The organism is Alkaliphilus metalliredigens QYMF (genome assembly GCF_000016985.1).
Taxonomy (GTDB): Bacteria; Bacillota; Clostridia; order Peptostreptococcales; family Natronincolaceae; genus Alkaliphilus_A; species Alkaliphilus_A metalliredigens.
In genome coordinates, this window is the sequence record NC_009633.1 from 230,686 (window position 1) to 288,356 (window position 57,671).

Here is a 57,671-nt window from a genome sequence, read left to right on the forward strand (position 1 = left end):
GAAACGAAGAAAAAAGTGAAAGAGCTACTATTACAGTTAATGGAAGAATGCAAGACAGTTTATATACAATTACAAGAGGATGAAATCAGTCAACTGGTGAGAGTGGCTGTTGAGGAATTAGGTGTGTCAGAAAAAGTATTACTGGTTGGCAAGGAAGAACAGGATATTCAACCAGGGGCTATATTAATTACTGTAAACTTAACAAATGATGAGTTTGATGAGACACGTTATGAGAAAGTGATTAATTTGGTGGAGTGGTTGTAAGAAAAAAATAGAAAGGGGTATTTAGATGGATCATTTGAAAAATGTTAGATGGAAGCAAAGATTTATCAATTTTGAAAAATCCTATAATTTATTAAATCAATATATTAACCAACCGATTGAAACAGAACTCGAAAGAGCAGGCATTATACAGTTCTTTGAAATCTCTTTTGAACTTTCTTGGAAGTTGATGAAGGATTACCTTGAATCCCAAGAGCTTAGTGTGAAAAGTCCAAGAGAAACGATCAAACAGGCTTTTCAAATAGGACTAATTGATGATGGACATATTTGGATTGATGCCCTTTCAGATAGAAATTTAACGGTTCATACCTATGATGAAAAATTGGCGAGGAAAATGGTTGATGATATTGCAAAGGTGTATTTTCCAGAGCTCAAAAAGTTATATCATAAGTTAGTTAAGGAGCTATAGAAATGTATGGATTGTTAGATAGAGACTTAAAACTTATATTAGAAGCTGTTGGTAAGTATCAAGAAATTGAAGAAGTTATCCTATTTGGTAGCAGAGCCATGGGAAATTTTTAAAAGGGTTCTGATGTGGATTTAGCCATAGTAGGAAAGAATATCAGTAGAAATATACTAAGAAGAATAAGTGATGACTTAAATGAAGAATATCCATTGCCATATTTTTTTGATGTAATCTGTTATCATGAGATTACAAATGAAGAGCTTAAAAAACACATTGACAGCGTGGGAAAGTCGATTTATAAAAGAGTGTATACCTCTCTATAAAGGAAATATTATCGATTGTTAATTAGGGTAGAAAATGAAGACGTTAGAAAATTTTATATAGAAGAATGCATCGAAGGTAATTGGAGTACTCGTCAATTGGAGAGACAAATTAATGATTAATCTTTAAGGGTGAATACAATGGATAAAAAATCTAATGGGTTTACTTTGGTGGAATTAATTGTTGTCATAGCAATACTAGGAATAATCGTAGCAATAGCTGTCCCAAGATTAACTGGATATATAAGAATAGCAGAGGAAAGAGTTTGTGCTGCTAATCGTAAAACCGTAGAAAAGATGTACAGCGCTTTTCTGCTTGAAAATGATCATGAGGATAGTATATTTAGTCAATTTCTTATTGAAAATTTTGATGAGGTATGTCCAACTGGTGGTGTGCTTAGATATGAATATGAAAAAGTTAAGTGTAGTGTGCATGAAGATGGAAATGAAGAACCTGGGGATGAAGTGCCTTGGTTGTGATTGGGTGCTTGGTTCGACGTGAGAATGGTGAAAGGATTAACAGGGTTATAAGGTAGCAATATAAATGGGTTCAGTGAAATTTTAAAATGTACTAATGTTACAGAATGATTGCAGGTGTAAGCATCCAATCATAATGGAGAAATTAGGAAAATCAGAGGTGCTCAGATAAGTACCTATACAATATATAGACTAAGATAAGGAAGGAGTTCTGTTATGAATGAAAATATAATTGCATTTATTTTATCAGTATTAGCAGGACTTGTATCAGGCTGGTTGGTTTGGATTTTTAGATATGTTATAGGGAATAGAAAACACTTATTGATTACTATAAAGGCTATGCGCCTATGGAATACAGAAATTCGAGTAAGTATTTCATATTTGTTTCGAATAAGAGTGAGTGGAAAGTACATGTTGGTAAAAGGAAATAGAATCGATCAATATCAGCCGGTTGGCGGTGTCTTTAAAATGTTACCTAGCTTTAAAGACATAAAACATAACTATGAAATAACAGATGATGACCGATTACCAATAGACGAAACCAGCAAGGACGACTTAAGAATCAGGGTTCAAGGAAAACATTTAGTGAAATTATTAAGCTGGTTTTATACCAGAAAAAATCGAGAAGTTGGAGTACATAGAGAATTCTATGAAGAGATGATAAAGACTGGAATATTAGAAATTGATTCTTTGAGAAGTTTTACTCCTGAGTACTGTAAAACTGTTAACACCAATATTCACTATTCAAAACACTTTAAATGTAAAGAAATTTTGATTTATGAAATTTATGAGCTTGATTTAACCGAGCAAGAGGAAAAACGAATTGTTGAATATGTTCGAGACAATTCAAACAAAGCAATTCTAGCAAGTCAAGATGATATCTGCAAGGAGTGCATAGATTTGGACGGTTCATCAAAAAAAATAGGTGAACACGCTAAGCATATTTTGTAAGCAAAGGATGTAATATAAATGCTTCTATTTTCTGAAATAGACGATTATTACGAACAACTTTATAAAGAACTCGATATCCCTGAGAGTTACTATGAAAAAGCCAACACCAGTTATTCTTCTTTTAGTAACTGGTTAGGTCGGGATGATTCAACCTTAAGAGAGCATCAGCCTCAAATTTTTTTACAAGGTTCCTTTAAATTGGGGACAGTAATAAAACCGATTGGCGAAAATGATAGCTATGACATAGATATGGTTTGCAAATTTAATAATCTATCAAAACAAGAGATTAGTCAGAAGGAATTGAAGACGTTATTGGGTCAAGAAGTAACTACCTATGCTAAAAGCAAAGGCATGATTAATGAACCTAAGAATGGAAAGAGATGCTGGACACTAAATTATCATGATGAAGCAAAATTCCACATGGATATTTTACCTTGTGTAGATGACTCGAAGAAGTTCATTGACCAGCTAGAAATATTTAAATATGCAGAAACTACAAGCTATAAAGAAAGAGCAATAGCAATAACGGATAAAAGGTCAGAAGCTTATAATATGATCTCAAATGACTGGGAAATAAGTAATCCTCAAGGCTACTATTTATGGTTTCAGGAGCAATCAAACTTTATTGAAAAGCGAGCAATGTTGGCTGAAAAGTTTCAGATGAAAGCAGAAGAGCTTAAAGAATATAAAGTTAAAACTCCACTACAAAAGACGATTCAGATACTCAAGCGTCATAGAGATATTATGTTTAAAGATAATCCAGAGAAAAAACCTTCTTCGATTATCATCTCAACCCTTGCTGCAAAAGCATATAGAGGTGGAGATAATATCCGAGATGTATTGAAGTATGTTGTTGATAATATGAATGGATATATTCAAGAAATTAATGGCGAGTATCGTATTTTGAATCCGGTTAATCCACTTGAAAATTTTGCTGACAAATGGAATGGAGACCAATCACTTAAGAATCATTTTGATACTTGGCTAAAAGAAGCTAAGAAGAGTTTAACGCCATACAACGAATCAATTGATATTTATGGTGATGATTTTCAAAAGAAGATATCAGAGCAATTAGGAATATCTGAGGCTAAATCAAAAGATTTAGTTAAGGCTGATAAAGTTATGACAAGAGTTGAGGCTATTCCTCACAGACAGAAGCCAAATTGGAATGTCTATAGTTGGGTTGATATTTATATCAAAGCAACAAAGACTAAAAGTGGTTTTAGCTTTCCAAAACAGTTTAATAGTGGTGATTTTCTTACTAAAAACGTTGATTTAAAATTTGAAGCTAAAGCTGAAAATATAAAACAATATGAAGTTCATTGGCAAGTTACCAATACAGGCACAGAGGCAAAAAGTAGTAATTGCTTGAGAGGGGACTTTTATGATGGTCAGATTGTTGAAGGGAAAAGAATTAGAAAAGAATCAACCTCTTATGTTGGAACACACATTATTGAATGTTATTTAGTTAAAAATGGAGTTTGTCATGGAAAGAGCAAACCGTTCATCGTAAATATAAGAGATGGGTTTAGCATGGAATGGTAACAACCTATAAAATATTTTGAAATCAGTCATAGCAGGAGGAACTAACCATGGTTTACTTAAAAATCAAAAGATTAATAGATATCATACTTTCATCACTAGGACTTATCATATTATCTCCTGTTTTTTTAGTACTTATTTTAGCAATCAAGGTTGACTCCCCTGGACCTGTTCTCTTTAAACAGAAGAGAGTGGGGATCCATAAGAGTCATTTTAATATATTGAAGTTTAGAACCATGAGAATTGACACGCCAAAGGACACCCCAACACATCTTTTAGATAATCCGGATCAGTGGATTACTAAGGTGGGTAAGTTCCTACGCAGAACATCTCTGGACGAGCTACCACAAATCATCAACATTTTTAAAGGTGAAATGAGTATTATTGGTCCTAGGCCTGCGCTTTGGAATCAGTATGATCTGATTGAAGAAAGAGATAAGTACGGTGCGAATGACGTTCCTGTTGGCCTCACGGGCTGGGCGCAGATTAATGGTAGAGATGAACTTGAGATTGATGTTAAGGCGAAACTTGATGGAGAATACGCTGAGAAGATTGGTTTCATGATGGATGTCAGATGCTTCTTTGGGACGGTGATAAGCGTACTGAGGACTGATGGAGTTGTTGAAGGTGGGACTGGGACGAAAAAAGCTGATAAAGAGTCAGTTAGACAATAATGATTAGATGAGGTGCTTTGAATGGACAATAAATTAATCCTTTTTATGAATACAATAAAGTATCTCAAACCTTCTCAAGGCGTCTACAGATTAACAAATAGATTGAAAAGAGAACTTTATAAACGCAAGATCTTAGTAATCAACACACCTAGTGAAATCAAAGCAATAAAGAAAGCGAAATTTTTAATTCCAAGTTTGGATTTTGATAGTGAATATTTAAATAGATTCGATATAGAAGGAATCCTGAATAATGAATTTGACTTTATAAATATCAGCCACAAAGTATCTTTAGATAGTGCATGGAATGATAAGTCTCTTCAGCATCTTTGGAGGTACAACCTTCATTATTTTGAGTATTTGTACAAACTGGGATTTCAATATCTCAATGGCGATAAGAACCCCAAGTATTATGAGAAATATAAAGAGCTAATAATTAATTGGATTGTCAATAATCCATGCCCATATGGTGATGGTTGGCATCCATATACGATTTCATTAAGAATCACTAATTGGATTACAACATATGAACTATTCATAGATGAAATTAATAATGATATTGACTTTAGAGATCAGATAGCTAAATCTCTTTATACTCAATATAGTTACTTACAGAAGAATCTAGAGAAAGATGTTCTAGGCAATCATTATTTTGAAAACATTAAAGCCTTAATAATAGGGAGTATTTTTTTTGGAAAAGAACAAGTTAAGTCTAAATTTACTAAAGAGCTGCTTAAACAACTGGAAGAACAGATATTAGAAGATGGAATGCATTTTGAATTAACTCCTATGTATCATAAGATTATTCTAGAAGATTTGATAAAAATAACTGTGCGGCTAAAGAATGAATCTGTATATGCAAAGTTAAGTGAGTACATTAAAAAAATGATAGATGTAATGTATAGCTTTGAAGAAGGATTCGGCAAAACACCTGCATTTAATGATAGTACAGATGGGATTAGCAAAAATTATGATTGCTTATTAGAAACTTGCAAACAAGAGTTTGACCTAACCCCTAAGTATATAGATTCATTTAAGGATAGTGGATATTACATTCTTAGAAATGATCAATATAAATTGATACTTGATTGTGGTGAAATATGCCCTTCATATTTGCCAGCTCATGGACATTGTGACGCTTTAAGTTATGAGCTATCAATGGATGGGATACCAATACTAGTTAATTCAGGGACCTACCAATATGAAGGTGGAGAGTGGAGAAATCACTTTAGAAAAACTAAAGCTCATAACACAGTAATGATTGGTAATAGAGAGCAGTCACAATTTTGGGGGAGTTTTAGAGTTGCAAATAGGATTAGCGATGTAATAAGACGTCGCTTTAATTATAAAGGACTAAGTTTTATCAGTGGTGCCTATAAGACATACTTTGGAGCAAAACACACCAGGTATATTGGTGAGATAGATGAGAATGTCCTATTGGTACTGGATAAAGTAGAAGCAAAAGCTAGTGAAGAAGTGAGAAGTTATGTTCACCTAAATCCTAATGTAAAAGTATCTCTTAGTGAAACTGTAAAAATTAAGAAAGATAGTATGAATATAAATATCATCCATGTCTCTGCTAAAGATGTATCTATATCAAAAGGTTGGTATTCTAGTGCTTTTAATTTGAAAGAAGAAAATGAGCACATTGTTTTCACGAAGAGTGACGACTTAGATTTCTTTGGATATTTAATTTGTCTTAAGGATATTAAGTGTAATGCAGAAATATCTAATGATGTGCTTACGATTAGAACAGATAAAGAGTTTATTATAAATTTAAACAAGTTGGGAGAAAAAATATGAAGATAGTAGTGATATGTCATTATTTCCCTCCAGAAATAGGTGCACCATCTGCTCGATTATATGAGATGTCAAAACGATGGGTTGAATTAGGTAATGAAGTTCACGTTGTAACATGCTTTCCTAATCATCCGACTGGGATTATTCCTGATGAATATAAAGGTATGAAATATAAGTTAGAAAATATGGATGGAATTCATGTGCATAGAAATTATGTATATGCTACTCCAAATAAAGGGTTTATAAAAAAAACATTGGGCCATATTTCGTTTATGTTTTCATCTGTGTTTTATTCTATGAAGAAGATTGATAAACCAGATATAATTATAACAAGTTCGCCAACTTTCTTCTCGATTTTTTCAGGCTATTGGTATAGCTTAAGAAAGAAAGCCGATTTTGTTCTAGAGATAAGAGATTTATGGCCAGCAGCGATGATAGAGTTAGGTGTAATGAAAGAAGGTTTTATAACGAGAGTGCTCGAGAAAATGGAATTATTCTTTTATAGAAAAAGCAAGAAGCTAATTATGGTTACTCAATCATTTAAAGATAATGTGGTTAACCGTGGTATTAGTGGAGACAAAGTACATGTTATTACCAATGGCGTTAATCAAGATCTTTTTTATCCGAAAGAAAAGAATCAAGAGTTAATTAATAAACATAACTTAGAAGATAAGTTTGTGGTTTCATATGTGGGAGCACATGGGATCTCTCAAAACTTAAGTACGATATTAGAAGTCGCAAAAAAACTTAGAATATATAAAAATATTGAATTTGTGTTTGTTGGTGAGGGTGCTGAAAAGGATAAACTTAAACAAATTCTTAGAGAAGAAGAATTGAAAAATGTTCAGTTTATTGATGCACAACCAAAGGAACTAATTCCAGAGTTTTATAATTTATCAGATTTATGCCTAATACCTTTAAAGAATATTGAATTATTTAAGACTTTTATTCCTTCAAAAATGTTTGAAATTATGGCTTGTGGAGTACCTATTGTAGCAAGCTTAGAAGGAGAAGCTGCGCAAATACTCCAGGATTCTAAAGCGGCAGTTGTTGTAAAACCAGACAATTCGGATGAAATAGCAGCAGCAATAGAAGAACTAATAAATGACAAAGAAAAATATAATCAAATGAAAGCCAGTGGGCCTGAATTTGTTGAGAAAAACTATTTAAGGAATAAGCTTGCTGAAAGGTACTTAGAAATTATAAATAATGCGTAGAGGGTGGGAAGATGATCTTATTAACTGGAGCTACAGGTTTTCTTGGTGGATTTGTACTAGAAGAGATGGTGAAGCGAGGACATAAAGTTACATGTTTTGTTAGAGAAACAAGTAATCTAGAGAAAATAAAAGAGCTGAATGTTCCTTACATATTTGGTAAATTAGATGATTACGAGTCAATATGTAATGCATTAAAAGATAAAGAAACTTTAATAAATATAGCATCTCTTGGATTTGGACATGCTCCCCATATCGTTAATGCGTGTCAGGAAATGAATATCAATAGAGCAATTTTCATCAGTACTACAGGGATTTTCACAAAATTGAATCCAGATAGCAAAGGCATACGACTTGAAGCGGAAAGGCTAATTAAAGAAAGCAATTTAGACTATACAATAATTAGGCCTACCATGATTTATGGAACTCCGAAAGACAGAAATATGTGGAGATTAGTTCAATATCTTAAGAAGTTTTCTGTATTGCCAATATTGGGAAATGGAACATATTTGCAGCAACCTGTTTATGTTAAAGATCTTGCTTGGGCTGTAGTAAGTGCATATGAAACTGATAAGAGTATAAAGAAGGCTTACAATATTTCAGGATTAAAAGCACTTACTTACAACGAAGTAGTGGACGTTATGGGGAGGGTACTCGGTAAGAAGATATTAAAAATTCATGTTCCGATGAAGTTAAGTTATAGTCTGTTGAAGATATATGAAAATATATCGAGCAAGCCCAAGCTCAAAGCTGAGCAAGTTCTAAGATTAAATGAAAATAAAGCTTTTTCACATGACGAGGCAACTAAGGACTTTGGGTATAAGCCCATTAGTTTTGAAAAAGGTATTGAATTACAGGTAAAAGAAGTAAATTGAATTAAGAAAGCTAGTATAGCAAGATAAAAAATAGAAATATAATAGCTAAATTGGATGTGAGTATATGAATAATATTAAAAAAATTTTTTTAGTTGTTTTTCCCCATACACCTAATCCTAGGATGATTAAAAGAGTAAAGGCTTTACTTATAAATTATGATGTTCATGTAATTTATTGGGATAGAAATTTAGGAAATAAAAAAATAAATGAGTTGCCTAAGGAATCTAAAGTTACTGTCATTAAGAGAAAGGCAAACGAAGGAAGTCCCATAAAAAGATTAGGAGCAACTATAAGTGTAATAAGAGAAATTATTGCAATCGCAAAAAGGGTAGAACCGGATGTTCTCTATTTATCTAAAACAGATATTCTTTTTGCGGCTGTATTATATAAAAAGATTACAAAAACAAATGTAAGATTAGTTTATGAGGTTAGTGATTTACATACATTAATGGTTGATCAGCAGAAGAAAACTTATAAGAAATTGATATCCAAGCTTATTAAAAAAACTGAAAAATCATTATGTAAATCAATAGAATTGCTAATAGTAACTTCAGAATTTTTTTACAATCAGTTTTATCAAGATTTTATTTCTAAAGATAAAGTTGTTTTTATGCCTAATACACCTGATCCACTTGTGTTTGATGGTTTTCACAGGAAAACAAATGAAAAATTCACTGTTGGATTTATAGGAGCCATTCGATATGCTGAACAGTTGGAAATGCTAATTGATGCATCTATTGAAGCAAATATTAATGTGCTTATTGCTGGTGCAGGAAAAGACTATCTTAGAATCAAAGAATATGCTAAAAATTATGAGAATGTAGAGGTTTATGGTGAGTATAAATATAACGAAGAAATAAAAAAATTATATGAGCATGTTGATTGTATTTACTCTGTTTATGATGCAGAATTAAAAAATGTTCAGATAGCTCTACCGAATAGGTTGTATGAGGCTGCATTTACTTCTACACCTATTATCGCATCAAAAAATACTTATTTAGGGGATATAGTAGAAAAATATGATATAGGAAAAACGATACTTTTTAATTCTAAAACAGAATTAATAAAAGTTTTATCATTGCTCAAAGAGGATCTTAATTATTTAAAAAGCATAGAAGAAAAATCACAATTATTTAGGAATGATTGGGATTTGAATAAGCATAACAAAAATTTAATAAAAGCTATCGGAAAAATTATTTAGGGGGATTATAGATGACATCTAAAATTAATGTAATAGGACTTGGATATATAGGTTTGCCAACAGCTTTAATGTTTGCTAAGAGTGGAGTTGAAGTAGTTGGAACGGATTTAAACGAAAAATTAATAGACTCACTTGCAAAAGGGAAGTTGACTTTTGAGGAAGAAGGCTTAGAAGAACTTTTTAACGATGCTATAGAAAAAGGTATTAAGTTTACGACCGAATATCAAAAAACTGATACTTATATTATAGCTGTCCCTACACCTTATATAAATTCAAGTAAGAAACTAGATCCTAAATATGTGATTTCAGCAGTTAATACAGTTCTTGATGTATGTGAAAAAGGAGCGGTTTTAATTATTGAGTCTACAATATCACCAGGATCTATAGATAAATATGTTAGACCTGAGATAGCTAAAAGAGGTTTTGAACTTGGAAAGGACGTTCATTTAGTACATGCTCCTGAAAGAATTATACCTGGAAACATGATTTATGAGCTTGAATATAATTCGAGAACTGTTGGTGCTGATGATCTTATTATAGGTGAGAAAGTAAAAGAAATATATTCGAGTTTTTGCAAATCGGAGATTGTAGTTACTGATATTAGATCAGCAGAAATGTCAAAAGTAGTAGAAAACACTTATAGAGATGTTAATATAGCTTTTGCTAATGAACTAGCTAAGATTTGTAGAACAGATAAGATGGATGTTTATGAGATTATACGTATAGCTAATAAGCACCCAAGGGTTAATATTCTTCAGCCAGGGCCAGGGGTAGGTGGTCACTGTATTTCAGTAGATCCGTGGTTTTTAGTAGGAGATTATCCAGATCTAACCAATTTGATTCTTACAGCTAGAAAAATTAATGATTCTATGCCTACCCATGTATTAGGAAGAATAAGAGATATCATGAGAGAGCACAAAATTACTGATATCTCAAAAATCGGTATTTATGGACTTGCTTATAAAGAAAATGTTGATGATACTAGAGAAAGCCCTACACTTCAGCTTCTCGAAAGAATGGACGAGCATTTAGCTTTTGGAGTTAAAGTGTATGATCCTTTCATTAAAGAGAGAATCGTTGATCATCAGTTCATGAACTTCGAAGATTTCTTAAATGAGATAAAGATTCTGGTAATTATTACAGCTCATGATCATATAAAAAATAATTTAGATTTAGTTAAAGATAAATTTATACTTGATACTAAGAATATTTGTGATTTTGATGGGGTTTATAAATTATAAGTTAGGATGAGTAGACATGAAAAAAATAATGGTGGTTTTTGGGACAAGACCTGAAGCAATAAAGATGTGTCCCCTAGTTAAAGAACTAAAGACAAGAGAAAAACTGAATACAGTTGTTTGTGTAACAGGACAACATAGAGAAATGCTAGATCAGGTTTTAAATGCATTTGATGTGGTCCCAGACTATGATCTTTCTATTATGAAAGCGAAGCAGACACTATTTGACGTCACAGTTAACATTCTAGAAAAAATGAAAGCTGTTCTCGAAGAAGTCAGACCTGATGTAGTGTTGGTACATGGAGATACATCTACTACATTTGTAACTGCGCTAGCCTGCTTTTATCTGCAGATTCCTGTGGGACATGTAGAAGCGGGACTGAGAACTTACAACATCTACTCTCCATATCCAGAGGAGTTTAATAGACAAGCAGTTGGCATTGTATCAAATTTCAACTTTGCACCAACTGAAATGTCAAAAGAGAATCTTCTTAAAGAAGGGAAGGATCTTGAAACTATTCATGTGACTGGTAATACAGCAATCGATGCCCTTAAAACTACGGTTCGAGGTGATTATAGTCATGAGCACTTGAGATGGGCTGCAGATAGTAGGTTAATCATGATAACAGCTCACAGAAGAGAGAACCTTGGCGAACCTATGAGAAATATGTTTAGAGCGATCAAACGTATCATCGATGAAACAGCCGACATAAAAGCGATCTATCCAATTCATATGAATCCTATTGTAAGAAAGGCGGCACAGGAAATTCTTGGAGATACGGATAGAATAAGAATAATTGAGCCACTTGAAGTATTAGATTTTCATAACTTCTTATCTCGTTCTCATCTGATTTTAACAGACAGCGGTGGGATTCAAGAAGAAGCTCCGAGTTTGGGGAAGCCAGTTCTTGTTATGCGTGATACGACTGAAAGGCCAGAAGGAATAGCTGCTGGAACACTCAAGTTAGTAGGAACGGATGAAGAGGTTATCTACAAGACGTTCAAGCAATTACTTGAAAATCAAAACGAATATGACAAAATGAGTCAAGCGAGTAATCCTTATGGAGATGGATTTGCAAGTAAGAGGATAGCAGATATATTGTGTAGATAAATCTTCAGTATGGATGTAAGATAGTTAATTCAACACAATGTATAGATTCCCTTGAATAGAAAGCAATAAAAATTAGGATGTGATTTGAAATGTCAAAAACGTAGTTATATGAAAGAATAATAAATAGACAAGAAAGATTTTGGTTATTGGCTTAGGTTATGTAGGCATGCCTTTAGTAGTAGCATTTGCTAAGAAGATTGATGTAATAAGTTTTGACCTAAATAAAAAGAAGATAGAATTATATAAGGCTGGAATTGATCCAACAAATGAAGTTGGAGACGAAGGTATTAAACAAACTTCAGTAGAGTTTACAGCGAATGAAGCTAGATTAAAAGAAGCAAAGTTTCACATTTGGAATATAATTGCTGAAAGTTATAATGCACTCTATAAAAGTTGAAATGTCAAGAGACGAGGTGTTTTAATGTATATTTTAATAATTGCTAGAGGGTACCCAACAGATAAATATAAAATGAATGGAATTTTTGAGTTTGACCAAGCTAAAGCCTTAGTCCAAGCGGGGCATAAGGTTATTTATGCTGCCATTGATGTTAGGTCTATTAGAAGATGGCGAAAATGGGGGGGTGAAAGTTTCGAACAAGATGGAGTTCAAGTAGAGGCTATTAATATACCTGGTGGTAGGATTCCCAAAACAATCTTAAGGCAAATACAAATGCAAGGGCTTAAAAATTTATATAAAAGAATTGAATCAAAATATGGCAAGCCTGACATAATTCACGCACATTTTTTAGGTTATGGCAATATTTCTACCGAAGTTTTAGCAAAGCAGAACATTCCTATTGCACTAACAGAACATTTATCAGCAATGAATAATAAAGCTTTAGAGCCTAGTCTCATTACATTAGGCACTGAAACCTACCCAAATGTTGACAAGCTTATAACCGTAAGCGAGGCTCTTGCAAATAATATTGAAGAAAAATTTGAAGTTAAAGCCACAGTAATTCCCAATATGGTTGATACAGAAAGCTTTAACTACATCAACAGAAGAAAAGAAAATGACGATTATGTGTTTGTATCAACGGGAGGCTTAATACCTAGAAAAAGTATGGACGTGCTAATTGATTCTTTTAATATAGCTTTTAAAGATAAGAAAAAAGTTAAGCTATATATTTTTGGTGAAGGGGCAGAGCGGTCTAAACTTGAACAAATGATTGCTGAATACAAACTAACTGAGCAAATTTTTTTGATGGGTTTAAGGGATAGAAAAGAAATTGCAAAAAGAATGCATGAAAGTGATTGCTTTGTTTTAGTATCAAAACTGGAAACCTTTGGTGTGGCATATATAGAGGCTTTAGCAGCAGGGTTACCAGTTATAGCAACAAACTGCGGTGGCCCGGAAGAATTTGTCCATAAAGATAATGGCATTTTGATTGAAGTAGATGATGCCGAAGCTCTAACCAATTCTATGTTAAAAATGTATAACGAAAGCAATAAGTTTGATAGAGAAAAAATTTCAAAAGAAATGGTTGATAAATTTTCTCCTGAAGCAATTGCTAAGCGACTAACGGAGACATATAGGAATGTTTTAAAAGACAGAAAGGTACAACTATGAAAAAATCAGTGCTTTTAATTGTTGCGTCTTCATTGATGGCAGCAGACTTTATATCAATAAGCCTTGGCTTTATGGAATTATCTTTATTCCGTATAAGCTTAATGTTGTTAGCTATTCTAACAATCTTTAATTATCTAAAATCAAATAAAAAATTTGCACTAAATAACCTAAGCATTCAATCAAAAATAATTAGGTTCTACCTCTTGTGGCTATTTTATGCAATTCTCAGTTTAGGATGGGTTAAAGATTATGATTATTGGATAAGAGCTGTTTTCTACATCACGGTTGGTTTTCTTTGTATATGGACTTTTTCTGTTTACTTAAAAGAAAAAAAAGATTTTTCAAAAGTGTTTCTTGTGTTTTTTATAATGCTAGTAATACATAACCTAATTGGTTTAAACGAAGTTTCAACAGGCGTGTATAGATTTGCAGATATGACCAGAATAGATAGGCATGGCCAGTTTGGTTATAATGCCGTTGCAAGGACACCTGTATCAATGTTTGGTAATACAAATGATTTTGCCACAGTAATAACATTAGGCATTTTTATAACTTATATTGTTTTTGTAAATACAAATTCAAAAATATTAAAAAGCATAAGCATCTTTAATCTAATATCATCAATTTATTTATTAGTGAGAACAGATTCCAGGGCAAATATGTTAGGCCTGGCTATTGGGATACTGGTATTTACTTATTTAAATTTTTATAGGAAGCTCACTGTAAAGACTATACTTTTAATGTTCGGCGTTCCGCTATTAATATTTAACCCCTTCGTTTTAAATCAAATACTAACATTTGTTTCAGATAGACTTAATTTCAACTTTGCTGGAACAGGCTCAGATGGTATTAGAGTTGGATTAATAAAGAATGGGTTGTTATTTCTAAAAGAAACGATAGGTTTCGGCGTGGGCGCAGGGAATATAGACTTTTGGATGGAGAATTATAAAGTGTATTATACAGGTACAATTCGAAACATGCATAATTGGTGGATGGAAATTTTAGTGGGTTATGGTGTATTTATATTTATGGGTTATATATGGACGTATTTAAAAATGTTTAAGATATTTTACAAGGCGTACATAAAATCAGATGATAAATTTATCAGAACAACTTCTCTAGGGCTTATATCACTAATGTCAGCTTTTATAGTTAGTGCAATATCATCAAGCTCTAATGTAGGAAGCTCCTGGATGTGGATGATTTGGGGCGTTGTGATAGCTTTTGTGGGGTATGTAGAGAATAAAAGAAAGCAAATATCGTATTAAAGTAATATTGAGAGGGTGAGAAACAATGGATATTAATAACAAGCAAAACATTGCCACCATTGCATTTCATAGGGCTATAAATTATGGTGCTGTTTTACAAGTTTATGCCTTGCAAAAAAGGATTGAGGAACTTGGTGGCAATTGCACAGTATTAGATTATAGAAATGATTTGTTGGAGAGTAAGCACAGGGAAACAAAAATTGGCGATTGCAAAACAATTAAGGACTATATAAGATTTATTTTCTTATCAAAAAACAATAATTTAAAGTATAAAGCCTTTAGGGCATTTAGTGAGAGTTATCTGAATTTGAGTAAACCCTATTATACTATTGATGAACTTAAAAAAGATGAACAAAAATATGACAAATTCATCACTGGTAGCGATCAAGTATGGAATGGAAATCTTAGTAATACGGATCCAGCGTATTTTTTAGATTTTGTGAATGATAGTCGAAAAAAGAATTCTTATGCTGCCAGTTTTGGTTTTGAAAAAATTCCGGATAATAAAATTGGCGATTATTATAATATGTTAAAAGGTTACAAAGAAATGTCTGTAAGAGAAATCCAAGGTACCAAAATTATTAAAGAACTACTGGGTATGGATGTTGAAACAGTTTTAGACCCAACACTTTTATTAACTAAAGAAAAATGGTTTGAGATAGCCGAAGATTATACAAAAAATGAAAACTACATACTTGTCTATGGGTTTGGTGAAGCGAAATATAAAATGAATTTTGCTAAAAACCTCTCAAAAAAGACCGGATGTAAGATAGTTCATATTGCGAACCCTTATTATAATGAGCGAGGCATTTTATATGAAAAATCTTTGGGACCAAAGGAGTTTCTAGGTATTTTAAAAAACGCACAGTATATAGTAACTAACTCTTTTCATGGAACAGCATTTGCTATTAACTTTAATAAAGAGTTTTTTGTTGAACCATTATCGGAAGCATTTGGCACCAATTCTAGATTAACGAATATTTTAGATTTGTTTGGCTTGAAAGACAGGCTAATATTTAGTGAAGACGTTTCAATGTATGATAAAACTATTGATTATGATAATGTGAATAAAGTTTTGAATGGAGAAAGAAAAAATTCAGTAAAATTTATTAGAGAAATAATTAATAGCAATTAAGTATGATTTTAGTTAAAGTACTTATTCAACATAATGTTTTTTAAACTAATTTACTTTGAAGTTTAAGGATTTTAAAATTCTAAGGAGATGGTGAAAAGATGATATCCGTTTTTGATATAAAAGAAGATTGTTGTGGCTGCACGTCCTGTCAGCATATTTGCCCCACAAAGGCAATAGAAATGAAACCAGACGAGGAAGGCTTTTTATATCCAGAAATAAACCAAGAGCTATGTAATGATTGCGGACTATGCAGGACAGTGTGTGCGTTTCAAAACGGATATGACATTTCAGATGATTTTGCCGCTCCAAAAGTTTATGCAGTTAAAAATAAGCATGAAGATGTCAGGATGGCCAGTTCATCCGGCGGTATCTTCTCTGCTATTTCAGATCATATTTTAGATAGCGATGGTTTAGTAAGCGGTGTTGCCTTTGATGAAAATATGAACGTAGTTCATAAAATTGCCGCTACAAAAGAAGAAAGAGATGAATTTAGAGGTTCTAAGTATGTTCAAAGTGAGTTGAATCATGTTTACTCTGAAATTAAAAATTTACTTAAACAAAATAAAGCAGTGTTATTTACCGGTACACCATGCCAAAATGCAGGACTAAAAAGCTTTTTAGATTTGGCAAGGGTTAAAACGGAGAATCTAATTTTATGCGATATTGTTTGTCACGGCACACCTAGCCCATTATTGTGGAAAGAGCATGTTAGTTTTTTAGAAAATAAAAACGAGGGCAAGCTTTTACAGCATTCGTTTCGATGGAAGGAAGCAGGATGGCGTGGATATAATGTTTATGCAGCCTTTGATAATGGGAAAAGCAAATTAAACACAGCTGATGTTAAATCATTTGCAAATATATTTAGCTCTGATGCTGCCTTACGACCTTCATGCCATTACTGCAGATATGCAAACCTTAAAAGACCTTCAGATATCACAATCGCAGATTTTTGGGGTATAGAAAAAACCATGCCACAATTTGACGATAACAAAGGTATTTCTTTAACCTTAATCAACACAGCTAAAGGACAAAAACTATTTGAAGATATAAAATCTAAAATAATATATAGAGAAAGCAACACCAAAGATTGTTTGCAACGCAACTTGCAAGAATCGTCCAAAGTGTCGGAAAAAAGAGAACAGTTTTGGCAGGATTACCATTTACGCGGATATGAGTATATAGTTAAGAAGTATGCAGGATATAATCTTAAAGCTAGTATAAAAAGAAAAGTAAAAACTGCACTAATAAAAATGGGTTTGCAGGCTTAGCCAAAAATTGCGTCTTCAGTTAGCAAATATGATTGGATTGCTTCGGTATGTATGTAGATTTTAAATTAGGTTGAAAATTGTGACGAATGAAGGGTGAATGTAAGATGAAAGTTTTAATATACTAGAAAAGGTAATAAACAGGATTAAAATATGGCTTAGAGTTTTACTAAGGGACATTTCAAATATGTTGGTTTATGGGATAAAGGCTCCTAAATCTGCAGAGAGAATCTGGATAAATCCAAGGGATTGTAAATATCTCATCAAAGATATTGGGCGAAAAGGTTCGGGTAAAGTTGTAAAGGAATGGCCACCGCGTGGTGCCCATATAGTAAATGTTGACGAAATAGAAAAGATTAAATACCTAAAATTACATTGGGAAGATGGAGTTCCTTGGTCAGATTGTGGAATATATGAGTATAACTACAGACTAATAGAAAGAGGAGTCTTTGATGATGGATGTAAAAACAAGGAAGATGTAATTTTAAAGTATAAAAAACTAGACAATGTATTCGAAAAGATAAAAAAAGAAAATAAACTATTAACTCGTGCTGAACTAGATGAAAAGGCATTTAGGGAAAACGGTGGCGTGTACATACATTTAGGACCAAATGGTGAGCCATATTTTGGTGGTGCAGGATACCATCGATTTGCAATAGCATTAGTTTTAGGTATACCGCTTATCCCTGCACAGATAGGGTTTGTACATATTAGCGCTCTTGGTAAGTTAAAAGACTATAGATGTAACAACTCAGATTGATTCAGCTCGTAAAATAACTTTATCTAATCTGATTTATAAACATCTTCTAAGAATACAATACTATGGAGGCAGTCTATGACACAATCACAAAAGGCAGTACAGTCTGTTTTAATAATAATGTTTTTTACATTAGCAAGCAAGGTGTTAGGTTTTATTCGAGAAATATTAATTGCAGCAAAATTTGGTTCTGGTGTGGAGACCGATACTTTTTTTATTGCCCTAACTGCTACAACTCTATTCACAACCTTCTTCACTCAGTCTATAAACACTACAATGATTCCAATATTATCAGAAGTTGAACGTAAAGAAGGGATTTTAGGCAAAAGAAGTCATACTAATAATTTATTAAATATTGTAATGGTGATTTCTTTTTTTCTAGTTATTGTTGCGTGGTTTTTAGCGCCATTAATTATTAGAATTTTAGCTCATGGTTTTGAGGGAGAACAGTTCAATCAGACTGTATTATTAATGAGAATTGGGTTACCTGTTTTCTTTTTTGCAAGTGCTGTCGGAATCTTTAGAGGCTACCTTCAAAGTGAAATGAAGTTTACAGAGTCAGCGATTGCTCAATTTCCATTTAACTTTGTTTATATATTCTTCCTTGTATTTTTGGCAGATTTACTTGGCATTAAGGGATTAATGGTAGCTAGTGTATTAGCTGTTGGTGCACAAATACTTATTCAAATTCCTGGATTAAGAAAAATCAATTTTCAATATCAGTTTATATTTGATGTAAAAGATTACTATGTAAAAAAAATATTACATTTGGTGCCACCGGTCTTAATTAGTGTTGCTGTGAGTGATATTAACAAGATTGTTGACCGCTCATTAGCATCAACTCTAATTGACGGAAGTGTATCTGCCTTAAATTATAGTAATAGATTAAAAGGTCTGATCATTGGTATTTTCACAGCTGCAATTGTCACTGTTCTGTTTCCATTACTTTCACAAAAAGCAGATAAAAATAATCACGATGAATTTAAAAGTGTATTTAGATATGGTGTTAATACGATTCTATTAATAACAGTCCCAGCAACTGTAGGGATGATTGTGTTAGCGGAACCGATTGTAAGATTATCCTTTGAAAGAGGAGCTTTTGACGCTACAGCATCTTATATGACTGCAGGTGCATTAATTTTTTATTCTATAGGAATCGTAGGTATGGGATTAAAGAGTTTCTTAAATAGAGCGTATTATGCTTTGCAAGATACGAAAACACCAATGTATAATGGATTTATAGCTATTGGAGTAAATATTGTACTGAATTTTATACTAGTACAGTTTATGGCACATAGAGGTTTAGCACTTGCAACTTCAATATCAGCAATACTAAGCTCGTTACTTTTATTATATGGGCTTAAAAGAAAAATTGGGCCTTTAGGGATTAAAAACATGTTGACAACAGGAATCAAGGTGTTAGCATCCTCGTTAATTATGGGGTTCGCTACATTACATGTATACCGTTATCTTAGCTTCAGTTTTACTGGAAGCACTTTGATTGATTTAATAGTGCTTTCAGTATCTATTGGTTTTGGTGCATTAGTATATCTATTGTTAATTTATTTGATGAAAGTAAAAGAACTATTTTGGTTTATTAACTTATTCAAGAAAAAGCTATCTAGAAAGAAAAAAAGCAGATAAAGCGTAGAGAATTTTTTTCAAAATGAGGACAACTTCAAAATGAAAGTACGCAAATCAGTCATATCAGCTACTAAGACGATGGCCAAAGAAATGTAAAAGATAAAATTTCTAAAAGAGATTTATTTAGTAGAGACTAATTATGGACAAGCCCTAACACTGTTTAGGGCTGTTTTAACATATAGGGGGGGGCACAGATGGAGAAGAGCATTGAAAGGTTCAAGAAAGGGGCAAAATACGTCAATATAGAATCCGCAGTAAGAAGGGATCACTTGACGTCTATAAATGATACAAGTGATGACTATTTAAATTTGAAGTGTGTGAAGTTTATACCTGCCAGTGGTGCAGCCACGAGGATGTTTGAAGACCTTTATAAATACTTAGATGACAAAATAGCCACAGAATCCATCAATCAGTTTTTTGATGAGCTTGAGAATATCACTTTTTATGAAGAGATTAAAGATTTTATTGAAAAAGAGAACATTGATAAGAATGTTACTTCTGATAGAATAAAAATAATTGACTATATACTTAATAGCAACAAAATGAACTATGGCAACCTACCAAAGGCTGTCATTAAAATGAACTCATATAAAGACTTCTCAACAACACCCATAGAAGATGCATAATATGCTCATCCAGAGCCATCGATACGCTTGAGTTGAGCCACCCTCACGCTAGGTGAGCCACTAGCGATATTCTCATGTATTCCGCATTTATTCCATGGTCTTATTTACAACGAGCCTCCAAAGGCATGTCATTGGGCATCAAAGGCATCACCTTTGTAATATGAGCTGTTCATGCAGTTAAGTTAAGGTGATGCCTGGCTATGAGCCTAACATGCCTTCCCTCATTATAAATATCACAGTGGTGCCAGGCACTTAACTTGTTAATTTATTGCAATTAACAATACCTTTTGGTAAAATAAAACCAGGAGGTGTTTTTCATTGGGAAGAAAACCTAGGGTAGAGTATAGGGGTGGTGTTTATCACGTCATCCAAAGAGGAAATAACCGAGAGTATATATTTGAGAAAAAAGAAGATAAAGCATATCTGCTGGAACTAGTAGCGGAATATAAAGTTGTAATGAATTTCGAGTTGTATGGATTTGTGCTAATGGATAACCACTACCATATGGTTCTCAAGACCTTAGATGCACCTTTGCAGGATATTATGCACAGGATAAACAATAAATATAGTAAGTACTATAACTATCAGAATAAAAGAACTGGACATGTTTTTGAGAACAGATATAAAGGCATTTTAGTGAAGGATGAAAAATATCTTTTATCCTTGATTCGGTATGTACATCAAAATCTAGTGAGGGCAAAGATGTGTGAAAAAGTGAAGGATTATCAATGGAGCAGTGATCCATATTATAGAAAGAACAGACAAGGAGAAATGGTAGACATCGGTTTTATTTTGAATATGTTTTCTAGAGACAGACAAGAAGCAATAAAGGAATATAAAAGATTTATGGATAGGGATAAAATGGAGGAAGGTAGTACATTTGAAGAGGTGTTGATTATCGGTGAAAACCAGGAGACGACTATGAGTAAGCCAGTAGAAGTCATTCAAAGGAAAAGCCTAGATGAAATCTTGTATGAGGTAACAAAGGATGAAGCCATCCATGATGAGATAAAAAAAGGCTCAAGAAAAAGAAATTTAACTGTTTATAAACAGAAATATATTAGTCGATCCTTAGCAGCTAACTATACCATGAGAGAAATTGGAGAAAACATATCCGTCAGCGAAGTGGCTGTATATAAAATGCATTGTAAGTAAAAAGAGAACCATTAGTTGAGAGAAAAGGTATAAAAAACTAATTATTGCGTAGAGATATGCACTAATCATGTTTAGGAGAAAACCGAATGAATAAAAATAGAAAAAATTTAATCGCTCTAATTTCTATAGTGAGTATACTACTAATAATAGGGTCAGTTGGGTTTCAGAAGTATCAAAATATAGTTGATCCACATCAAGCCTTTGAGAAAAATTTACAGCAAGAGAAAGATAATAGAGAAAAAGAAGGTATGGATGAGAATAGAAACGTGGTTAAGATTCTTTTGTTAGGAGTAGATAGTTCAGAAGTTAGAGAGGGAAGGGCCATGGGGTATCGAAGTGATGCCATCATGATAGCTTCAATGGACTTAGACGCTAAAAACGTAAAACTGGTCTCTATTCCAAGGGATAGTTATACAGATGTTCCGGGTAACGATAATAAAGACAAGATTAACCATGCGATGGCCTTTGGCGGAGGACCTAGAAATAAGGGAAATCAATATGCAGTTGAGGCTGTGGAAGGGTTGCTAGATATTAATATTGACTATTATCTTACTATGGATTTAGATGCTGTGAAAGATATTGTGGATACCATCGGTGGTGTCACTGTAGATGTGGAGCGCAGTATGGATTCTGGTGGAATTCGAATAGAAAAGGGAGAGCAAAAACTCGATGGGCAACAAGTCCTGGCTTATTTGTCAAATCGAAATGCACCTACTGGAGATTTTGCAAGAATAGAACAACAACAAAAGTTTATGAAGGCCTTATTCCAGCAAACGAAGGAGAAAGGTAAATTCTCTGATGTGCTACCTTTATATTTAAAAATGCAAAGCAAGATATTTACCAATCTAGAGATAGATCAGATGGGTGCGTTACTGTTATTCTTAAAGAGCGTACAGTCAGAGAATATCGAATTGTTTACCCTTCGAGGAGAAGGTATGATTATAGATGGTATCTATTATATAGATATTGATGAAGACTATATGAAAGAAATTTTTTCATAAAATTAAGTGAAATGCAATGATGCCCCCCCAGGAAAACCTCCGAAAAATAGCATAAAAAACGAATCCATCCCTATACTCGGAACCAGCGTGCCTGACACCAACTTATCAACTTATTCACCCTGAGCAACACAAAGGATGCGATCTGTAAGGGCTCGGTGTCTGTCACGAACTTATGCGAACTTATGAACTTATTGATTGAGATAAGAGATAGGGAGATAAAAGGGGAATAAGAAGAACCAGTGGTGCCTGCCACGAAGTTATCAAGTTATGAAAGAGGCGGGAAAAGAGAAGGGAGTAATCCTAAGTCATAAGGTCTCTTGTGTTTTCTTAAGGCTTCAGCATAAAAGGAAAAAGTGTGTAACGCTGCTGTAAGAGACGACGATGAAAAACCTTAGGGCTACCAGCTATTAGGTGGCAAAGAAGTAGAAAGAATAAATGCGTAGGGCTTGAAGAGATATGGTATAATATATATATTAGAGAAGTCGAAGAGGAGTGATTATTTGGGAATCATTCATCAGCCACATGATAAATTTTTCAAAGAAATGTTTGGGAATTTAGCATTAGCAAAGGATTTTATGACCAATTACTTACCATTGGAATTGCTAAAGATTGTAGATATTGAAACACTAACACCAGAAAAAGAGCACTACATTGAGGATGATTTGAAAGAAAGTTTTTCAGACTTACTATTTAAGGCAAATATAAACGGTAGAGAAGGATACTTATATTTTCTATTTGAACACAAGAGCTACCCATCCAAAAGAATTGCGATACAGCTACTTCACTATATGGTACGCATTTGGGATGACAAATCGCTTAAAGAAAAGAAAGAAAAGATTCCAATGATCATTCCAATGACAGTGTATCATGGCAAGGAAAACTGGAATGTAGCCCTAAGACTATCCGACCTTATGGAAGGTTATGAAGAGTTACCAGAAGAAATAAGAAAATATATACCAGAGTATGAATACTTAATCTATGACCTTTCAGGTTACACTGATGATGAGGTTAAGGGAGATGTACAACTACAAATTGTAATTAAGATTTTAAGATCTATTTTCAGGAATGATGAAGAATTTTTTAAGGTATTTAAAGAGGCAGTAGAAGTACTAGATAAACTGGAGAAACAAGAAAAGGGAATAGAGTATTTCAAGACATTTATTTATTATATTTTAAGTGCAAGAAAAGGGGTTACTCTAACCGAAATATATGATTTAGTGAAGGAAGTATCTGTGGAAAGGAGTGATGAGATCATGACTATTGCAGAAGAATTATTAAAAGAAGGCATGGAAAAAGGCATGGAAAAAGGCATGGAAAAAGGTAAATTGGAAGAAAAGAGAGAGGTAGCTAGAAACCTCATAGGTTTAGGTGTGGAGTTAGATAAAGTTATGAAAGCCACTGGTTTGAGTGAAGAAGAAATTAATAAGTTACTGAATTAACGAGCACGGAGAACATCCAGCCCAGCCACGGTGCCAGGCACTTAACTTGTTAATAATTAACAACACCTTTTGGTAAAATAAAACCAGGAGGTGTTTTTTCTTTAGGTTTTTTATCAACTATTCTGGGTGTATATATTTAGTGAATAGAAATAAAGAAGTTGAGGTTAAGAGGGTAGGTATATGTTTCATATGGTATAATAAGCATAAGTTATAAATATATGTCAGATAGAGATTTGTAAAAGAATCAGGGTGGTGAAAAAATGGGTTTAATAGAAGAACTAAATAAAGGTGAAAGTAAAACCCTTGAGTTTAATTGTAGAAACAGGTGACTTTGTAAACGTAGAGATATATATAGAAATGCCGGAATCTTATAGCAACTTAACTGAGCAAGAGAAAATAACTATATTATATATGAAAGATAATGATGGGAAAGTGACAACGAAAGAAGTAATGAAGATTTTAGATATTAAAGATAGAAGAGGAAGAAAGATATTAAAAGATATGGTGGATAAAAGGTTGATAAATGTAAGGGGACAAGGAAGAAGTACATATTATGTTTTAAAACATTAATCAAACCCAGCGAGCCAACAGTGCCAGGCACTTAATTTATTGGCAGCGAGACATCACTTTATCCTAATAAAATGGAAAACCAAGAGATAAAATTGCAAGTACTAAGATCAGCCAAATAAAGTAAAGGAAGGGTCATGATGTGCAGTTGAAGCTGCTGGTTATGACCTTTTTATTATGGGTATGTTTTCGGAGAGATTTTGACAAACCCAGTTGGGTAACATCAGCTTGTCAGCTTATTGATATTGGCTCTAGACAAAAAAGAGTTTTATTTGACAAATATTTAAAGGGATTTTCCATTTTATAACTAATAGTTTAGTGAGTGAAATATTTCAAGTGTTAAAAAAGCGATTGTTTATTGCTCCATATCAAAGGAGGAGAAGGCATGGCGTCGGTAGTTAAGGGCTTTTCTTTATTAGGTGTAGATGGGTATGTGGTGGAAGTGGAAACAAAGACCATTGATTCACAGCCAATGATATCCATTGTGGGATTGGGCGATACGGCCATCAAAGAGGCCAAGGAGCGTTTAGAGGCAGTACTAAACCATGGGGATTATCATTTTCCTAAAATGAAAATTGTGATTAATCTAGCTCCCAGTGATCTAAAAAAAGCCGGCACACATTTCGACCTAGCCATGGCTGTCGGACTTTTAATGGAATCGGGGCAGATCAGACCCAAGGAAATACAAAAATATGGATTTATTGGAGAGCTATCCTTAAATGCCAAACTAAGATCCTGTGTTGGGGTGTTGCCTATGGTGATGGCTGCTAAGGAATCGGGAATAAAAAATATCATTGTATCTAAGGAGAATATTCAAGAGGCCTCCTTAGTACAAGGAATGAATATATTTGGGTTTTCAGCCTTAAAGGAAGTTGCAGATTTTTTGGAGGGTAAAAAGGAATATGAAATTCCCCTGGAATTAACCCCTAAGCATCAGGAACAGCATCTTTATGGATTGGATTTCAATGAAGTACAAGGTCAGGATGCCATGATTGAATACATTGTGGTGGCGGCAGCTGGTGGGCATAACTTGTTGATGATTGGCGCTCCAGGCTGCGGAAAGTCCATGATTGCCAAAAGAATCCCCACGGTTTTACCTAGTATGATGGAGGCAGAATCACTAGAGGTGACTAAGATTTATAGTGTGGCGGGGTTATTGAGGAAACGGGGATATCTCATTGAAGACAGACCCTTCAGAGCCCCTCATCATAATGCTTCTACAAACTCTCTAATCGGTGGAGGAAATAACGCATTACCGGGGGAAATTTCTTTGTCCCATAATGGAGTTCTCTTTTTAGATGAAATTGCTGAATTCAACAAAAAAACATTGGAGGCCTTACGGCAACCCATGGAGGATAGAAGGGTCACTATTTCAAGGGTGCGGTATACCAATACGTATCCAGCTAACTTTATGCTGGTGGCGGCCATGAATCCTTGTCCCTGTGGTCATTATGGCAGTGACCGATGCCAATGTAGTGATTATGAAGTCATTAAATATAGACAAAAGATTTCTGGACCCATCCTAGATCGAATGGATATCCAGAAGTATGTGCAACCAGTGGATTTTTTACAGCTCTCTGAGCACACGTCGGGAAGGAGCTCTGCAGAACTTCGTGAAAGGGTAGAGTTTGCCCGGGACATTCAAAAGACCAGATATGCTTCAATGGAAGCAATTAACTGTAATGCCCAGATGACCCCTTCATTAATTAAGGAGTACTGTGAATTGGAGGCGGATGGCACAAAGCTATTGCGCTTAGCCTATGATCGATTTCAATATAGTGCCAGAACTTTTCATAAGTTTTTAAAGGTAGGGAGAACATTTGCAGACATGGAAGGGTCTGAGAAAATTAGAAAAAAAGACATTGCAGCGGCATTGATGGCCCGGGATCTTGATAAGGAACAGGCAGGAATGTTGGTGTTATAGGGGGAAAGACGATGCTGTATTGGATTTGGCTGAGTGAAGTGAAGGGAATCGGTCCCGTTATGCAAAAGCGATTATTGGCATACTTACAATCCCCTAAAGCTATTTATACTGCATCCAGTGAGGAACTCATGAATGTGCCGGGGATCGGATGCCATTTAGCCGAGGAAATTACTACTTCATCCTTGAAAAGAGCCCAGGAAATCCTTGGAATGTGCAATGGATTGAACATCCAACTCTTAACATTTCACGATGAACGATACCCATCAAGGGCTAAGGAGTACCCCCTATGTCCTATTTTATTATACTATAGAGGTCATCTAGTAGAAAATAGCATTGGTGTGGGCATTGTAGGGGCCAGAAGGTGTTCTTCCTATGGAAAAGAAATTGCTAAGCAAGCGGGGCAATATTTAGCGCAAAATAACATCCCTGTCATCAGTGGCATGGCCAAGGGAATAGATGGTTATGCCCATATTTCATGCTTAAAGGCTGGGGGTTATACATTGGCTTTCTTAGGCAGTGGGGTGGATATTTGTTACCCAAAGGAGCATGATGAATTAATGGCAAGGATCATGGAAAGCGGTGCCGTGCTTTCTCAGTATCCCCCGGAAACAAAACCAAAGCCTCAGTATTTTCCCAAAAGAAATGCCTTGATTAGTGCCTGGTCAGAAAAAATATTGGTGGTAGAGGCGGGTGCTAAAAGTGGGGCCTTAATCACAGCACAATATACTAAGCAGCTTAAAAGAGAAGTGTTAGCCGTTCCCAATCAAATTTATAGTCAAATGGGAAAGGGAACAAATCAATTAATCAAAGAAGGGGCAACAATATACTTAGGACCAGAACAACTCATAAACACGGAACCAGTCATGAATGTAGAAGCAAAAATCATAGGGGATAATGGACTAAAACCTGTCAAAGGAAACAAAAAGAGAAAAGCCATGGAAGCTATGAAAATTGCCAGCCCACAAGTGAATACACCAACAGAGCAACGGGTGATAGATGCACTATTTGGGACCCCCAAAACCATGGCTCAAATAGTAGAAGAAACTAAGTTACAGCAGTTAGTATTACTGGAGGTCATGACAATACTAGAGCTAGAGGGAAAAATTAGTTCATTACCAGGAGGGAAATGGGTTAAGGAGGTGATATAAATGAAAGAAATTAAGAGAAGATATAGAGTAAGTAATCTATAAACGCAGGATAGATCGACTATAAAGACATTTATCCCTAAATAATAAAATAGGAAGTTGATAATATGAAGATAGAAAAATTAAAAGAGATAATAAGTGGTGGTGAAAACATCACTGTAGAGTTTAAAGAAAGTAAAAATAAGCTTAATAAGGATGTATATGAATCGGTCTGTGCATTTTTAAACCGTTACGGGGGTCATCTTTTCCTAGGAGTTAAAGATAACGGTGATATTACCGGTGTTGATAAAGATTCGGTGGAGCAGCTCAAGAAAAACTTTGTGACATCTTTAAATAACCCTCAAATGCTTAATCCAACCTTTTATTTAAACATTGAAGATGTTGAAGTTGAGGGGAACGTAATTTTGTACATAAACATACCAGAAAGTTCACAGGTGCATCGTTGTAAAGGAAAGATTTTTGATAGAAATGAAGATGGAGACTTTAATATAACTGATAACACAACCTTAGTTTCAAAGCTGTACATGAGAAAACAAAGCACTTACACAGAGAATAAGATTTTTCCCTATGCTGAAATGGAAGAACTGGAATCAGAGGTATTCACAAAGGTTAGAAAGCTAGCAGCAAATCAGAAAGCGAATCATCCCTGGACCTCAATGGATGACTTGGAAATTCTCAAGAGCGTCGGACTATACTTAAGAGATCCCAATACTGGGAAGCAGGGCATTACATTAGGAGGCATCTTGATTTTTGGTAAAGAAGAATCGATTCATGCAGCTCTCCCACATCATAGAACAGATGCCATTTTACGCAGAGAAAACTTGGACCGTTATGATGATCGAGATGACATTCGAGTAAATCTTATAAGAAGCTATGAAAGGTTAATGCAGTTCATAGCAAAACATCTAAATGATAAGTTTTACTTGGAAGGTGACCAACGGGTGAGTTTAAGAGATAAGATATTTAGAGAAGCGATTTCCAACCTATTAATCCATAGAGAATTCTCAAATCCATTCCCGGCGAAATTGGTAATCGAAATGAATCGAGTATACATTGAAAATAGCAACAAACCTCATGGAAATGGGATCATTGATCCGGAGAACTTTTCTCCTTATCCCAAGAACCCGACGATAGCAAAGTTTTTTAAGGAGATAGGATGGGTTGACGAGCTTGGTTCAGGAGTAAGAAACATTTATAAATACAATAAGATTTACTCAGGAGCGGATCCGGAATTTATTGAGGGAGATATATTTAAAACTATTATTCCTTTTAAACCTCTAGCAAGTACCCACGTTAACATGGATAGTAGTACCCATGTTAGTACCCATGTTAGTACCCATGTTAATAATACAAATGAGGATGAAAAGATAAAAGCCTTACTAGAATTTTGCCAAGAGCCAAGATCAAGAAGCGAAATTCAGGATTTTCTTAGACTTAAGAGTAGAAAGCATACTTTATCAAAGTTTATAAATCCACTAGTAAGGGGTGGATTATTAAAACTAACTATACCTGATAAACCTAGAAGTCCAAAACAAAAATATTACTGTGAAAATAGATGGAAAGAACAACGAACCCAGGGTGCCAGGCACTTAACCTATTGAAATGCACCTACTGGAGATTTTGCAAGAATAGAACAACAACAAAGGTTTATGAAGGCCTTATTCCAGCAAACGAAGGAGAAAGGTAAGTTCTCTGATGTGCTACCTTTATATTTTAAAATGCAAAGCAAGATATTTACCAACCTAGAGATAGATCAGACGGGTGCGCTACTGTTATTCTTAAAGAGCGTACAGTCAGAGAATATCGAATTATTTACCCTTCGAGGAGAAGGTATGATTATAGATGGTATCTATTATATAGATATTGATGAAGACTATATGAAAGAAATTTTTCGATAAAATTAAGTGAAATGGTGCAATGATGCCAGGTACTTAACTTATTATGATGAAAATCGTCCCCACGTATCACAAGGAGACCAGTTAGTATCATTACAATAAAGAAAAGAACACTTCATTAGTCACATTTCGGAGATAATGAAGTGTTCTTTTTATTGTTTAATGATAAACCTTTAGTTGTCATGGATATCAATCTAAAAAGGATAAAATTTGATTGTGAATTAAAAGATTTTTCCAATCAATGTATTATGATATGATAGATGAAATGAAAATAATAAAAATATTTTATTGAGGAGAACGGACCCATACGCTACTGTCATACACCATGATGAATTAATAGAATAAACCCGAGGTGCCAGGCAGTGCGCCAAGATAAGGGCGTGTATACACAAGGTGTTGACGCTCTATTTGAGCCACCTTCATGAGGAATGTGGTTTCTCCTGGCCCTTGCCTCAATACTTATTTGTATAGTTTAAAAGATACAATGCAGAAAAAGTGTAAGCAGTAAGACTAAAACTTCAGGGGGAATGAGATGAATTACAAAACAGAAGCGATAACCAAATATTTAAGGAGTGCTGTGGCGGCCCAAGCGAATATGGGAATTGATTTTAAGAAAGATGAATTTCATATCATTGACAAAGAAGATTTAATCCAAGGGAAAATAGGGCTAGAGGTATGTCAAAGTATTTTTGCAGAGGCCAGCAAAAGTGCCTTTGAGAATGAGAATGAATCAAATGAAAAATCCTTTATAAAAGTCATTATTTGTGCCAAAGCAATAAAAACAATCTTCGAAGCTAATGAAAAAACACAGGATGAAATAGACGAATTAACGGGGATCTTCTATATACCGGTAATTTTGGACCAGCAGGGAATGCTCTCTTATAATCAAATTGACAAAAAGATTCCTTGGTTTCCAAGGGAATATCTACATCCTATGGTTGAACCTAAGCTAGCAATAGGGAATGCCGAGACAGTGGATGATTATATCAGCAATCATGTAGACCAAATCGAAAAAATAAAATCTTGGTCTGATTATACTGCCTTTTTCAAGACATTTTATGAGTCTATAGCGGAATCGAAGTTTGAGGAGAAGACCATCAGAAATATGGAGGACCAAGCGTCTGCCCTTGAGTTAGAAAATAATATGTATGTTTTCATAGATAAAACGGTTCATTCTACCTTCCACATTATGAGGTTGTACAATCATTTAATGAAGGAGGATCAGCCGAAGCCCCTTTATGATAATTTCATATCCACGGAAATAGCCAATATCAATCCCCTTGTAGAAAATGACATAGCTAGGATGCAAGTCCATTCGGGTCAGATGGGTGGAGAATATTCTTTATCCCCTTCACAAAGGGAAGCAGTCAACCACTTCAACTGTATGGAGGATGGGGAGATTTTGGCGGTGAATGGACCCCCGGGCACAGGCAAAACTACTCTGCTGCAATCCATTGTTGCAGATATGTATGTTAAAAGAGCGTTGAACCAGGAAAAGGCGCCGTTGGTTGTAGCTTCTTCAACCAACAATCAAGCAGTAACCAATATCATTGCTTCCTTTGGAAACATCAAAAAAATGGGAATATCCAATCTGGAAGAAAGATGGATCGAAGGCGTCGATAGCTTTGCTGCCTATTTCCCATCGGGGTCAAAAATAAAAGAAGCAAAGAGTCAAGGCTATCAATATACCAATCAAAAAGGGGAGTTCTTTTTTTCCGATGTTGAGGATAAAGGAAATATAGAAAAGTCTGAAGGGAAGCTAATAGAAAGCTGTAATGAATATTTTAAAACCCAATACAAAGATATTAATGCCTGCAAGAATAGGTTACATGAGGAATTGTTATTTTTCGAAAAGAGCAAAAATACTTTGTTGTCATTGGCTCAGGAAGCTGCTCAATATGATTTGAACGGACAGACATTAGATCAATATCTTATTGGTTTACAAGATGAAATGAAAGTGAAACAGGAAGTGGTTTCTACTATTGGTCAAAGAGTCAAGGATTGGGAGGACTGCTACAACCGTATGCCGTTTTTCTGTAAGCTGTTGAAGTTTATCAAGCCATTTTCTCGAAAAATTCAAACAGCATTCAGATTGTTTATGAATAATGAAGAGCAAGGTTTTATTAATGAATATATGAGCCTTGATGAAATTAAAGAAAAATATAGCCAGCAATATGCTGTGTATAATAAAGGAACTTATGATCTGAGGAAGAAAAAAGATTCAGTAGAAAAAATCAAAAGTCGATATGATAAGGAACTGAAGGAGCTAGAACGGCATCATATCTTTTTTTATGAAAAGGAAGAAGAAAAATATAGGCTTGAGATGGACTTTATCAATGATGTATTGGATAAAAAAATCAGATATATAACATTTTGGTTGGCGGTTCATTATTATGAGTGCAGATGGGTCAGCGGTGAGGACAAACTGTCGAAGAAGCAGAAGGGAAGAAATTTTAAAAATGTTTTAGACCAGTTTTACAGTAGGCTTAGTATGATTACACCATGCCTGGTGATGACATTTTACATGCTGCCTAGGCAGTTTTTAGCATATGGAGATCAAAAAAACTTTTTTCTCTACAACTACATTGACTTACTCATTGTTGATGAGGCGGGACAGGTATCTCCTGAAATTGCTGCCGGTGCCTTTTCCCTTGCTAAAAAAGCCATTGTCGTGGGGGATATTTATCAGATCGAGCCAATATGGGCTATCAACCCAGGTCTGGACAAGGCGTTGGCATGGTCCCATGGTGTCGTCGAATCTTTGGGTGAGTTTGAATTGTTAGAAAAAGCAGGGTTAAATACTTCCAGATCAAGCGTGATGAAAGTTGCTGCTAAATGCTGCAAATATGAAAAATTCGATGAAAGAGGCTTATTCCTAAGGGAGCATCGTCGTTGCTATGATGAAATTATTAACTACAGCAATAAATTGGTGTATAAAGGAAATCTCCAGCCTATGAGGGGAAAGGGCAGTCAGGATCAAAAACTTGCCATCAAGGAATGGCCTCAAATGGGATTTAGACAGGTGGACACAGATGTTTCCTACCGGAAGGGCAACAGTCGATGCAATCAAAGGGAAGCTGAAAAAATTGTAGCCTGGTTAAAGGGAAATGTAAACTTGATTGAAGAAGTCTATTCACAAGAACCGGTGGAAAACCTAGTAGGGGTGATTACTCCCTTTAGGGCACAGGTTGGCTGCATCAAGAAGGAGTTAAAAAAGCAGATGCCAAGATATGCTACTAAAATTAGTATCGGCACAGTACATACCTTTCAAGGGGCAGAAAGAAGGATCATTATATTGTCTACGGTGTATGGAAGGCATGATGGATGCTTTTTTATTGATGAAAATGAAAGTTTGATGAATGTGGCAGTTTCACGGGCAAAGGATAATTTTTTTGTATTTGGAGACATCAATTGCTTGAAGGATACCCAAAATAGTGCAAGTGGATTGCTTAAAAAAGCGATTGGTTCAAATGCCGTGCCTACGGTAGCAACCCAGTAGTGCCAAGCACTTAATTTATTTTTTCTACTATTTCATTTTTGTTTGCTTAAGTGCAAAAATTTCTAAGAGTTTGAAGAGGTTTTGAAGGAGTTGATGGCGTCAGTATGAAAAAAGATATACTATTTATATCTCCCTTTGAGGATCTTTATAAGATTGCTAAAAAACTAATTAAATTTCAGGGGTTTGAAGAAATTGATGTACAGATGGGGGACCTTGAAGAAGGGGCTAAAAAGGCAAGGGTAGCAGTGAACAATGGAACCAGGGTGATAATCTCTCGAGGCGGAACATACAATGCAATATTAAAGGAAGTAGATGTGCCCGTTGTTGAGGTGGGCATCACAGCCTTTGATATTCTTAAAAGCTTTAAGCTCATACAACAAATCAAAGAACCTTTAGCCATTATTGGGTATCACAATGTGATTAAGGGCTATGATATAATTGAAGATCTTTTTGTAGACATGGATGTAACCAAAATAATCTTAGATAATACTAAGTCTGTGGAGGGGCAGATAAAGGAATGCGTGAATAAAGGCGTGAAGGTTGTAGTGGGAGACACTGTTGTCAATCGTATCGCTCCACAGTATGGATGTAAAAGTATACTGATCGAGTCAGGAGAAGAGGCGGTTTTAAGTGCCATGAACGAGGCCATACGAGTCCTTAAGGCGGCCCAGGTGGAAAGTGACCGGATGCAACGTTTTATGGCAGTAATTGACTATACCAGTGATGGCGTCATTGCCACAGATAAGGATGGAAGGGTTACTGTTTTTAATCGAAATGCAGAAGTCATACTAGGGACAACCAAGGAAAAGGCCAAGGGGCAGTTAATTTCTCAGATCTTTAAATATGATCAAATCAGTAAGCTAATTGAATCTCCATCAATAAAGGTTGACTCAATCTATGACTTAGGAAGCACGAAACTAGCACTTAACCATGTACCTATATTTGTGGATGGAGATGATACCGGCAGTATTATCACTTTTCAAGATATATCAAAAATTCAAAGCCTAGAAAAAAAGATTCGTCTAGAGTTGAGCAAAAAGGGATTTGTTGCAAAGTACAATTTCCAGGATATTGTTCATCAAAGCAGTCTAATGCAAAAATGTATAAAAAGAGCCCGTACTTATGGTGGCTACGATTCATCGGTTCTCATTACCGGCCCTAGTGGTGTAGGTAAAGAAATTTTTGCGCAATCCATTCATAATATAAGTAAAAGGAAAACGGGACCCTTTGTACCGATAAACTGTGCAGCCCTGCCTGCCAACTTAATTGAAAGTGAATTATTTGGATATGTGGAGGGGGCCTTTACAGGTGCTAAAAAGGGTGGCAAACCAGGCATATTTGAAATGGCACATAAGGGAACTATTTTTTTAGATGAAATCAGTGAGTTACCCCTGGATCTTCAGGCAAGGCTACTACGCGTTATACAGGAAAGAGAAGTTATGCGCGTAGGGGATAATAAGGTAATTCCCGTTGATGTAAGAATCATTTGTGCAACAAACAGAGACCTAAAAGAAATGGTGATAGAGGGAGACTTTAGGCGAGACCTTCTGTTTAGAATTAACATTTTATCATTAAATATCCCAAGTCTTAATGAACGTAGAGAGGATATTGAATTACTAATAGAATACTTTATTAGCTTATTTTGTGATGAATATAAAAAGGGTTCAATGAAAATTTCATCGGATACCCTAGGGTATTTAGAAAGACATCATTATGATGGCAATGTAAGGGAGCTTCAAGGGATGATTGAGCGAGCAGTCATTACATGCACTGGGGATGAGATTAAATTAGACGATATAATAGAATCTGACGCCTATAATGTAGATCAAATCATAAGCAATCATTCCAATATCTTTGATGAGGAGTATTCTCTAAAGGAGTTAGAAGATAAATATATAAAATACATCTCCAATAAATATAGTGATTCAAAGCAAGAAATATGTCATATTTTAGGAATCGATCGAAGTACCCTATGGAGAAAAAAGAAAAAGAAATGATGCACAATGCAATAGCGTTGCAAATTGCATTGCAAATTACAACGACCTTAACCAGAGGATTCAAACTATTTTTACGTTAAATGGCAATAATATATCAGAAATTTAAAAATTTATTAAAATCTCTTATTAAAAACCTTGGAAGTTTCAGTTCTTTTAAGGTTTTTAATTTTTTTTCGAAAAATCATCAAAAGTTGGAACAGTTATTGCTTAGATAATAGATATGAAAAATAGATGAAAATTTATAAAACAGAAGGAGTTTGAAAAATGATCTACATTATATCGGATGATTTAACCGGTGCAAATGACACTGGCATTCAATATACGAAGCAAGGCTTTCGAACCCTAGTGACTGTAAAAACCGATGTAGAATTTCTAGAGACGACATCAAAAAGTTATGATGTCATCTCGATAAATGTGGATACACGTTCTAAGCTTCCTGATGATGCATACCACACGGTTTATGATCTAGTGAAAAAGTTCGAAAATACTGGGGTTGATTACATTTACAAAAAAATTGATTCCATAGTAAGAGGAAATCCTGGCGTTGAATTAGACGCAGTAATGGATGCAAGTAATGCCAAGATCGCATTGGTGGCCACAAGCTTCCCAGAAGTTGGGCGAAAGCTTATGAATGGAAAGCTTGAGCTGATAGACTGGGAAGGAAATAAGTCTGTCATAGATGTCATTGAGCTATTTACCGATGATATGAAGCGTAAGGTAAGGGGTATAAATTTATCCACTGTAAAAGAAGGGATAAGCAGCATTGTTGAAGTAGTTGAAAGGGGAACTTCAGAAGGGGTAGAGGTTTTCGTAATAGATGCAGAAAGTGATGAAGATCTTGCGGTCATTAAGGGTGCAGCCACAAGCCTAAAAGTGCCTCCTGTGTTGTGCGGATCTGCAGGCTTAGCTAAGCAGCTCAGCCTTAGTGGTAGAGAAATATTTAATAAGAAAAGTAATGAAGTAACTCAAATAGAGGATAAGGCGACATTAATACTAATCGGATCCCGCAACAACATTACGTCTCAGCAACTGAAGGTACTAGAGGAAGAAATGCGAATACCAGTATTGACCCTAATGACGGGAGAAGTTCTAAATGGCGGAAGGGAGGCTATTATAGAGAACACTAGAGGTGAAGTATCTAGTTTAATAGATAACGGATGTAGACTTTTGGCTATAGTAGTTGACACGCTATTTCAAGGATTTACAGTTCAATTGAAGGATTCGGAAGCGGCTTTAATGGATTCAAACTACATCGCCCATGCCATTGGAGAGTTAGCAAAACTAATCTATGAAACTAACTCTATAGATACCATCGTTTCTTCCGGAGGGGACACATCACAAAAGTTACTGGACGCATTGAATGCAAAGGGAATACACTTAGAAAGTGAAATATTATCAGGCATACCAGTGGGGCGTGTCATAGATGGCATTGCAGATGGTATGACCATTGTAACAAAATCAGGTGGATTTGGAGATCAGGATTCATTAATAAAGGTGATTGAGTATCTTGAAGATCGTAAAAATAAGCTAGCTTATGCATAATGTCATAGCAATAAATCATGGCGTGAAAATATAAAGGATTGAGGTGTTAATATGATGATGGAACAGTACCAATTGGTGATGCCAAAGTTCGTATACTCTGGCACAAATAGTCTAGAAAAAATTGCGGACATTATTACACGTGAAAAAGCAAAGAAAGTCATGGTGTTCACAGGTAAAGAAATACTTAAAATTGGTATTTGTGATAAAGTCTTTGAAGTTATTCGTGAGTGTGGTGCTGACTATGATGTAATAAGTGATATTCGCCCGGAGCCTGGAACGGTTGATGTAGAGAAGGTGCTTAAACAGCTGAACCAATCAGATGGAGAACTGGTGGTAGCAGTTGGCGGTGGTAGTGTCATGGATATGGCAAAGCTATGTGCTGCCATGAAGGGAGCATCTTATACGATACACCAATTGTTAGAGGATAACAGTATTATGGAGAATGGGTTACCTACTGTAATGGTTCCTACAACCTGCGGTACAGGAAGTGAGTCTACATTTAACTCAATTGTAGCCGTAGAATCGAAACAGCTAAAGGTTGGTATCGTTAACACAAATATGATGGCAGACTATGTTATTTTAGATAGTTCAATGATCGCAGGTCTACCCAAACACATTGTAGCTTCAACTGGTGTGGATGCACTAGCACATGCTGTGGAATGCTTTACATCCAATAGGGCAAATCCTTTTAGTGATCTGGTTGCAAAGGAAGCTTCAAAGCTTATTTTTGAAAACATTGTCAAGTCATATCATGAACCAGGCAATATGGAAGCAAAGACAAATATGTTGAGGGCAGCTTTTTTAGCCGGTGTGGCCATTGCATCTTCAGGAACAACTGCAGTGCACGCCCTATCCTATCCTTTAGGAGGGAAATATCATATCCCCCATGGTATATCCAATGCAATACTGCTGGCACCTGTAATGCGTTATAATATGGCAGCCTGTGAAGAGAGACTGGCAATCCTTGCAGATACAGTTAGTCCTGGGGGGATCGCTAGATCAAATAAAGAGAAGGCAGAAGAGATCGTTAAAAGGATAGAAGAGATCGTGAGGGATACCCATATTCCATCAAGTTTAAGTGAGTACAATGTTGGAAAAGAGGATTTAGATCAACTGGTGGCGTCTGCCTTTGAAGTAAAGAGATTGTTGAATAATAATAGAAAAGAGCTTACTAAAGAGGATATTAAGAATATTTATTTAGAAATATTATAGGAGATGAAGTTATGAATAAACTACCAATTTTAGGGATTACTATGGGAGATCCCTGTGGGATAGGCCCAGAAATAACCGCCAAGGCCCTTGTGCATAAAAATGTTTATGAAGTCTGTCGCCCTATAGTTGTGGGAAGTGCTAAGGTACTAGAGGCAGCTATAGCCATCTGTAATAAGGATCTAAAGGTAAATGTTGTTTCAAATGTGAAGGAAGCCAAATTTGCATTTGGAACCATAGATGTATTCGATCAAGATCATGTAGATGTATGGTCCCTTGTTAGAGGACAGGTGAGTAAAATAGGGGGGCAAGGAGCATATGAAGCAATAGAAAAGGTAATTGATCTTGCCATGAAGGGTGAAATAGATGGAACGATTACTGGCCCTCTAAATAAAGAAGCATTAAATATAGCTGGATACCATTATGGTGGACATACGGAAATCTATGCAAAGCTTACAGGTACAAAGGACTATTCAATGATGCTTGCAGATGGTAATCTTAGAGTTGTGCATGTCAGTACTCATGTGTCTCTAAGGGAGGCATGCGATCGTTGCACAAAGGAAAGAGTTGGTAGTGTGATTAAGCTGGCTGAAGAGGCTTGTAAAAGTCTAGGTATTAATCGTCCTAGAATCGCTGTAGCAGGGTTAAATCCACATTCTGGTGAAAATGGATTGTTTGGCAGGGAAGAAATTGATGAGATCATACCTGCTATTGAAAAGGCTAAGTCAGAGGGACTCGATGTAGAAGGACCCGAGCCGCCGGATACGCTCTTTTCTAAAGCCCTAGGGGGGCAATATGATATTGTAGTTGCAATGTATCATGATCAAGGGCATATTCCAGTGAAGGTTGTAGGTTTTCAATATAACCATGAATTAAAGCGGTGGAACACAGTAAGCGGTGTCAACATCACCCTGGGTTTACCCATTATTAGGAGCTCGGTAGATCATGGTACAGCCTTTGGTCAAGCTGGAAAAGGTACAGCAAACGAAGAAAGTCTTGTTAATGCAATAGATTATGGAGCTCGATTAGCGGTAACAAGATTGGAAAATAAATAATTAGAAAGTTTAAACTAAGGGGGGAGTTTAATTGGTAAATATTCATGGTATCGTACCCGCAATGGTTACTCCGATGAATGAAGATGAAACGATAAATGAAAAAGAGCTAAGGGCTCAGGTGAATAGACAAATAGAGGCAGGGGTACATGGGTTATTCTGCTTGGGTACCAATGGTGAGTTCTATATTTTAAACCAAGAGGAAAAACTTAAAGTAATGGAAATTGTAATCCATGAAAACGCTGGAAGATTGCCAGTGTTTGTAGGGACAGGAGCCATCGGAACAAAGGAAACCGTTCAATTATCTCAAAAAGCCCAAGAACTGGGAGCTGACGTTTTATCTGTTATCACACCGTACTTTGCTGCTGCTTCGCAAAATGAAATATATGAGCATTTTAAGACAGTTGCTAACTCGGTGGATATTCCAATTCTTCCCTATAATATCCCTATGAGAACTGGGGCGAATATTAACGTGGATACTTTAAAAAGGCTGAGTCAAATACCTAATATCACAGGTGTGAAAGATAGCAGTGGAAACTTTGATAACATTCTCCAATATATTGAGTCAACGGATGATAGCTTTGCTGTACTATCGGGAAATGATTCTTTAGTACTTTGGACGCTTCAAGCCGGTGGTAAGGGTGCAATATGTGGTATTGCTAATTTATTTCCCCATACCATGGCATCGATTTATGAACTATGGAAGGCTGGAGAATTCGCAGAAGCGAAGAAGGTACAGGATTCGATTAGGGAGATTAGAAACTGCTTTAAATTAGGGAATCCCAATACGATCGTTAAAATTGCTACAAATCTGTTAGGTCACCCAGTAGGACCCTGTCGCAAACCATTTTATACCAACTCTGAATCCATCAGGGAAGAAATTCAGAGGGTACTTCATACTTATTATAAGGATTTTAAATAAGGAAGTTGATTTGAAATGGTGATAGATCCCAGCATAAATTGGTTCATAACGTAAGTGTGTTTTTATTACAAACGTATTCATAAAGAATATCTTGAACAGGTATGAAATTATTCAGTTGTAATCATACAATTATTACAATTGAAAATTATAATAAAAAATGGTGAGGGGATGATGATTTATGAAAAAGAGAGGATTTTTATTAGCAATTGCTTTTATGTTGGCTATTGGTTTATTGACGGGATGTGCAGGTACTGAGCCTGAAGCACCTACTGATAGTACACCGGACGAAGCTGTAGAAGAGAATGATGAAAGCCAAGCTGCTGGACTTACAGATCCTGTGAGACTTGTTTTTTCTACTCAAGATTTAGGAACTTCATTCAACTCAATGACAAACGCATTCAACACGGTGTTTATGCCTGAGTTACCAAGGGGTTCTTCAATAGACGTAGAAACGACTTCCCCAGGTGGTATCGCAGCATCCTACATCATTTCTGCTGAAGTTGCAGATCTAACAATTGGTAACACTGCTCCAGCGAACTGGGCAACTTCAGAAGGTATAGATGATAGAGGCGTTGCAGAAGGAGTGGCTTCACTTGGTGGTGGATTTGATGAGCCTGTACTGGTTGTAATATTTACTGAAGCCTTCCAAAAAAGAACAGGATTTACAACCCTTGAGGAAGTCATTGAAGCACAACATCCTGTAAGGGTAGCCACAAAGGCAACAGGTTCCTTTGGGGAAATGTCAGCCAATAAAGTATTATCGCTATTTGATGTAACATATGATGACATCAAGTCTTGGGGTGGAGACTTCACTTTAACTTCTTCAAGTAATGTGGTGGATATGTTAAGGGATAACAGAGCTGATATGACAATCGATCATACAAATATTAACCAGCCAAACTATGTAGAGCTTTCTATGACTACGCCACTATACTATGTACAGCTTCAAGATGAAACTCTAGATCGTTTACATGAAATGGGTTATGCTTATCAAGATATTGCAGAGGGAAGCTTTAATAATTATGTAAAAGAAGACATTAAAACTGTTGGATCACCAACTGCTTTACTTGTAAGAGAAGATATGGATGAAGAGGTTGCTTATACACTTACAGAGGCTATGGCAGAAGGTAAGTCAAAGCTTGTAACTTCCTTTGCTGCTTTCGAAGCATTTGATCCAACAAAAGCTTGGGAGCCAGCTAATGCTGGAGCGCCATTGCATCCAGGTGCTGAAAGATATTACAGAGAAATGGGCTATATGAAATAAAATTTGACCCCTTAATAATTTATATACAATGCATTAATTGGATTTTGTGATGAAATACAGTCACAAAATCCAATTAATCATTATCAATAGCGAGGCAGTGCTTCGTTAGAGGTTAGGAGGCAATTTATGGATAAACAGATTGCTAGCAATAGCTTGATGGAGAAATTAATAGCTATAGGCTGGCGAAAAATCGCAATCGTAATGGTTACAGTAACTTTTTTTGCCTTTCAGATGTACTTGGCTTTCATTAGGCCATTACAGCCATTGATGCAAAATCCGCTTCACTTTATATTGGCTTTGGCTATCGCCATTCTTTACTACCCTGTAGTCAAAAAAACAAAGGATGATGAATTGCCTAAATGGAAAAAAATGCTACCTATTATAGACATGATTATTTTAGCTTCACTAATATTTATGGCGTATTATTACATGACAAATGAGTATAGAATCGTACACAGAATTCAAAATATTGATCCATTAATTACGATGGACTATGTGATAATGTTTATGACTGTAGGGATTCTACTGGAATGTGTGCGTCGGATTCTTGGTGCTAACCTCCTAATATTTATATTTTTGTTTATTGGATATGCATGGTTAGGACCATATATGCCTACGGTTATATCTCACAGTGGATTTACCCTTAGAAGATTTACGGAATTAATGGTAATGGGAACGGGTGGGGTATATGGAGCTCCCTTAAATGCATCAGCAGGATTTTTATACTATTTCATTATATTTGGTGCGCTGTTTGCTGACTGTGGAAGCGAATCTGTACTGATGGATATAGGCATGAAGGCTGGTAGTAAGGGGTCTGGAGGACCTGCAAAGGCAGCGATTTTATCCAGTGGATTATTAGGTATGATCAATGGTAGCGCTGTAGCAAATGTATCGACCACTGGTGTCATGACAATACCAATGATGAAGAGAATAGGATACAAGTCACATGAAGCAGGCGCAATTGAGGCTGTAGCTTCTACGGGAGGGCAAATCATGCCACCTATAATGGGGGTTGGAGCTTTTATAATGGCTGAAATGATCGGGGTGCCCTATGGTCAAATAGCTCTAGCTGCAACCATACCCGCATTAGCTTATTTTGGTTCTTTATTTATTCTCGTTGACCTATTAGCTAGAAAAAGACAGATATCAGGAGAACATGTGGCTGAAGAAATTAAAACAGAACCTATTCTAAAAAGACTATATCTTTTGATTCCTATTTTACTTGTTGTAATATTTATAGTTAGAGGCGCATCTCTGATGCGTTCTGCGTTGATAGGTACAGCTGCCATTATAGTCATTAACATTTTAAGAGGGAAAAACGGACTAAGTGCTAAAGAGCTAATTAATAGCTTCTTTAAAGGAACAAAGCAGGTGGCAGAGATTGCTGTACCCACAGCTTCCAGTGGGATTATCATTGGAATTGTCGTGATGTCAGGTTTAGCCAATAAGTTAGCAGCAATCATTTCTTCAGTAGGTGGAAATAATATGGCGTTTGCTCTTGTTATTACAACACTAGGATGTATGGTTCTAGGTATGGCCCTACCTACAGTTGCTGCATATCTGGCGGCGTATATACTATTTATGCCGTCCTTAATTAACTTAGGAATTCCTTCGTTACCAGCAAATATGTTTATTTTCTATTTTGGTATCATTGCACAAATAACGCCTCCAGTATGCCTGGCATCATTTGCAGCTGCAGGTATTGCTGAGGCAAGTGCCTGGAAAACCGGGTGGACTGCATTTCGATATGCGTTAGTTGCTTTTCTGGTCCCCTTTGTATTTGTATATAAACCAGAAATCCTTCTTATGGGAACTGTCATGGATACAATCCTTGCAACAATTGTATTATTCATAGGCACCTTTTTCCTGGCTTCTGCTATAGCTGGACATCTCTTTATTCCACTTAACACAAAACTAAAGAGGTACTCACTGCTTATTTGTGCCATTATGGTAATATTGCCGGAGCCGCTAACTTCAATGATCGGAATCGTAGCTGGTATAGCTATTGCGACTGTGTACTTTAAGAGTAGCAAAAAAATAACGGAAGTAACGGTGTCAGGCACTTAACTTATTAACTTATTTCAAATTAAAACACCTTTTGGTAAAATGAAACCAGGAGGTGTTTTTTATTGGGAAGAAAATCAAGGGTAGGGTCACAGTCCCTCATGCTTCATGACAGTGCATCAGTTTCTCTGTCCCTGTTAAAGGTCTGGAGACAATGAGATGGTTCTCTAAATAAGTGATTCCTTAAATGAAGGACTTATGTCACTAGAATACTATAGAAAAAACATATAAAAACTGATAATATTAAAGTATCGACTAGATAGGGAGACGAAGGGGTCTGCTTTTTTGTATATAAAAAGATATGATTCAAGGGGGAGAATTGTTTGGCTAGGGTTGCAAGGGAAAGGAGCAGTACAGGAATATATCATGTAATGTTTCGAGGAATTAATAGGCAGACTATTTTTGAAGATGAGGAAGATCTAAATGGAGGCGATATCAAAGTGAAATCATACATTATAAGAATCGAACTGGAGAAATCAAATCCATTAATTTGGAGAAGGGTCATCATGCCAGCAGGGGCGACATTCAATAGACTTCATGATGTCATACAAAACGTGACCAATTTTCAGAGCGGGTATCCAAGTTCAGGGTATCATTTATTTGAATTTGACCTAACCGAAGAGAATATGCTCGTCACCAACGATGAACAAGCATATCTTGAACATCAGCATTATAAGAAGAATAAAGCCATGTATGAAGAGCGATTAAAGACAATACCCCCAGAAATGATAGTATTTGAGAAGAACTACCAGGAAAGATTAAAAATTGAAGTTCGTAAGCCTACTGGATTAAAGATAGATGATTCTCTAGAAAAATACAAGGAAATCAGATATAATTATGACTTCGGAGATGACTGGCATTTTACAGTAAAGCTTGAAGAGATCGTTGATGATTATTACTTTGGTTTTCCAACACTACTTGATGGAGTAGAGACAGCTCCACCTGAGGATGTGGGTGGGATCCATGGGTTTTATGAGTTTCTAAAAGCTTATCGTGATCCAAAGCATCCTGAATATGAGGATATAAAGACGTGGGCTGAATCTTTATATTTCAGAGAGTATGATCCTGACTGGATAAACGAAAGACTCAAGGGGATTAACTATAAGAAAACCGAGTGGGACAACATTAACCATGAGCGGTACAATATAATAGAAGATAAGTATCGGAAGAAGTGAACCATGCCTTATGGCAGTAATAAAAAATACAAGAAGCGCTGCTCATGAAGAAGAGATTCATGCGGCTCTTCCGCATCATAGAACGGATGCTATTTTACGTAGAGAAAACTTAGATCGTTATGATGATCGAGATGACATTCGAGTAAATCTTATACGAAGCTATGAAAGATTAATGCAGTTTATAGCAAAGCATCTCAATGATAAATTCTATCTTGAAGGTGATCAGCGGGTGAGTTTAAGGGATAAGATTTTTAGAGAAGCGATTTCTAATCTATTAATCCATAGAGAATTTTCAAATCCATTCCCTGCGAAATTGGTAATCGAAACGAATCGGGCAGAACGACCAACGCTGCCAGGCACTTAACTTATCCAGGCACTTAACTTATTAAGAGTAGAACACTTTATTAGTCACATTTCGGAGATAATGAAGTGTTCTTTTTATTGTGCAATATCCTCAGATAATTGAAAAATCTCACTATGTAGGATATAATTAATCCACAAAATATATTGATGAAAGTAAGAGGAGTAGAGGAATAGATGAATCCAATAATCGAGGTTAAAAATTTTACTAAAAAATACGGGGACTTTATCGCTGTAAATGACATTTCTTTTGATGTGGAGGAGGGGACTATCTTTGCTTTTCTAGGACCAAATGGTGCTGGAAAGAGTACAACGATAAATACATTATGTACAATATTTGAAAAGACATCAGGAAGCCTTGTAATTGATGGAAAAGATGTGACTACACAAAAAAGTGAAGTCAGATCTACGATTGGTGTTGTGTTCCAAGATTCAACCTTAGATTCAAAAATGACAATTGATGAAAACCTTAAAATGCACTGTGTTTTTTATAATGTCCCTAAAAAAGAAGTTGAAGAACGTATACAGTTTGTCTTGAACTTAGTTGATTTATTAGGCGAAAGAAATAAATTAGTTGGGGCGCTATCAGGTGGCATGAAACGCCGTGTAGAAATTGCCCGTGGACTCATACACTTTCCAAAGGTTTTATTTCTTGATGAACCGACAACAGGGCTGGATCCACAAACTCGGTCTCATATTTGGGAATATATCATGAAACTTCAAAAGGAAAGAAATATTACAATCTTTCTCACGACACATTATATGGAAGAAGCGGAAATATGCAATAAGATTGCGATAATCGATGGTGGAATCATCGTCGCTCATGATACGCCATATGCTCTTAAAAAAGAGTTCACAAAAGATAAGGCTTATATCACAACAGAGAAAGGACCAGAGCTTGAGCAGTTGTTAGCACAATATGAATTACAATATGTAAAAAAGGAAGGTTATTATAAGGTTGATGCTGAAAAAACTGACCTCTTATTACAGGTTCTAAGTCTGCAAAAAGAAGATATCACTGATATAGAAATAAAAAAGGGTACCTTCAATGATGTTTTCTTAGAAATAACTGGGAAAAAGATTAGGGAGGATGCATAATATGAACACAGTATTTGCATTATGGAAAAGAGGGCTGAAAGCCTTTATAAGAAATAGAACAGGATTGATTTTTTCACTTATCTTTCCATTTTTCTTTGTTTATGTGTTTGGTGCAATTTTCAAAAATGAATTTATACAGAATCCCATTGCATATATGCTCTCTGGGGTTATCATCGCTACCGTTTTTGAAAGTGCACTTAATCTAGCCTCCACCACGGTTGATGATATGGTCAGTGGATTTATGAAAGAAGTTTTGGTTTCTCCTGCTAAAAGAATATCCGTTGCAATTGGACAACTATTATCAGCTGCCACTGTGTCTACGATTCAAGGGATTTTAATTTTAGTGATTGGTTTATTTGTAGGGATTAGGTTTACCACATGGACTACACCTCTATTCGTTCTTTTAGCCATGATTTGTGTAGGACTTGTGTTTTCGGGTGTTGGGCTATTTCTAGCAACGATTGTACGCAGTGGTCAAACTTTTCAAATTATTAAAACGGCAGTCACAATGCCCTTAACGTTTTTATCCGGGGCATATATTCCGATAGCGATGTTACCTACTTCACTTCAATATGTTGCTCGTATTAATCCAATGACCTACGCAACAGCTTTTTTTCGTACGATTGTTTTGGAAAAAACAAATTTATCAACAGCAGAACTTGTGAAAGAGGGATTAGCCATTGATATAAATGGTTTTATTGTGACACCGATTATGTCCTTTGCTATTCTTGTAGCTGTAGGCTTAATTTTTTTAGTATTATCAACAAATTCATTCATTAGAACAGATTTTTCTCGTCTTAACAGAAGTGCCACTGATGCTAACGAGATATGGGGTTAGGGTTAGCACTTGAGAGTGTCTGGTACTTAACTTATATGAGGTAAAATAAAAAAGCCCCGTTTAAGGGGCCTAAACTACTCAAGTAAAAAATCTAAGATGTTTTGAACTTTAATACCGGAATAGTCGTTGAAAATAGTTTGATCCATGGTAAGAATATATTTTGGATAATTATCGGATATGGATTGTAGAGGGCGTAATTCACGCTCTCTAGTCATTTCATCTAGAATTGTAGCAGAAACTTGATAGTATATTTTTTCAAGAACCCACAAGAACCCACGGTGCCAGGCACTTAACTTGTTATACCAGTGATGGAAAATAGAACAGCTTAAGAGTGGAGGTTTTAATAATGTTAATTGATTATAGATTTGCGAATTTCAGGTCGTTTAAAGAAATGGCCAGTCTATCTATGACAGCAGGCAGACAAACTACACTGAATGATAATTTGATCAGGGAGTATGATTTAAGAATTGTTCCTTCAGCTGTTATATACGGAGCTAATATGAGACAGAGTTATTCTTATCAAGAGCATTTAAAAGTACAATCAGTAATGAACTGGCTGATATGGTACTGGATTTCTTTAAAGAAGAACTCATTGTGGTCAGTGATTTTACACTAAAGAAAACCAATTTGACTTTTTCTCTGGAAGACAGCCCAAAGAAAGACTTTCTTGCATGGAACAAGATACTGGATGGATTCGTTAAAAATGCTGATTTGGGCCCTCAAGGGATAGCATTTAAATCGAACAAATCGGAAAATAAAGAGTCCTCAAACATGGAACTCGTATCCATCTACAAATACAATGATGAGAACATTGTTATTCCTGCAGAGCTGATGGAATCAAGAGGAACACTTAAGCTGGTTGATTTTGCTATTCCATTTGAGAAACTCTTTAAATTAGGTGGCGTTTTTGTTCTAGATGAGTTTGATGCAGCTATTCATCCTGAACTCATCAAAGGGATATTAGCTCTTTTTAATGACAGTGATCGCAATAAGGCTGGTGCACAATTAATCTTTACGACGCATAATCCGATTTACTTGAATAACAAGATATTCAGAAGAGATCAGATCCGGTTCGTTGAGAAGGATACAGATTTATATGAGAGTGTTATTTATTCCTTAGCAGATTTTGGTTCAGAAGAAGTGAGGAATGATCATAATTTCTTGATCAATTATTTTAAAGGGAATTATGGAGCGCTTCCCTTCATTGACTTTTCTAAGCTGTTGAATTCAAACAGTGGTGAGGAGGACGAAGATGGAAACCTATAGAAGAAAGTACTTATGTATTTGTGATTGGGGGAATGGTATCCTTTAGTCTACTGGGGATGCCTACGTTACTAGAGGGAGGCAGTTTATCCCCTGGTCAAACCCTTTTAGCTGGGTTTATTGCCAGTAGTACCATGATGATTCCAAGGGTTTCTGGAAGTGCTGTATTGATTATCCTAGCCAAGGTTCTAAAGACGCTTTTTTCAAAGTATCAGTCTCAAATTTTATTCTTTTTTTCAGGACTGATTTTAGGGTCCGCTAGAATGCTCTTTCTCAGTGAATTCGGGGTGTTATCCTTAATCACCTTTATGGCAGGAGTAGGGGTGGTTTATAAGTGGGGGCGTTTAAAATACAAATAGTGAGTGAACCATCGGTGCCTAACAATTTGCTAATACATTAGATAGACATGTTCTTTTATGAGGGACATTGTACTATATATTTTAAAATATGTTAATAAGTATATACTGAATGATGAAAATATATGACATGATCTACCTAGCTATACGGATGAAGAAATAGAAGAGACGACCTCTAATAGAACCGTCTCTTTTTTCTTTAACTCTAGAATTCAAATGACTTTATAGTATGGGTATTAATACTCCATAAGCCGTGACTATCTTTGTATTGCCATTCCCCAGCATCTTTATCATAAACTAATATATGTTGACTATCATAATCGGGGTTTGTAATAGCATGTTCCCCATTTTCATCAAAATAAGAGTAATCAGTATACTGAAGATATTGTCTTGCGCTTATATGGGCCTTATATTGCCCATCTTCTTGAAACAGAGAAACACTACTTAAATCATATAAAATCTCTTTTAATTCCATATGATAATCATGACCATATTCGGTATAATGGTCTATATCACTTTCTATAGTAGCGACATTATTTGGCGTGGTATTTTTTAAAAGAGAAGCATCCAATTCCATTAAAGCAGCGATGGAGGTTAGATAATAACTATTCATTGCTTCCATAAGCTGTTCATTTAGCTCATCATTAACAGCAGGAATAGCAAGATGTGCGCTAGACTGCCCAGTTAACTTCACCTCATCACTTTCTATAGTTCCCCAAGGAAATTCCTTCACTCCATGAAGTACTACAGAGCCATCTGTGGATACCGGACCAAACTCACTAATATCACTTACTGTTAAACCTGTATCTATACCATTGGCAAAAACCCTCGTATCATTATAGTTAGAGGTAGGATTTACATGGGATCCATATAAATGTAGATTTACACTAACATGGTTATGATAGATATCAAAAATGATTAGTTCCTCTTCTACTTCTAAATCTACGAACTCTCCCTCCAGAACAGCCTTAAGGGTATAAACTCCCGGCATAAAGGGACCATATTCTCTGGCAAAATCCATTCTATGGGTGATATCTATTTCTTCACCATTAATGTATAGCTTGGTATCAGGATAATTGGTATATAGGGTAATATAATAAGCCATAGGCTCTACCACATATCGATCAAAGAAAAGCATGTTTTTTCCCTGCTTTCTAAGGGTCAATATGTGTTCATTATCCTTAGCATCCCCAAAGACCTCTTTGGTACTATCATGTCCACCTTCTAATGCTTCAGTTTGTTGATTTAAGGAGTTGGTTAACTCTCCTAAAAAGGACGGGTTGTTATTAATATGGGCTAAAAATGCCTCAATGCTTCCTTCATCAACCTTTAATCTAGGATCACTAGATACAATATACTTACTAAGCTGATCCATATCATTATCAATTAGGGCCTGCTGAAAACTATCTACAAAACGCTCTGGTGTAGCTATGGAGTTGCCTATTCGAATGCCAATAAAAGCAAAGATGAAAACAGCTAGCACGGATATAATGATTACCTTATGCTTTTTACTTAGATTCTCTAAAAAATTTACATTGGTTATCCCTTTAGTAGTAGCGGGCTTAGTAGGATCGCTAAGCACCACAGTACCACATTTAGGGCAGTCTTTATTTTCATCTGTTAATTTTTCGCCACATTCTTTACAAAACTTCATGGGATGTTCCTCCTTAAGGATATAAACTTTTTTCTAACTAATTACTTCGGTTACTAAAAATCATGGTTGATAGATAAGCAATAGCAAAGGAAAGAATAAAACTGCTAAACAGCACAGCAATACTGTTAAATCCTATGCTGGCGCTCATACGTCCTATGAAGTCAAGGCTAAATAATTGGCCAGAACCGCTGATTTTAAAATTAGTGATAAAAACCAAAAAGCTACTAAATATACTAAATACTCCACTAAAAACTAAAATTTCATGGATAAGGTTTCCAGAGGATGAAGTCTTGATTTGCTTGCCTGCCCAGAGAAATAGAGCAATAGGTATCAATAGAGCTAAATAGAAATAAACATCAAAGTTATCGATATAACTAAGTAGATGCCTTAACTCCTCAGTGCCGGAAAGAATAGAGGCACTATAGCTTTCAACATCATTAAATCTTTGAATGCTGAAGGTGAAGGAGGCTAGATTTAGCATATTCCATAGATATGCACCCATCTGCGGCACAATAATAAATAGTAGAAACATTTCTCCAAACAAGGCAGCTCCTGTACTATCCGATGAGAACCCTGCGTTATTCAATAAGAATAAAAATACGATAACAGTGCTGATAATAATACCCTTTAAGCCAGTGACTATACCTTGATAAATAGACTCACCATATAATCTAGCGGTTACCATAGCACTAATAGCTTTTAATGAACCTGCCTGTATTAGTAATCCAATAAAGCTAAATAATGCACCGAAGACAATACCGTTTAAGATACTGCTTAGGAAGGAATAGCTTAGAGTGAATCTAACAAAGGCATCGGGTTCGTAGAACAAAGGGATTTCGGTCGAAGTTCTAGATATAAGAGAAACCAGTAATAAAAAGCCTGCATATATACCACCGGTTGCTAAGGAAAGAAAAGCTCTCTCTTTTATAGAGGTATTAGGATTTTTTACACCTGTAATATAACCACCTATTACGAGGACTAAAAAGGGGAGAAGTAAAAAGCTATAAAATCCATAGCTTAAAGATAAGCTTCCAGAAAAGGCCTCACGACCATAGTTAGTCATTAAAGTAAGATTCGTACCTATTAAATTTACTAATAATATAATATCGATTCCACTAATTAATTGAAAATTATTGATTTGGTTACCTAAACCCAATTCATACAAAAGAGGCTCAGCATAAAGCATATTAATTTCTTCTGAGATAACAGATCCGATGATAAGAGCAATAATACAGAGAATACCTATAGTCACTAAAGATCCCGGCAGTGCATTTTTAAAGTGATTCATTTCTAGCTTATTAGTTATTGAAGCAATATTTTTTGTAGATATATTTTTAACAGTAGATGTTGCAGCAACTAATCCTTCTACATCAAAGGAAGTCTTTTTTACTTTAAGCAAAGAATTACCACAAGTACTACAATAAATAAGATGCTTCTCATTTTCTGCACCACAGGAATTACAAAACCTAGAGCTGGCGCTGGCATAGTGATAGCCTCCCTTTAAGTGCTGTAAAGCAAAACCATCATTTAAACAATATAAAGCTTCTTTTGGATTAGCATATCCGCATTTTTTACAATACAATGAATCTCCCTCCTTTCACTAAGCTGTTAATTTTGAACCGCAGCATCCACAGAAGTTACAACTGCTGATAATAACCTCTTGACAAACAGAACAATGAATCATTTCTATATCTTCTTTTGTCGCTTCCTCCTCTAGCTTTAGACCACACTCTCCACAGAATTTGTCGTTAGGTGTAATAAGAGCACCACATTCACAAAGATTTTCCTCTTCCTGATTAGCAGATAATTCATTAATTTTTTTAAAGGTGGTAAAAATAACTTGGTCAACTTCTGTAAGTGCATTAGAGATTTCAGTAAAACTAGAATCCTGAAGTTTACCCTCTCTTATCCAGAGATGAGTAAGCTGGCCTAAGTCTAAAAGTAGCTTCGACTTTTTCTCGGTAGTATCCTCCACCATTTTCTTTAGCTTATTGATTTCTTGAACAGTTTGAAGTCTTGTTTTACCCTGCTCAAGTCCTCCCTGAAGCTTTGAGAAACCATCACCTAGTTTTGATTGTAAATTAGACAAACAAATCACCCTTTCTTAAGTTAAAATATAAGTTTTCTATACATAAACGTTTGCCATTTAAAGATGTATACTTTTACAAAAGCATATATCTATAGATAGCTAAGAATATAGAAATAACAATATCATCATATTACAAAACTACTAAATTTAGTGTCATAATTTGTCGATAGAAAAAAATATGTCGGTAGGAACCCAGGGTGCCAGGTACTTATGTAACTGGCAAGTGTTTTTAGAGAAATTTTGGCAAATAGTTTTCCATAGTGTGTAGAAAGTGATATGAAACCCTAGGATCAGAACATTGTCGAACCAGCGGTGTCTGATACCAACTTGTGGAAGCGGAAAACCGAATTAAAACTGATGATGATTGGATGACAGAAGACCGGGTGAAAGAAAAGCTGGGGGTATGATTCAATGCATAAACTCAGACTAAACCCCATGGTAACTGAAGATTTAATCGAGATTAGAGATTATATAACGAAAGAACTGGAAAATCCTACGGCTGCAGTTAATGTGCAAACGGATTTTAGATATTTAGTATCAGGAAGTTATATTGTATTTTATCAAGCAGATAATGAATTTGTATCCATCTATAACTCTTCTTAGTAGAGCCAAACCAGGAGCTGTTGTTCATTTGAACAAACATCCAGTTAAAACCAGCGGTGATAACCGATAACCATAGGAGGTTACTCTAGAATGAAATCATACATTATTAGAATTGAACTAGAAGAATCGAATCCATTAATATGGCGAAGAGTTGTGATGCCAGCAGGGGCTACATTCAATAGGCTTCATGATATCATCCAGAACGTGACCAACTTTCAGAGTGGGTACCCAAGTTCAGGGTATCACTTATTTGAATTTGATTTGACTGATGAAAATAAGATCATCACCAATGATGAAGAAATTTACCTGGAGCATCAGCACTATAAGAAAAACAAGGCGATGTACGAAGAACGGTTACAACCAATGCCACCTGAAATGCTTCAGTTTGAGGAACCACATCAGGAAAGGCTGAAAAGAGAGGTGCGTAAACCCACAGGACTTAAAGTGGATGATTATCTTGAGAAGTATAAGGAAATCAGATATGCCTATGACTTTGGTGATGACTGGCATTTCATTGTAAAGCTTGAGAGTATTGTTGATGATTACTACTTCGGTTTTCCAAGAACCAACGGTGCCTGACACCAACTTATCCAAAACAACAAAAGATGACTTAATGATTGTGCTTGGCGATGCTGGAGTCAACTATTATGAAAATGAGCGGGATGCACTTTTAAAGGAAGATCTGGAAGTCTGGCCTATTACTTTCTTCTTTGTACGAGGCAACCATGAACGTGATCCTGCGAATATTTCAACGTATGTAGAACAACCATTTAATGAAGGAAAAGTTCTAATAGAGCCGGACTATCCAAGCCTCCTGTTTGCAAAAGACGGAGCGGTATGAAGGCAGAGGTGCCAGGCAGTGCACCCTTAACTTATTAACCCTCATGATTGGCGGTACAACTTATCTTGCTAATGAGCTTTAGTTAGAAAGTCCTTTTAAAGGAACAATTCCTTAAAGGGCTTTTATTATTTTAGAAAGTTAGTTTTAGTGATATAATGTATTCAATAAGAATACAATGCGGAGGTTGAGTGAGATGGATGATAAATTATTTCAATTAATGGAAAAGATGTATAGTGAAATGCAAGAAGGATTCAAAAAAGTTAATACTAAGTTAGATAGTGTTGAATCTAGGATGAGTAGTGTTGAATTTAGAATGGATAAAGTTGAAAAAACAGTATTAAATATGGAAGATAGCCATGGGAAAAAACTAGATGTATTATTTGATGGATATAAACAAAACTCTGAGAAATTAGATAGGATTGAAGAGGAAGTAAATAAGCATGAAGAAGTAATAATAAGAAAAATAAAATAATGTGCCTTGGTAAAACCAGAAAAACCAATCACTTAACTTATTCTAGCAGGAGAAAAAGGTCTAGAAATAAAGGATAGCAAAGAAATTCAAAAGCTTATAAACTTTTGACTTAAAGGTAGGTATATTTCTAAAAAAATATGCACTCAGGATACTAAAAACATAACACCACTTTACAAGTAATGTAGTGATTCAAAAATAATTCCATAAAATAACAAAATCAGACGCCTTAGTCCTAGGAATACTAATCTTAGCATAAATCAAAACCCCTAGGAGGCGCCTGATATGATTAGTATTTCCAGTAATTCAATGAAACAAACATTACACCAATATTTAATGCAGTATAGATCAGTTTTCAAGAAGCGGAGCTTTGATATTTTCTACTGGCTCATTATGGGAATCCTCTGCACAGAAGAAGTAAGATCTATACAAATAGAAGCCCTAACCACTATCACAGTTTCTATCGCTTTATCCTTGATACCAGAAAAATTAAGACAGAACACCTTATTTATAACAATTGATGATACTCTTCAAGCAAAATACGGTGCTAAATTTGATTGTTATGCTAAACATTTTGACCATACAAAAAAGAATGGAACCAAATATCTTAATGGTCATTGCTTTGTATCTGTGGTGTTGAATATTCCTTTATATTACCAAGATAAAGCGAAGTACTTAAGTATACCAATAGGCTATCGCCTATATTCAAAGGAGCAGAACAAACTTGAAATGGCATCACAAATAATTAAATGTATCATGCCTCAACTTGAAATGTTTCAAGTGATTTTATTGTGTGATAGCTGGTATAGTAAAGGATCTATCCTAGATACTGTAAAAGAATTTGATAATCTAAAAATCATAGGGGCAGTACGTCATGATACTGCCATATATGATCTTCCTCCAGCCCCTACTGGGAAAAGAGGGAGACCTAGGAAAAGAGGTAGACCTAAGAAAAGAGGTAGAAAACTAAATACTAGAGAATTTTCCTATACTAAGATAGGTAAATACTATGTTGCTGAGAAAAAAGTAATGGCTAATTTATTTGAAAAACCTATTTACGTTACAGTAACCACTACAGATATTAAACCGTTCTCATCCATAAGAGTTTTTATTAGCAGCATCAATCCTGATGAAATTAAAACTATAAATACCGCCCTAAATACCAAAGGAGCATTGAATGATCAAAATGAAGATGAATGCACCAGTAAAACACTGACCACTTATCGAATGAGATGGAACATCGAAGTGATGTTTTACCAGCATAAATTTTTTTGGTCCTTCGGTAACTATATGGTGAGAAACAAGGCCGCAATCGAAAGATATGTTAATCTATTGTTTGTAGCATATACTTTTGCGTGTTTGTTACCCTTCATGGACAAAAGATACGAAAAGTATCAATTCAAAAGTCCACAATTGATCAAAAGAACTGTAGGCGTTCAAATTACAAAAGAATTAATATTTGACAGTTTCGTACTGAGCTTCGAAAGTGCTAAAATTTATTCTACAATTAAAGAATCTGTTCAGGGCTTCCTCAATAAGGATTGGGTAGCTTAATCAAACTTGTAAACTGGTGTTAAAGAGAGCACCTCCTTAGAATGAATTTATGACTAAGGACGGTGCTCTCTTTGGTGCTCTAGATTTCGAAAAACTTTATGTCAATATGAAAAGGCAAACCTGAGCCTGAACAAATATGTTTATTTCTAGGATATAAAACAATATTTTAACTACGAAAGTTGAGTTTTAAATAATTCAAATAAGAAGTACTTAACTAATGTAGTGCGATATTAATATCCATTTGGATTTCTCCTGCGGACATTCTAACGCAGAGCACCTTTTCTGTAGAAGCCTTTACTTGAAAATCACTACCATGCATCAGTGTTGGTGTTGAAATATCTATATTGATTTCAGATTGAGAAAAAACAATACCACTATGGGCAGTCAACATATTTGCCAGTTCTGAAATCGCACTTTGAGCCATATCATCTAGTTCTGTTACCTCCACTCCCCCCATCATAGTAGAAACTATTTTTTTTGCTGAATCTTCATCAATTCCATAGATAACATTGCCTTTAATTGCTCCCATAATACCCACAATGACCATGATACCTGAACCATTTAAATTAGATGTTTTTACAGATGCTCCTATTTTTTTAGGATCCTCAAAACCGATTTGAGACATGATATTAATAAATGACTGAACAAAAGGATTGATGTATTTTACTTCCATATTAACCCCTCACTTCTCTTAAAACCTATATTTAGCCACACTTCTCCGAAGTCTGTAGTCACCCATAGTGATTTTGAATGAATATTAGGGGTGGATGAATGTAAATCCTCACCATAAAAAATGATCGGAGGGGCCACTCTTAACCCAAAGAGTCCTTTTGTTTTATTGATATTCGAGCAGACATTTCCACAAATAATATTAGCAAATTCAGAAATGGTATTGAGCACTTCTTCTTTATCCTTTGTTTGTCGTCGTAACATTTCTGCAGCGATTTTGTCAGCAGTATCATAGGACATATCTACGATCATTCTTCCAGAATAAACACCTATTACTCCTACTAAAGTGGTCACTCCCTTTGAATGATACTGATTTAATTCTTCTTCTTCTCTAAAAGCAGTAGGAATTTTTTTCGTTAATCTTGTTATGCCATTGTTGAATGCATCTTTAAATGCTTCTGTAGAAATGGATTTCAAAAATTCATAATTTTCCTCGGCTTCCATAATCCCTTTAACTACTGAAATTAAATCTTCTTCTTCAAAAGGTTTTTGTATGAATCCAGAAATTTTCATTTTTTCTGCCTTGGTGAGTAGTTCTTCATCCTGCATAGAGCTAATCATGATAATTTTTAAATCTTGATTTTTCTCAAATAATGCCTTAACGCACTCAAACCCATCTGCTCCTGGCATAGCGATATCCATTGTGACTATATCTGGATTTGTTTTATCATAGACTTCTAATGCTTCTTCCTTTGAACCAGCTTGTCCCACAATTTCAAAACCTGATTGCTGTAAAATATCAGATATAATATTTCTTAAAAATGATGAATCATCAACAATCATTACTTTGTTTTTTTTCATATTATCTACCTACCTTCTTTGTTTTATTGTCAATCCATAGAGCATCATAAAGTGCACCATTACTGTTATTATAAGTTATTATTATATGATTGGGGACTTTATTTATAAAATTGTCTAAAAGTTTCATATAAACAGATGAATTGCTCTCTATTCTTATTGAAGCTTGCCCTGTATCCAAGTCTAGCAATGCCTCTGGGATGTTAGATTTCGGAGGTTTATTTTGAGGTTTCCTTTCTAGATTTTGAAAAACTTGATATTTTCTCTCATTTCATTTGTCATTCCACTAAGATCTGTGGAGGAAGCAGATACTTCCTGTGCGGAGGCTGTCATTTCTTCTGCTGAAGCTGCTATCTCTTCTGCTGAAGCGGCAACATTTTCAGAAATCCCACCTGTTGCCTCTATTTCTCCAAGTACTAAATTCTTATCCTGATTAATTCTTTCGGAGATTTCTTTGGTTAATGCTACTTTGGGGGTGATATTTTCTACTAATTGGATAATGTTTTTAAAGGAATTGATTGTTGTGTCTATGTGGTTTCTCTGAGAGGATACTTCTATGTTAACCTCTTCGGTAGAAGCAACCATTTTTTCTGTATCTATAGCAATATCACTGATTATTTTGTCTATCTCTTCCGATGATTGTGTACTCTGTTCCGCCAGTTTTCTAATCTCATCAGCAACAACAGCAAACCCTCTTCCAGCTTCACCTGCTCTAGCAGCTTCTATGGCTGCATTTAAAGATAATAAGTTTGTTTGGTTGGAGATGGAATTGATGAGTGATGTGACTTCATTGACTTGGTTTATATTAGATTGTAC

The 57,671-nt window shown here is 35.4% G+C and carries 55 protein-coding genes (2 of these 55 only partly in view); 49 read left to right on the forward strand and 6 right to left on the reverse strand.

What is annotated here, in order from left to right; all coding sequences use genetic code 11:
* The 44 genes from AMET_RS24025 to AMET_RS01245 form a co-directional block, all read left to right on the forward strand.
* On the forward strand, positions 1 to 264 hold the 3' portion of the coding sequence (locus AMET_RS24025; protein ID WP_083760784.1) for a winged helix-turn-helix transcriptional regulator. Its footprint begins 255 nt before the window's first position; only the last 264 of its 519 coding nucleotides appear in the window; the start codon falls outside the window, past its left edge; it ends in the stop codon at positions 262 to 264.
* 25 nt (positions 265 to 289) lie between these two features.
* The gene (locus tag AMET_RS01040) at positions 290 to 691 is read left to right on the forward strand and encodes a nucleotidyltransferase substrate binding protein (RefSeq protein ID WP_011971341.1); all 402 of its coding nucleotides are present in this window, start codon (positions 290 to 292) and stop codon (positions 689 to 691) included.
* A 125-nt stretch (positions 692 to 816) separates the two neighbouring features.
* On the forward strand, positions 817 to 1,011 hold the full coding sequence (locus tag AMET_RS26400; RefSeq protein ID WP_242661365.1) for a hypothetical protein: 195 nt from the start codon (positions 817 to 819) through the stop codon (positions 1,009 to 1,011).
* A gap of 15 nt (positions 1,012 to 1,026) precedes the next feature.
* Positions 1,027 to 1,131: a DUF1016 N-terminal domain-containing protein gene (locus tag AMET_RS27145; RefSeq protein WP_083760785.1), complete on the forward strand. Its 105-nt coding sequence runs from the start codon at positions 1,027 to 1,029 to the stop codon at positions 1,129 to 1,131.
* Positions 1,132 to 1,149: 18 nt separating this feature from the next.
* A complete protein-coding gene (locus AMET_RS26775) occupies positions 1,150 to 1,488 on the forward strand; it encodes a type II secretion system protein (protein WP_011971342.1) in 339 nt (112 codons plus the stop codon).
* A gap of 213 nt (positions 1,489 to 1,701) precedes the next feature.
* The gene (locus tag AMET_RS24035) at positions 1,702 to 2,436 is read left to right on the forward strand and encodes an SMODS-associated NUDIX domain-containing protein (RefSeq protein ID WP_011971343.1); all 735 of its coding nucleotides are present in this window, start codon (positions 1,702 to 1,704) and stop codon (positions 2,434 to 2,436) included.
* Positions 2,437 to 2,454: 18 nt separating this feature from the next.
* Positions 2,455 to 3,981, forward strand: a complete 1,527-nt coding sequence (locus AMET_RS01060) for a nucleotidyltransferase (RefSeq protein WP_011971344.1) — start codon at positions 2,455 to 2,457, stop codon at positions 3,979 to 3,981.
* 47 nt (positions 3,982 to 4,028) lie between these two features.
* Positions 4,029 to 4,652, forward strand: a complete 624-nt coding sequence (locus tag AMET_RS01065) for a sugar transferase (RefSeq protein ID WP_011971345.1) — start codon at positions 4,029 to 4,031, stop codon at positions 4,650 to 4,652.
* A gap of 45 nt (positions 4,653 to 4,697) precedes the next feature.
* The gene (locus AMET_RS01070; protein WP_207636409.1) at positions 4,698 to 6,452 is read left to right on the forward strand and encodes a heparinase II/III family protein; all 1,755 of its coding nucleotides are present in this window, start codon (positions 4,698 to 4,700) and stop codon (positions 6,450 to 6,452) included.
* Positions 6,449 to 7,666 (forward strand): glycosyltransferase family 4 protein, encoded by a 1,218-nt coding sequence (locus AMET_RS01075; protein ID WP_011971347.1) that lies wholly within the window; start codon positions 6,449 to 6,451, stop codon positions 7,664 to 7,666. Before AMET_RS01070 ends, AMET_RS01075 begins: the two co-directional genes overlap by 4 nt.
* Before the next feature lie 11 nt (positions 7,667 to 7,677).
* Positions 7,678 to 8,538: an SDR family oxidoreductase gene (locus AMET_RS01080; protein ID WP_011971348.1), complete on the forward strand. Its 861-nt coding sequence runs from the start codon at positions 7,678 to 7,680 to the stop codon at positions 8,536 to 8,538.
* Positions 8,539 to 8,602: 64 nt separating this feature from the next.
* Entirely contained in the window at positions 8,603 to 9,739 is a 1,137-nt protein-coding gene (locus AMET_RS01085; RefSeq protein ID WP_011971349.1) for a glycosyltransferase, read from the forward strand.
* Between the two features lie 11 nt (positions 9,740 to 9,750).
* A complete protein-coding gene (locus tag AMET_RS01090) occupies positions 9,751 to 10,980 on the forward strand; it encodes a nucleotide sugar dehydrogenase (RefSeq protein ID WP_011971350.1) in 1,230 nt (409 codons plus the stop codon).
* Positions 10,981 to 10,996: 16 nt separating this feature from the next.
* Positions 10,997 to 12,088: a non-hydrolyzing UDP-N-acetylglucosamine 2-epimerase gene (gene wecB / locus AMET_RS01095; protein WP_011971351.1), complete on the forward strand. Its 1,092-nt coding sequence runs from the start codon at positions 10,997 to 10,999 to the stop codon at positions 12,086 to 12,088.
* A gap of 139 nt (positions 12,089 to 12,227) precedes the next feature.
* The gene (locus AMET_RS01100; protein WP_011971352.1) at positions 12,228 to 12,485 is read left to right on the forward strand and encodes a UDP-glucose/GDP-mannose dehydrogenase; all 258 of its coding nucleotides are present in this window, start codon (positions 12,228 to 12,230) and stop codon (positions 12,483 to 12,485) included.
* A 24-nt stretch (positions 12,486 to 12,509) separates the two neighbouring features.
* Complete coding sequence (locus tag AMET_RS01105; RefSeq protein WP_011971353.1) at positions 12,510 to 13,658, forward strand: glycosyltransferase; 1,149 nt, start codon at positions 12,510 to 12,512, stop codon at positions 13,656 to 13,658.
* Positions 13,655 to 14,926: an O-antigen ligase family protein gene (locus AMET_RS01110; protein ID WP_011971354.1), complete on the forward strand. Its 1,272-nt coding sequence runs from the start codon at positions 13,655 to 13,657 to the stop codon at positions 14,924 to 14,926. The genes AMET_RS01105 and AMET_RS01110 overlap by 4 nt, the downstream gene beginning before the upstream one ends.
* A gap of 25 nt (positions 14,927 to 14,951) precedes the next feature.
* Positions 14,952 to 16,061: a polysaccharide pyruvyl transferase family protein gene (locus AMET_RS01115; RefSeq protein ID WP_011971355.1), complete on the forward strand. Its 1,110-nt coding sequence runs from the start codon at positions 14,952 to 14,954 to the stop codon at positions 16,059 to 16,061.
* A gap of 98 nt (positions 16,062 to 16,159) precedes the next feature.
* Positions 16,160 to 17,329, forward strand: a complete 1,170-nt coding sequence (locus AMET_RS01120; RefSeq protein WP_011971356.1) for a Coenzyme F420 hydrogenase/dehydrogenase, beta subunit C-terminal domain — start codon at positions 16,160 to 16,162, stop codon at positions 17,327 to 17,329.
* 184 nt (positions 17,330 to 17,513) lie between these two features.
* Positions 17,514 to 18,086, forward strand: coding sequence for a hypothetical protein (locus AMET_RS01125; protein WP_011971357.1), 573 nt, complete (start codon positions 17,514 to 17,516; stop codon positions 18,084 to 18,086).
* Positions 18,087 to 18,161: 75 nt separating this feature from the next.
* The gene (murJ, locus tag AMET_RS01130; RefSeq protein WP_011971358.1) at positions 18,162 to 19,727 is read left to right on the forward strand and encodes a murein biosynthesis integral membrane protein MurJ; all 1,566 of its coding nucleotides are present in this window, start codon (positions 18,162 to 18,164) and stop codon (positions 19,725 to 19,727) included.
* Between the two features lie 194 nt (positions 19,728 to 19,921).
* The gene (locus AMET_RS01135; RefSeq protein WP_011971359.1) at positions 19,922 to 20,353 is read left to right on the forward strand and encodes a DUF4301 family protein; all 432 of its coding nucleotides are present in this window, start codon (positions 19,922 to 19,924) and stop codon (positions 20,351 to 20,353) included.
* A 318-nt stretch (positions 20,354 to 20,671) separates the two neighbouring features.
* Complete coding sequence (locus AMET_RS01140) at positions 20,672 to 21,508, forward strand: transposase (RefSeq protein WP_011971360.1); 837 nt, start codon at positions 20,672 to 20,674, stop codon at positions 21,506 to 21,508.
* A gap of 86 nt (positions 21,509 to 21,594) precedes the next feature.
* On the forward strand, positions 21,595 to 22,509 hold the full coding sequence (locus AMET_RS01145; protein ID WP_011971361.1) for an LCP family protein: 915 nt from the start codon (positions 21,595 to 21,597) through the stop codon (positions 22,507 to 22,509).
* Between the two features lie 500 nt (positions 22,510 to 23,009).
* The gene (locus tag AMET_RS01150; RefSeq protein WP_011971362.1) at positions 23,010 to 23,948 is read left to right on the forward strand and encodes an Rpn family recombination-promoting nuclease/putative transposase; all 939 of its coding nucleotides are present in this window, start codon (positions 23,010 to 23,012) and stop codon (positions 23,946 to 23,948) included.
* A 288-nt stretch (positions 23,949 to 24,236) separates the two neighbouring features.
* On the forward strand, positions 24,237 to 24,518 hold the full coding sequence (locus AMET_RS01155; protein WP_041720201.1) for a helix-turn-helix transcriptional regulator: 282 nt from the start codon (positions 24,237 to 24,239) through the stop codon (positions 24,516 to 24,518).
* A gap of 382 nt (positions 24,519 to 24,900) precedes the next feature.
* A complete protein-coding gene (locus AMET_RS01160) occupies positions 24,901 to 26,439 on the forward strand; it encodes a YifB family Mg chelatase-like AAA ATPase (RefSeq protein ID WP_011971364.1) in 1,539 nt (512 codons plus the stop codon).
* An 11-nt stretch (positions 26,440 to 26,450) separates the two neighbouring features.
* Positions 26,451 to 27,587, forward strand: coding sequence for a DNA-processing protein DprA (gene dprA, locus AMET_RS01165; protein WP_011971365.1), 1,137 nt, complete (start codon positions 26,451 to 26,453; stop codon positions 27,585 to 27,587).
* A gap of 104 nt (positions 27,588 to 27,691) precedes the next feature.
* Positions 27,692 to 29,185, forward strand: coding sequence for an RNA-binding domain-containing protein (locus AMET_RS01170; protein ID WP_011971366.1), 1,494 nt, complete (start codon positions 27,692 to 27,694; stop codon positions 29,183 to 29,185).
* A 48-nt stretch (positions 29,186 to 29,233) separates the two neighbouring features.
* Positions 29,234 to 29,482: an LCP family protein gene (locus AMET_RS01175; protein ID WP_011971367.1), complete on the forward strand. Its 249-nt coding sequence runs from the start codon at positions 29,234 to 29,236 to the stop codon at positions 29,480 to 29,482.
* A 529-nt stretch (positions 29,483 to 30,011) separates the two neighbouring features.
* Positions 30,012 to 32,978 (forward strand): AAA domain-containing protein, encoded by a 2,967-nt coding sequence (locus AMET_RS01180; protein ID WP_011971368.1) that lies wholly within the window; start codon positions 30,012 to 30,014, stop codon positions 32,976 to 32,978.
* Positions 32,979 to 33,082: 104 nt separating this feature from the next.
* Positions 33,083 to 34,975 carry a sigma-54-dependent Fis family transcriptional regulator gene (locus AMET_RS01185; protein WP_011971369.1) on the forward strand — a complete coding sequence of 631 codons (1,893 nt, stop codon included), beginning with the start codon at positions 33,083 to 33,085 and terminating at the stop codon, positions 34,973 to 34,975.
* Positions 34,976 to 35,239: 264 nt separating this feature from the next.
* The gene (locus AMET_RS01190) at positions 35,240 to 36,517 is read left to right on the forward strand and encodes a four-carbon acid sugar kinase family protein (protein ID WP_011971370.1); all 1,278 of its coding nucleotides are present in this window, start codon (positions 35,240 to 35,242) and stop codon (positions 36,515 to 36,517) included.
* Positions 36,518 to 36,595: 78 nt separating this feature from the next.
* Positions 36,596 to 37,729, forward strand: coding sequence for an iron-containing alcohol dehydrogenase (locus tag AMET_RS01195; protein WP_242661367.1), 1,134 nt, complete (start codon positions 36,596 to 36,598; stop codon positions 37,727 to 37,729).
* An 11-nt stretch (positions 37,730 to 37,740) separates the two neighbouring features.
* Entirely contained in the window at positions 37,741 to 38,781 is a 1,041-nt protein-coding gene (gene pdxA, locus AMET_RS01200; protein ID WP_011971372.1) for a 4-hydroxythreonine-4-phosphate dehydrogenase PdxA, read from the forward strand.
* 31 nt (positions 38,782 to 38,812) lie between these two features.
* On the forward strand, positions 38,813 to 39,700 hold the full coding sequence (gene dapA, locus AMET_RS01205; protein ID WP_011971373.1) for a 4-hydroxy-tetrahydrodipicolinate synthase: 888 nt from the start codon (positions 38,813 to 38,815) through the stop codon (positions 39,698 to 39,700).
* A 178-nt stretch (positions 39,701 to 39,878) separates the two neighbouring features.
* Positions 39,879 to 40,964 carry a TAXI family TRAP transporter solute-binding subunit gene (locus AMET_RS01210; RefSeq protein ID WP_011971374.1) on the forward strand — a complete coding sequence of 362 codons (1,086 nt, stop codon included), beginning with the start codon at positions 39,879 to 39,881 and terminating at the stop codon, positions 40,962 to 40,964.
* A 126-nt stretch (positions 40,965 to 41,090) separates the two neighbouring features.
* Positions 41,091 to 43,031, forward strand: a complete 1,941-nt coding sequence (locus AMET_RS01215) for a TRAP transporter permease (protein WP_011971375.1) — start codon at positions 41,091 to 41,093, stop codon at positions 43,029 to 43,031.
* A 320-nt stretch (positions 43,032 to 43,351) separates the two neighbouring features.
* Positions 43,352 to 44,203: a plasmid pRiA4b ORF-3 family protein gene (locus AMET_RS01220; protein WP_011971376.1), complete on the forward strand. Its 852-nt coding sequence runs from the start codon at positions 43,352 to 43,354 to the stop codon at positions 44,201 to 44,203.
* Between the two features lie 10 nt (positions 44,204 to 44,213).
* Positions 44,214 to 44,567, forward strand: coding sequence for a hypothetical protein (locus AMET_RS01225; protein WP_041720204.1), 354 nt, complete (start codon positions 44,214 to 44,216; stop codon positions 44,565 to 44,567).
* Positions 44,568 to 44,740: 173 nt separating this feature from the next.
* On the forward strand, positions 44,741 to 45,661 hold the full coding sequence (locus AMET_RS01230) for an ABC transporter ATP-binding protein (protein ID WP_011971377.1): 921 nt from the start codon (positions 44,741 to 44,743) through the stop codon (positions 45,659 to 45,661).
* Between the two features lies 1 nt (position 45,662).
* Entirely contained in the window at positions 45,663 to 46,499 is an 837-nt protein-coding gene (locus tag AMET_RS01235) for an ABC transporter permease (RefSeq protein WP_011971378.1), read from the forward strand.
* Between the two features lie 561 nt (positions 46,500 to 47,060).
* Entirely contained in the window at positions 47,061 to 47,765 is a 705-nt protein-coding gene (locus AMET_RS01240) for an AAA family ATPase (RefSeq protein WP_011971379.1), read from the forward strand.
* A 32-nt stretch (positions 47,766 to 47,797) separates the two neighbouring features.
* Positions 47,798 to 48,121: a hypothetical protein gene (locus tag AMET_RS01245; RefSeq protein WP_011971380.1), complete on the forward strand. Its 324-nt coding sequence runs from the start codon at positions 47,798 to 47,800 to the stop codon at positions 48,119 to 48,121.
* Between the two features lie 202 nt (positions 48,122 to 48,323).
* On the opposite strand, the gene AMET_RS01250 is transcribed toward AMET_RS01245, so the two are convergent.
* From AMET_RS01250 to AMET_RS01260, 3 genes are read right to left on the reverse strand one after another with little or no spacing between them, the layout of a single operon-like run.
* Positions 48,324 to 49,772, reverse strand: a complete 1,449-nt coding sequence (locus AMET_RS01250; RefSeq protein WP_011971381.1) for a zinc ribbon domain-containing protein — start codon at positions 49,770 to 49,772, stop codon at positions 48,324 to 48,326.
* Between the two features lie 37 nt (positions 49,773 to 49,809).
* Complete coding sequence (locus AMET_RS01255) at positions 49,810 to 51,354, reverse strand: zinc ribbon domain-containing protein (RefSeq protein ID WP_011971382.1); 1,545 nt, start codon at positions 51,352 to 51,354, stop codon at positions 49,810 to 49,812.
* Between the two features lie 18 nt (positions 51,355 to 51,372).
* Positions 51,373 to 51,861 (reverse strand): zinc ribbon domain-containing protein, encoded by a 489-nt coding sequence (locus tag AMET_RS01260; protein WP_011971383.1) that lies wholly within the window; start codon positions 51,859 to 51,861, stop codon positions 51,373 to 51,375.
* 411 nt (positions 51,862 to 52,272) lie between these two features.
* Here AMET_RS01260 and AMET_RS01265 point away from each other — a divergent pair, with 411 nt between their 5' ends.
* The 5 genes from AMET_RS01265 to AMET_RS01285 all read left to right on the forward strand — a co-directional run bounded on the left by AMET_RS01265 (position 52,273) and on the right by AMET_RS01285 (position 55,328).
* Positions 52,273 to 52,464 carry a type II toxin-antitoxin system RelE/ParE family toxin gene (locus tag AMET_RS01265; protein WP_011971384.1) on the forward strand — a complete coding sequence of 64 codons (192 nt, stop codon included), beginning with the start codon at positions 52,273 to 52,275 and terminating at the stop codon, positions 52,462 to 52,464.
* Positions 52,465 to 52,554: 90 nt separating this feature from the next.
* The gene (locus AMET_RS01270; protein WP_011971385.1) at positions 52,555 to 53,043 is read left to right on the forward strand and encodes a plasmid pRiA4b ORF-3 family protein; all 489 of its coding nucleotides are present in this window, start codon (positions 52,555 to 52,557) and stop codon (positions 53,041 to 53,043) included.
* Positions 52,997 to 53,305, forward strand: coding sequence for a metallophosphoesterase (locus AMET_RS25455; protein ID WP_157047124.1), 309 nt, complete (start codon positions 52,997 to 52,999; stop codon positions 53,303 to 53,305). Before AMET_RS01270 ends, AMET_RS25455 begins: the two co-directional genes overlap by 47 nt.
* 193 nt (positions 53,306 to 53,498) lie before the next feature.
* A complete protein-coding gene (locus AMET_RS01280; protein ID WP_011971387.1) occupies positions 53,499 to 53,777 on the forward strand; it encodes a hypothetical protein in 279 nt (92 codons plus the stop codon).
* 306 nt (positions 53,778 to 54,083) lie between these two features.
* A complete protein-coding gene (locus tag AMET_RS01285; protein ID WP_242661369.1) occupies positions 54,084 to 55,328 on the forward strand; it encodes an IS701 family transposase in 1,245 nt (414 codons plus the stop codon).
* Between the two features lie 214 nt (positions 55,329 to 55,542).
* Here the strand turns inward: AMET_RS01285 and AMET_RS01290 are convergent, their stop codons facing one another.
* The 3 genes from AMET_RS01290 to AMET_RS01300 all read right to left on the reverse strand — a co-directional run.
* On the reverse strand, positions 55,543 to 56,001 hold the full coding sequence (locus AMET_RS01290; protein ID WP_011971389.1) for a chemotaxis protein CheX: 459 nt from the start codon (positions 55,999 to 56,001) through the stop codon (positions 55,543 to 55,545).
* Entirely contained in the window at positions 55,992 to 56,858 is an 867-nt protein-coding gene (locus AMET_RS01295; protein WP_011971390.1) for a response regulator, read from the reverse strand. Before AMET_RS01295 ends, AMET_RS01290 begins: the two co-directional genes overlap by 10 nt.
* A 234-nt stretch (positions 56,859 to 57,092) precedes the next feature.
* On the reverse strand, positions 57,093 to 57,671 hold the final stretch of the coding sequence (locus AMET_RS01300; protein ID WP_011971391.1) for a methyl-accepting chemotaxis protein. Its footprint extends 1,485 nt past the window's final position; only the last 579 of its 2,064 coding nucleotides appear in the window; its start codon lies off the right edge, out of view; it ends in the stop codon at positions 57,093 to 57,095.

Coding starts and splice junctions, on each gene's coding strand:
- AMET_RS01040 (WP_011971341.1), top strand. CDS start 290: ATGGATCATTTGAAAAATGTTAGATGGAAGCAAAGATTTATCAATTTT.
- AMET_RS26775 (WP_011971342.1), top strand. CDS start 1,150: ATGGATAAAAAATCTAATGGGTTTACTTTGGTGGAATTAATTGTTGTC.
- AMET_RS24035 (WP_011971343.1), top strand. CDS start 1,702: ATGAATGAAAATATAATTGCATTTATTTTATCAGTATTAGCAGGACTT.
- AMET_RS01060 (WP_011971344.1), top strand. CDS start 2,455: ATGCTTCTATTTTCTGAAATAGACGATTATTACGAACAACTTTATAAA.
- AMET_RS01065 (WP_011971345.1), top strand. CDS start 4,029: ATGGTTTACTTAAAAATCAAAAGATTAATAGATATCATACTTTCATCA.
- AMET_RS01070 (WP_207636409.1), top strand. CDS start 4,698: ATGAATACAATAAAGTATCTCAAACCTTCTCAAGGCGTCTACAGATTA.
- AMET_RS01075 (WP_011971347.1), top strand. CDS start 6,449: ATGAAGATAGTAGTGATATGTCATTATTTCCCTCCAGAAATAGGTGCA.
- AMET_RS01080 (WP_011971348.1), top strand. CDS start 7,678: ATGATCTTATTAACTGGAGCTACAGGTTTTCTTGGTGGATTTGTACTA.
- AMET_RS01085 (WP_011971349.1), top strand. CDS start 8,603: ATGAATAATATTAAAAAAATTTTTTTAGTTGTTTTTCCCCATACACCT.
- AMET_RS01090 (WP_011971350.1), top strand. CDS start 9,751: ATGACATCTAAAATTAATGTAATAGGACTTGGATATATAGGTTTGCCA.
- wecB (WP_011971351.1), top strand. CDS start 10,997: ATGAAAAAAATAATGGTGGTTTTTGGGACAAGACCTGAAGCAATAAAG.
- AMET_RS01105 (WP_011971353.1), top strand. CDS start 12,510: ATGTATATTTTAATAATTGCTAGAGGGTACCCAACAGATAAATATAAA.
- AMET_RS01110 (WP_011971354.1), top strand. CDS start 13,655: ATGAAAAAATCAGTGCTTTTAATTGTTGCGTCTTCATTGATGGCAGCA.
- AMET_RS01115 (WP_011971355.1), top strand. CDS start 14,952: ATGGATATTAATAACAAGCAAAACATTGCCACCATTGCATTTCATAGG.
- AMET_RS01120 (WP_011971356.1), top strand. CDS start 16,160: ATGATATCCGTTTTTGATATAAAAGAAGATTGTTGTGGCTGCACGTCC.
- AMET_RS01125 (WP_011971357.1), top strand. CDS start 17,514: ATGTTGGTTTATGGGATAAAGGCTCCTAAATCTGCAGAGAGAATCTGG.
- murJ (WP_011971358.1), top strand. CDS start 18,162: ATGACACAATCACAAAAGGCAGTACAGTCTGTTTTAATAATAATGTTT.
- AMET_RS01135 (WP_011971359.1), top strand. CDS start 19,922: ATGGAGAAGAGCATTGAAAGGTTCAAGAAAGGGGCAAAATACGTCAAT.
- AMET_RS01145 (WP_011971361.1), top strand. CDS start 21,595: ATGAATAAAAATAGAAAAAATTTAATCGCTCTAATTTCTATAGTGAGT.
- AMET_RS01160 (WP_011971364.1), top strand. CDS start 24,901: ATGGCGTCGGTAGTTAAGGGCTTTTCTTTATTAGGTGTAGATGGGTAT.
- dprA (WP_011971365.1), top strand. CDS start 26,451: ATGCTGTATTGGATTTGGCTGAGTGAAGTGAAGGGAATCGGTCCCGTT.
- AMET_RS01170 (WP_011971366.1), top strand. CDS start 27,692: ATGAAGATAGAAAAATTAAAAGAGATAATAAGTGGTGGTGAAAACATC.
- AMET_RS01175 (WP_011971367.1), top strand. CDS start 29,234: ATGAAGGCCTTATTCCAGCAAACGAAGGAGAAAGGTAAGTTCTCTGAT.
- AMET_RS01180 (WP_011971368.1), top strand. CDS start 30,012: ATGAATTACAAAACAGAAGCGATAACCAAATATTTAAGGAGTGCTGTG.
- AMET_RS01185 (WP_011971369.1), top strand. CDS start 33,083: ATGAAAAAAGATATACTATTTATATCTCCCTTTGAGGATCTTTATAAG.
- AMET_RS01190 (WP_011971370.1), top strand. CDS start 35,240: ATGATCTACATTATATCGGATGATTTAACCGGTGCAAATGACACTGGC.
- AMET_RS01195 (WP_242661367.1), top strand. CDS start 36,596: ATGCCAAAGTTCGTATACTCTGGCACAAATAGTCTAGAAAAAATTGCG.
- pdxA (WP_011971372.1), top strand. CDS start 37,741: ATGAATAAACTACCAATTTTAGGGATTACTATGGGAGATCCCTGTGGG.
- AMET_RS01210 (WP_011971374.1), top strand. CDS start 39,879: ATGAAAAAGAGAGGATTTTTATTAGCAATTGCTTTTATGTTGGCTATT.
- AMET_RS01215 (WP_011971375.1), top strand. CDS start 41,091: ATGGATAAACAGATTGCTAGCAATAGCTTGATGGAGAAATTAATAGCT.
- AMET_RS01225 (WP_041720204.1), top strand. CDS start 44,214: ATGGCAGTAATAAAAAATACAAGAAGCGCTGCTCATGAAGAAGAGATT.
- AMET_RS01230 (WP_011971377.1), top strand. CDS start 44,741: ATGAATCCAATAATCGAGGTTAAAAATTTTACTAAAAAATACGGGGAC.
- AMET_RS01235 (WP_011971378.1), top strand. CDS start 45,663: ATGAACACAGTATTTGCATTATGGAAAAGAGGGCTGAAAGCCTTTATA.
- AMET_RS01240 (WP_011971379.1), top strand. CDS start 47,061: ATGGTACTGGATTTCTTTAAAGAAGAACTCATTGTGGTCAGTGATTTT.
- AMET_RS01245 (WP_011971380.1), top strand. CDS start 47,798: ATGGTATCCTTTAGTCTACTGGGGATGCCTACGTTACTAGAGGGAGGC.
- AMET_RS01250 (WP_011971381.1), bottom strand. CDS start 49,772: ATGAAGTTTTGTAAAGAATGTGGCGAAAAATTAACAGATGAAAATAAA.
- AMET_RS01265 (WP_011971384.1), top strand. CDS start 52,273: ATGCATAAACTCAGACTAAACCCCATGGTAACTGAAGATTTAATCGAG.
- AMET_RS01270 (WP_011971385.1), top strand. CDS start 52,555: ATGAAATCATACATTATTAGAATTGAACTAGAAGAATCGAATCCATTA.
- AMET_RS01280 (WP_011971387.1), top strand. CDS start 53,499: ATGGATGATAAATTATTTCAATTAATGGAAAAGATGTATAGTGAAATG.
- AMET_RS01285 (WP_242661369.1), top strand. CDS start 54,084: ATGAAACAAACATTACACCAATATTTAATGCAGTATAGATCAGTTTTC.
- AMET_RS01290 (WP_011971389.1), bottom strand. CDS start 56,001: ATGGAAGTAAAATACATCAATCCTTTTGTTCAGTCATTTATTAATATC.
- AMET_RS01295 (WP_011971390.1), bottom strand. CDS start 56,858: ATGAAAAAAAACAAAGTAATGATTGTTGATGATTCATCATTTTTAAGA.